Here is a 57,671-nt window from a genome sequence, read left to right on the forward strand (position 1 = left end):
CACGCCGTCGAACACGAAGAATTCGGGTTCCGGTCCGAAGTAGGCGGTGTCGCCCAGGCCGGAAGCCTTCATGTACGCCTCGGCGCGCTTGGCGAGCGAACGCGGGTCGCGCTCGTAGGCCTTGCCGTCGGCCGGGTCGATCACGTCGCAGGTCAGGATCAGCGTCGTTTCTTCGAAGAACGGGTCGATGTTGGCGGTGTTCGGGTCGGGCATGAGCTGCATGTCCGAGGCTTCGATGCCCTTCCAACCGGCGATGGACGAACCGTCGAACGCGTGGCCCGAGGTGAATTTGTCTTCATCGAAGTGCGACACGGGCACGGTCACGTGCTGCTCTTTGCCGCGGGTGTCGGTGAAGCGCAAGTCGACGAACTTGACCTCGTTTTCCTTGACGAGCTTGAGTACATCGGCGACGGTCTTTGCCATCAGTTTCTCCTGAGTTGGATGGTGGTTAGGAATACAGGGACGGGAGGATGCAGTTTCTGTGCCATTGTCACCCCGCCGGATGAGGCCCGGGTGACGGCCCAGGGGCTGCCGGAAAAGGAAAAAATCACCAAATTGGTGCAATGCAGATTAACGCACCAATTCAGGGCCAAGCTTCGCATCGAAAGTGTGCAGACCTTCGATGAGCTGGCCATAGGCGGCATCGAGCTTCGCAGGGTCGCCCTTGACGCCCAGCTCGATGTGACGCCCGTACTGGGGGTGATCCACGCTGGGCAGGCTGAACACCTTGATGCCGGCGTGGGCCTGCTCGATGGCCTGCATCAGCGGCGTGAGGGTGGCTTCCATCGCACCGAAAACGATCACGGACTTCTCGGCGATGGCGTTGCGGGTGAACAGATCGGCATAACGGCTGTCAAGCACCGACTCGATCATCGGCCAGGCCATGACCGGGAAGCCCGGCACGAAATGCACGTGCTCGACGCTGAACCCCGGGATCTTGTTGTACGGGTTGCGGATGATCGACGCGCCCTGCGGAAACACGCCCATGTTCAGGCGGTGGATGTTGTCGGGCCGGTCGGGTTCGTAGGGCACGCCCTGCTCCAGGGCCGTGTCCTGCATGCGCTCGCGGATCAGCGCCTCGGCCTCGGGGTGCAGCGCCAGCGGCACGCGCAGGGCCTGGGCGGCGCACTGGCGGGTGTGGTCGTCGGGCGTGGCGCCGATGCCGCCGGTCGAGAACACGATGTCGCCCGAGGCGAAGGCGCGCATCAGGGCCGCGGTGATCCGCGTAGGCTCGTCGCCCACGTACTCGGCCCAGCCCAGCTGCAGGCCGCGCGCGGCCAGCAGCTCGATGACCTTGGCCATGTGCTTGTCGGCCCGCTTGCCGGAAAGGATCTCGTCGCCGACGACGATGAGACCGAATGCGCGTGTCATGGAGAACTCCATTGAGAAAGAGCGGCCTTGTTGGCCTCGGTGGCTTCGGCCGCCTCGATCGCCTGCTGCTGCGCGTCGCCGCTGCCGGCCGCGGGCTGCAGCGCCGCGCGCTGGGCGCGCAGTTGGGTCAGGGCGTCGAGGCAGTAGTGCGCAAACCAGAGCGCGGAGAAAGCAAAGACCAGCGTGTAGATCCAGATGGCGATCGGCACCAGCACGAAGAAGGCGGCGGCGAACAGCAGGCCCGAGGCCCACACGATGCTCGGCGCGGCGCCCAGGTAGCCGCACAGCACGCCGATGCACAGCAGCGGCAGCCGGTGGGCGCGCAGCAGCGCGGCGCGTTCCTCGGGGCTGGCGTGCTCGGCCAGCGCGTCGAAGCTCATCACCCGGTAGGTGAGCCAGCCCCAGATCAGCGGCGGCAGGATCAGCACCAGCGGCGGAATGAGCCACAGCGGCATCGACACCACCAGCGCGATCAGCGCCAGCACGGTGGCGCCGAGCGAGCGCAGCACGCTGCCGAAGAAGGAGGCGCCCTTCTTCTGCTCCAGCGTGGGAAAGCGCCGTTCGGCCACGAGCTTGGTGAGCGCCGGCGCCATGAAGCCGGCCACGATGAGCAGCGACAGCACGACGATCAGCGGCGTGACGCCGAACACCACCACCAGCGGCGCCAGCGCGGCCGTGACGTCGCTGGAGAAGAGGCGCCCGATCCAGGCCCAGAAGCTGGACAGCAGCGGCCAGGCGTCGAGGGCCTCGCGCGTCCAGGCGACGGCCGCGTCCCAGTAGAAGTAGCCGAGCCCCGCGGCCAGCAGCACCATGAGCGCCAATGGCAGGAGCGACAGCACGATCACGCGCGGGAGCATGCAATAGGCCACCGCGCGCCAGAAGGAGTCGAGGAGCAGGCGCATGAGGTTCGAGGATAGCGCAAGGCCCCGGCCCGCCAGCCGCCGGGCCTGCGGGCGGATCAGGCGCGGCCGAACAGCCGCTTCAGCCCCAGCCACTGCTGCGACCAGAAGCCCTGGCCGTAGTCGCGCGGCCGCCCGTCGGCGCCGGGCTCGACCTGGTCGCGGATGCCGGTCGGGTCGTAGCGGTTTTCGAAGTTGGCGGTGCGAAAGAGCATGTCCCACCAGGGCAGCAGCACGCCGAAGTTGTGGCCGCCCAGCGTGCTCCGGCCGTGCGACTCATGCCCCAGCCCGATGCTGTGGTGCAGCCGGTGAAAGCGCGGGCTGACCCACAGCCGCTCGCCGATGGCCCCGAAACTCAGCCGCAGGTTGGCGTGCTGCAGGCTCTCGCTGAGCTGGGTGAAGGCCACGACGGCAATGAACTGGCCCGGCGCCACGCCGATCAGCTGCGCCACGATGACGATGAGCGTGTCATGGATGACGTCGTCCAGCAGGTGGTTGCGGTCGTCGCTCCACATCGTCATCTGGCGCTGCGAGTGGTGCAGCGAATGCAGGCTCCACCACCAGTTGAACTGGTGCTGGCCGCGGTGGATCCAGTAGCCGACGAAGTCGAGCACCACGAGGTAGATGGCAAAGGCCACCCACGGCACGTCGGTCACGCCGGGCCAGGCCTCGTCCAGGTGGAAGGTGCCCCACCCGGCCATGCGCAGGCTGCCGAGCAGGTCGTCGAACAGCGGCTGCAGCGTGAAGAACAGCGCCAGCCGGAACAGGCCCAGCCGGTGGATCAGCGTGTAGAGCACGTCGGTGCGGATGGCGCGGCGGTCGGTCACGGCCTCGACCGCGCGCCAGCGCTGCAGCGGGCCGATCACGGCCAGCAGCACGAGGATCTGGATCACGCCGACCAGCAGCCAGCCGGTGGCGTCGAAGGCGTCCTCGGCCCAGCCGCCCAGGCCGATGGCGTACACCAGCGGCTGCACGGCGGTCTCGAAGAGCCAGCCCTGCATGGCGGAAAAAACGTCGGTCAACCAGTCGATCACGGCGAAAACTCAGGAATCAAGGATGGGAGGCGATCCAGGCGCGGTAGTCCGGGTGCTGGCGCAGCGTGCGAAAACAGAAGCCCTTGGCCTTCAGGCCGACGATGAGCGGCTCCAGGTTGGCGGGCGCCCACGGGTCCTTGCGCGACCAGATGCCCAGGTGCGCCAGCAGGATGTCGCCGGGGCGGATGCCCGCGAGCGCCTGGGCCAGCAGCTTCTGGTTGCTGAACGTCTCGCTCGGCAGCTCGTCGCCGAGGAAGCCGGCGGGCGACCAGCCCACGTGCGCATAACCGCAGTCTTTGGCGGCCGCCAGCAGCGCGGGCGAGGTCTTGCCGCCCGGCGCGCGGTACAGCGGCAATGGCCTCTTGCCGGTGATGGCGGCCAGCCGGTCGGACGACTTGCGGATGTCGGCGCAGTACTGGGCCGCGCTCCAGACCGACTCCTTGCCGGTCTGCGGGCCGGCCGACGGCTTGATGCGAAAGCTCGGCGGCGTGCCCTTGACGTCGCCGCGCCAGTAGGCGTGATCGTAGGTGTGCGAGCCGAACTCGTGGCCCTCGGCCGCCCTCGCCTTCCACCACGGCGCCCAGTGGTCGTCCAGGCTGTCGCCGTCGGTCTGGGTGCGCTCGGCGGCGGCGAAGAAGGTGACGCGCACGTCCTGGCGCTTGAGCACGTCGGCCACCAGCGGGGCGATGCCCATGTGGCCGGTGTCCAGCGTCAGGTAGACCGGCTTGTCGCAGGCGGCGGCTTCCTGGGCCCCGGCCGCCGGCACGGTGGCGCAGGCCAGCGCCGCGACGGCGAAGGCCACCCCGGCGGTGCGCACACCGCGCACGCGCTCAGATGCGCTTGGCATGGTCGAGGGTCCAGACGCCGTGCGGCGAGCGGCCGACGTTGATCTGCCGCACGACCTTCTGGCTCGCGAGATCGACCACCGTGAGCTTCTTGGCCCAGCGCGAGGTCACGTACAGCGTCTTGCCGTCGGCCGACACGTCCATGCAGTCAGGGCCGCCGGGCACGTTGTAGGTGGCGACGACCTTCAGCGTGGTCAGGTCGATGCGGCTGATGGTGTTGGCCACCCGGTTGCTCACGAACACGGTCTTGCCGTCGCCCGCCGAGCGGAAGGCGTGGGCGCCCTTGCCGGTAGGGATCTTGCCGACCAGCTTGGGCTGGGCGCCGGCCACGTCGAACACCTGCACGCCGTCGCTGCCGGTGAGGCCCACGAGCAGCGTCTTGTCGTTGTGGGCGCCGAAGATGTCGGCCGGCATGGCGCCGGTGGCCATGCGCCAGCGGATGGTCTGCGTCGGCAGGTCGACCGCGATCAGCTCGTCGCTGTCCTGCATGGTGACGTAGGCCACGGTGCTGGTGTTGTCGATCCAGATGTGGCTGGGCGTCTTGCCGGTGGCGATGCGCTTGACCAGCTTCAGGTCCTTGCCGTCCCAGCGGTACACGTCGACGTGGTTCAGGCGGTTGGCCGCCGTGACGAACCACTTCATGTCGCGCGAGAACTGCAGCTGGTAGGGATCGATGATGCCGTACACCACGCGCTGCACCTCGGCCGTGCGTGGGTCCAGGAAGGTGAGCGAATCGCCCGCCGAATTGGCCACGATGACCGACTTCTCGTCGGGCGTCATGTAGATGTGGTGCGGCTCCTTGCCGGTGGGAATGCGCTGCTTCTCGGTCCAGTCGACCGGGTTGATCACGCTCACGCTGGCGTCCAGCGAATTGAGCACAAAAACCGGTGGAGGGGCCGGCGGCGCCGCCGCGGCGGGGAGGGTCACCAGGGCTGTCAGGCACAGGCAGGACAGCAGGAAGGCCGCGATGCGGCCGTTCGGGCGGGCAGGGAGTCGCAAGGGAAGGTTCCGGGAGAGGGTTAACAATCTTAACGGTCGAACCCGACAAACAGCTGACCGCCGGCGCCCCCTCACCCGCTGTTGCGCCCGGCGCCTTGACCTATGTCAAGCGGCCCGGGGCACGGGCGCCCGCAGCTGGGCCACCTGTTCGGCCGTGAGCCAGCGCCATTGCCCCGGCGCCAGGTCGTCCGGCAGCGCCAGGCCGCCGATGCGCGACCGGTGCAGCCCTTCGACCCGGTTGCCGACCGCGGCCAGCATTCGCTTGACCTGGTGGTACTTGCCCTCGGTGAGGGTGAGCCGCAAGTGCAGCGGGCTGTCGGATTCGCAGGCGGCCGCGCGCACGGGCTTCGGGTCGTCGTCGAGCACCACGCCGGCCAGCAGCCTGGCGATCTGCGCCTCGTCGATCGGGTGCTTGGCCGTCACCTCGTAGACCTTGGGCACGTGGTGCTTGGGCGAACCCATCTTGTGGATGAACTGGCCGTCGTCGGTCAGCAGCAGCAGGCCGGTCGTGTCCTGGTCGAGCCGGCCGATGGCCTGCACGCCCTGCACCGCGCCCTTGTTGGGCCGCAGCCGCAGCGGCGACGGCAGCAGCGTGTAGATGCTCGGGTAGGTCGAGGGCTTCTGCGAGCACTCGGTGCCGGCCGGCTTGTGCAGCATCAGGTAGGCCTTCTCGTGGCAGGCCCACTCGGTGCCCTGCACGGTGAACAGCAGGCCTTCGGGGTCGAGATCGGCGAAGGGGTCGGTCACGGCCGCGCCGGCAATGCTCACGTGGCCTTGCTGGACCAGGCCCGCGCACACGCGGCGGGTGCCGAAGCCCTGGGTATAGAGGATGTCTTGCAGGTGCATGAAAAATGAAAAAAGCGGCCGTGCCGACAGGGGCACGACCGCCTTCAAGTGTGCCGCAGGTTCAGTACCCGGCGGCCAGGCCCGTGTTGCGGCGCGGGTCGTTGGCGCCGTAGAAGCGGTTCGCACCCACCGGCTTGCCGCCCAGCGAGGGCGCGCCGACGATGATCGCCGCCAGGTGGTTGGCCGGCTGCGGCACGCCCAGGTTGTGGCCCATGTCGGTCAGGATCTTGCGGGTGTCGGGGCTGATCGCGAAGGTCTCGACGTTGGTCACGTCGGGCAGCCATTGCTGGTGGAAGCGCGGCGCATCGACGGCCTCCTGCACGTTCATGCCGTAGTCGACCACGTTCAGGATGGTGTGCAGCACGGCCGTGATGATGCGGCTGCCGCCGGGCGTGCCGACCACGAAGACCGGCTTGCCGTCTTTCGACACGATGGTCGGGCTCATCGAGCTCAGCGGGCGCTTGCCCGGGGCGATGGCGTTGGCCTCGCCCTGCACCAGGCCGTACATGTTGGGCACGCCGATCTTGGAGGTGAAGTCGTCCATCTCGTTGTTCAGCAGCACGCCGGTCTTGTCGGCCGTGACCTTGGCGCCGAACCAGTCGTTCAGCGTGTAGGTGACCGAGACCGCGTTGCCCCACTTGTCGGTGATCGAATAGTGGGTGGTGTTGCTGCCTTCATGCGGCGCCACGCCGGGCTTGATGTCCTTGGAAACGCCGGCCTTCTTGGGGTCGATGGCGGCGCGGATCTTGGCGGCATAGCCCTTGTCGAGCAGGCGGTCGAGCGGGTTCTTCACGAAGTCGGGGTCGCCCAGGTAGCTGTTGCGGTCCACGTAGGCGTGGCGCATGGCTTCGATCTGGTAGTGCACCGACTCCGCCGAGCGAAAGCCCAGGTCCTTGAGCGGGTAGCCCTCGAGGATGTTGAGCATCTCGCAGATGATCACGCCGCCCGAACTCGGCGGCGGCGCCGACACCACGCGGTAGCCGCGGTAGTCGCACTCGACCGGCGCGAGTTCGCGCGTCTTGTACTGGTCGAGGTCGGCCTGCGTGATGATGCCCTTGCCGGCCTGACTCGACGCCACGATGGCCTTGCCGACCCAGCCCTTGTAGAAGCCGTCGGTGCCCTTGGCGCTGATTTCCTTCAGTGTCTTGGCCAGGTCTTTCTGCACCAGCTTCTGGCCGACCGCGAAGGGCTCGCCCTTGTTCAGGAAGATCGCGCCGGAGACCGGGTCTTTCTTGAAGTCGTTGGTGGCGGTGAGCAGCATGTCGATGTCGCCCTGCTCCAGCGCGAAGCCCTTGTCGGCCAGCTGGACCGACGGGGCGATGAGGTCAGCGCGCTTCATCGTGCCGTACTTCTCGCGCGCGTACTCCATGCCCGAGACCGAGCCCGGCACGCCGACGGCGAGGTGGCCATGGGTGCTCAGGCCCTTGACGACGTTGCCGTCCTTGTCGAGGTACATGTTGGCCGTGGCGGCCAGCGGGGCCTTCTCGCGGAAGTCCAGGAAGGTCTTGCGGCCGTCGGCCAGCTGCACGGTCATGAAGCCGCCGCCGCCGAGGTTGCCGGCGGCCGGGTACACCACCGCCAGCGCATAGCCCACAGCCACGGCCGCATCGACCGCGTTGCCGCCGCGCTTGAGCACGTCGACGCCGACCTTGCTGGCCAGGTGCTGCGCGCTCACGACCATGCCGTGTTCGGCCGCCACCGGCGCCTGCGACGCGGCCTGCGCGCCGCCGGCCGCCGCCAGGGTGAGCGCGGCCGCGACGGCGGCGCGCAGGGTGGGGGTCCACTTGAAGTGCTGCATGGAAAAGTCTCCTCTGTGCGTTGGATGAAGAATGAGGGAGGGGTGAATGGTGTGGGCCTTCAGGCCGTGAGCAGCGCCTTGCGCCGCAGGCTTTGCAGCGCCTGCGCGACCTGCTCCTGCGCGAAGGCGTGCAGCGCCGACGGATCGGTCAGCGGCTGGTCGTCCTTGAGGAAGCGCAGGCGTTCGGCGCGCACCTCATCGAGCAGGAAAGCGGCCAGCGCCTCGTGCGAGTGCGCCCCGTCGAGCAGCGGCAGCAGGCTGCGTTCGAGCACCGTGAGCGACACCGGCTCGTGCCACTGGTTGCAGAGCACGGCCGTCGCTTGCGACGCGGGCATGCCGGCCAGCGCGCGGCGCACCGGGGCCAGCACCTGCGGCAACGCGGACACCGAAGCAGCCGCCGACACCGGCGTGCGGCGGATGCGCAGCGCGCCGAGGATCAGCAGCTCTTCGAGCATGGCCAGCACGATGGGTTCGACGGCCGCGCGCGGCTCGCCGGTGAGCGTCACCACGGCGGCCAGCAAAGCCTCGGTCGACATCGAACACGGATAGCTGGCATCGAGCGCCTGCGCCACCGCCTTGTGCGCCGGCAGCCGCAACGTGACCTTCAGGTCGCGCAGCGCGGTGCAGGGCTGCTCGCGGGCGTCGATGGTGAGCGCATCACCGCCATCGACGCGGAAGATGCCGGCGAACTCCAGCGCGCGCAGGCGGGGAACTTCGAGGCGGTAGCGGATGTTCGCGGCGTTGCCCTGCTTCACCAGCAGCGTCTGGCGGAAGGTGCGGTTGACGAGGAAGTCGAGGTACTGCTCCATCATCACCTGGCTGCCGCCGCACTCGCGCAGCAGCGGGTCGCGCACCTTCTCGCCGTAGTTCTGCACGAACATGGTCGAGGGCTCGGCGTCGCACAGGTAGGCCAGCCCGCGCGCTTCGGCACGCGCGACGAACTCCTTGAAATAGCAGGGCTCGTTGCAGGGCTCGAGGAACTCGTGCAGCAGGTAGTAGTTGCCGGAGTTGCGCACGATCGGCATCGTCTCTTCGAGCGTCTTGCGCAGCACGCTGTCGGGCCGGGCCGACTGCTCGAGGAACTCGAGCATGCCGCGCGCGTAGGAGAGCTTTTCTTCGGGCGTGTCGCGCGGGCCGCCGCGCAAAATCATCGCGTCACGCACGATCTCGCGCGCCTTCCAGCCGGGGTACACGTTGTAGCTCACGTACACCACGCCATTGGGCGCCAGGTTCTCGGCGCACACGCGCAGGATCGCGTCCTGCACCGGCCCCGGCACCCAGCTGTAGACGCCGTGGCAGACGATGTAGTCGAACAGGCCGAACGAGGCGTCGATGTCGGCGATGTTGAAGGCCTTGAGCTCGATGTTCGACAGCCCCGCCTGGTCGAGCGCCGCGGCGCCCTGGGCCACCTGCACGCGCGACAGGTCGACCCCGACCGCGTGGGCTTGCGGATGGCGCGCCGCGAACGGGATCAGGTTGCCGCCGGCGGCGCAGCCCAGTTCGAGCACGCGCGCCTTCTGCGGCGGCGGCGCCTCGAGTCCGAACAGGAAGGCCAGGGCTTCCAGGTGCTCCACGGCGGACTGGGGAAACGGGTGCGAGTCGTAGGGCACCGCATCGTAGTAACTGGTGAGCGTGGAAGTCAGAGAGTCCGGCACGAACGTCCTTTGGGGATCGGAAGGGGCTGCAGCAGTGCTCGCAGACTATAGCCCCGTGCCCTCGCAAAAAGAAGCCGGCGCGGGTCGACCCGCCCTGCCCTGGCCGCAGGCTCATGCGCTTGCACGACCTCTTTAGAATGGCCCGATGAACTGGCGCATCACACTGTTTCCCCTGGCTTTGGTCATTGCCGGCTGCTCGACGCCGCCCAACCAGATCGTTCCCTTCCGCGACGGTGTGCTGCGTGCCATGACCTACACCCAGGCCTCGGACTACTGCAGCGCCAAGAGCCAGGAGCCGAAGTGGCTCGGCAAGGCACCGGCCGAATCCGGCGTGCTGTTCCAGTGCCAGTAGGCCACCTCATCACGCAGGGCTGACGCCCGGCCGCACCGCTCAGGCGTCGATGTCGATCAGCGCCAACCCGCTCTCGCGGTCGCAGGTCTTGCGCAGGTAGCCCGGCGACTCGACCATTTCATGGCGAGGCGTGTTCTTCCGTTCAAGGCGTCATCGTGGGGAGTTCTGCCTGCAGTCCTCGGCGGTGCCCCGGCAGTCGTCCTGGCGCGAGGGCGCGCCGGGGTCGTCCACGCGGGGCTTGTCTTCGCCGGCCCGCTTCGCGTCCGCCGGTGGCTTTTTCACCATGCCGGGGTCGCGGTCGGGCGGCGCGGGCTTCACCAGCCGCGGATGGCCATGGGGCGGCGGCTTCACGAGGAGTTCGGGGTCGGGGCCGGGTTGCGCTTGCGGCTTGACCGGCGGTGGCGGCGGCTTGTCGGTCGACTGCGCGGCGGCCGGCCCGGCAACGAGCGCCGCAACGCCCAGGACCCCGATGGCGAGGCTTCCGGCAAACATCGATTTCGTTGGATTGCGCATGGCGTTCACCCATGGCCCGAAGGTTTCACCGGGGCGTTCCCGGCGGTGTAGGCCTCTTTCGCCAATGGCCGCAAGTCGGCGTCGCGGTGCCTGCGACGCTGGCGCAGCCGCCGGGCGATGGCCGCAGGGATGGCGCGCGCTCAGCCCGCCAGACTGACGCGCACCACGCACGCCGGCGGCACCAGAATCTCGTCGCAGTTCGGCCCGGCCCCGCCGCGGTCGATCACCACGAAGCTGGCCGGCTGCTGCGTGACCACCAGCGGGTGGTGCCAGACGCCGCGCGCATAGTTCACGCCCTGCCGCCCGTCGGTGACGAAGGCGCGGATGTCTTCCACGCGCACCGTGTCGCCCGCCGGCGCCACCACCACGAGAAAGCGGCTGCCGTCCATCGGCACGAAGGCCTGGCTGCCCAGCGGGTGGCGCTCCAGCATGCCCACCTGCAGCGGCATCGCGTAGGGCTGCGTTTCGAAGATGTTCACCAGCACGCGGCTGTCGCCGGGGCCCGGGTCCACGCGCGCCAGGTCGTGAAAGCGCGTGGTCATGCCCGCGTTGATCGGCATCGACCGGGCATGCGCGCTCTCGATGACGTCGCCGAACGCGGCGAAGGCCTCGCGCGTCAGCGGCTGCGCAACGAGCGCGAGCGCCGCGGGCGTGCCCGGCGCCGGGGGCAGGAAAGTGGGGCTGGCAATCGTCAACAGAAACTCCTCGGCTTTTGGTCCAACTGGTATTACCAGTATCCTTGCGATACATCCACTCAGTCAATCTCCCGGCGTCAGGGAAATCGCTAGTGTCCAATGGCGCATGAGGCCTTAAGGTCTCGGTCGCGTTAAATCATACCGGTAATACCAGTTAATCCACCCCATCGACGCCTTCGAGGACCGCCATGTCAACCACCACCCTTCATGCGCCGCTGCAGCCGGCCACCACCTCTGCTGCAGCGGAGAACGCGCTCTACAAGAAAGTGGCATGGCGACTCATGCCGTTCCTGATGCTCTGCTACGTGGCCGCCTACCTGGACCGCGTCAACGTCGGCTTCGCCAAGCTGAACATGCTCAGCGACCTGCAGTTCAGCGAAGCCATGTACGGGCTGGGCGCGGGGCTGTTCTTCATCGGCTACTTCTTCTTCGAGGTGCCGAGCAACCTGCTGATGCACCGCATCGGCGCCAAGGCCACCATCTCGCGGATCATGATCACGTGGAGCCTGATCTCGGCCGCGATGATGTTCGTGACCACGCCCACGCAGTTCTACGTGCTGCGCTTCCTGCTCGGGGCGGCCGAGGCCGGCTTCTACCCGGGGATGATCCTGTACCTCACCTACTGGTTTCCCTCGCATCGGCGCGCCAAGATGGTGGCGGTGTTCATGTGCGCGATTCCGGTGTCGGGCGTGCTGGGCGGACCGCTGTCGGGGCTGATCATGGACGCCATGCACGGCATGGGCGGGCTGCGCGGCTGGCAGTGGCTGTTCCTCATCGAGGCGCTGCCTTCGCTGGTGATCGGCCTGCTGGTCATCGTCTACCTCGACAACAGCATCCAGGGCGCACGCTGGCTCACCGCCGAAGAAAAGGCCGTGCTCGCACGCAACATCGCCGCCGAGAACGCCACCAAGGGCGGCACCAGCCACATGACGCTGCGCGCGCTGTTCGCCGACCGCCGCATCGTGAAGATGGCGCTGATCTGCTTTTGCACGGTGATGGGCCAGTACGGCCTGACCTTCTGGCTGCCCACGCTGGTGCGCCAGTCGGGCGTGTCGGGCGCGTTCAACATCGGGCTGCTCACGGCGATTCCGTTTGCCGTGGCCATCGTCTCGATGCTGCTGGTGAGCCGCAGCTCCGACCGCATGCGCGAACGCCGCTGGCACCTGATCGTGCCCTTCTGCTGCGGCGCGCTGGGCCTCACGCTGAGCGCGATCTTCAGCAACAACGTGTACCTCTCGCTGGCCGCATTGGCCCTGGCCGCGGGCGGCAGCCTGGCGACCTCGCCGCTGTTCTGGAGCCTGCCGACCGCCATCCTGTCGAGCGCGGGCGCAGCAGCCGGCATTGCGCTCATCAACTCCTTCGCCAACCTGGCGGGCTTCGTCAGCCCCTACATGATCGGCCTGATCAAGGACGCCACGAAGAGCACCGACATCGCCCTGTTCGTTCTGGCCGGCGTGCTGCTGTTCGGCGCCTTCCTCACCTGGACGGTGCCGGCCAAGCTGGTCAACAAGTAGGGAAGGCCCCGGGGTGCGGCCACAGTAAGATTTCCAGCTCCCGCCACTGCCGCACTTCGCACCGAAAACCACCCATGCTCGCCTCCCCCGCCGTCGCCGCCACCGCCGCCCGCCTGATCCAGCAGCGGATCGCGGACGGCACCTATGCGGCGGGCGGGCTGCTGCCTTCGCAGCGCGACCTGGCCGAGCAGCTCGGCATCAGCCGCACCTCGCTGCGCGAGGCGCTGTCGACGCTGCAGGGCACGGGCCTGGTCATTCCGCGCCCCGGCAAGGGCATGTACGTGGCCGAGGACGGCGCACAGCCACTGGCCGCCTCCCCGGCCTGGAAGTTCGCCACCTCGCATTCGCTGCAGGACGTGTACCAGCTGCGCTTCGCGGTCGAGAACTTCACCGCGCGGCTGGCCTGCCTGGTCATCGAGGCGGACGACCTGGCGGCGCTGCGCGCCAATGCACAGGCGATGCGCGCATGCATCGACGCCGGCGACTTCACGCAGGCCACGCAGCTCGACTTCGACTTCCACATGCAGATCATCGGCATCGCGGGCAACCAGGCCATCGCCGAGATCCTGCGCAACAGCGCCGAGGTCATGCAGGAGAGCCAGCGCCTGCCCTTCTACAAGCGCGGTGCGCGCCATGCCACCTACGACGAGCACATGGCGATCATCGAGGCGCTCGCGCAAGGCAACCCGGCGCTGGCGCAGCAGGCGATGACGCAGCACATCGTGCAGGCCGCGCAGCGCGCGGGCGTGCACTTTCCGACGGGGCTCGAGGCGGCTTCGGCAGCGACCTGAACCTTCAGGTCCACGTGTCGACGACGATGCGCAGCACCTCGACGCGCTCGGGCAGCTCGATCAGGAACTCCGCATCGCGCGGCAGGTGGTGCACCCCATTCGGGTCGCCACCGGTGAACGCGCTCATCGCGGCCACGTCGGGCCAGTAGGAGGTCGTGACGAACTCGGTCTCGGTGGCGCGGTCTTCACGAAACAGCTGCACCGCGAGCGCCGTCTTGCGCAACGGCGGAATGCCTTCAGCCAGCAGGTACCGTTCGTAGGCCTCCGCGCGGCCCCGCGTGACGCGGCCGCGCCAGATGCGCGCGATGGTGGCGACGCTCATACCGGCACGCCTTCGATCGTCCGGGTGGATGCAGACGCCGGCACCGGCAAGTGCCGCCCCAGGAAATCGCGCAGCGGCGGCAGCACCTCGGCCAGGTGCGTCTCGAGCAGCCAGTGGCCCCCGTCGTCGAACGCGTGGAACTGGGCGTCGGGCAAGTCGCGCAGGTAGGCACGGCCGGCCTCGATCGGCATGTAGCCGTCCTGCGGCCCCCACAGGATCAGCGTGGGCGGGCGGTACGTGCGCAGGTAGTCCTGGTAGCGCGGAAACCACCGCAGGTTCTCCTTCAGCCCCTTCATGAGACCGAGCGCAATGCCACGCCGCGCGGGCGTGTCCATCAACGGCCAGTGAAGGCGCCAGAGATCGGGCGCGAGCCGCGGGGCCACGCGCGACGACACCTCGCCGATGAACTCGTCGCGAAAGCCTTCTTCACTCACGGCGCGCTCCAGCACCGCGAGATGGGCCTCGCTCGGGTCGTTCCAGTACGCCCGGATCGCCGCGTACTTCGGCCCCAGCGTGTCTTCGTAGATGTCGCCGTTCTGGATGATCAGCGCCGTCACCCGCCCGGCCCGCCGCATCGCATGGCGCAGGCCGATCTGCGAACCGTAGTCGTGCAGGTACAGCGCGTAGCGGCGCAGCGCGAGGGCGGCGGTGAAGCGGTCGAGGAAGTACGCGTAGCCATCGAAATCGAACACGAAGTTCTCCTCGGGCGTGCCGCTGTAGCCGAAGCCCGGGAAATCGGGCGCCACCACGCGCCAGCGGTCCGCCAGCGCCGGCATCAGCGCGCGGTACTGGAACGAAGAACACGGATAGCCGTGCAGCAACAGCAGCACCGGGGCCCCCACCGGACCGGCCGCGCGGTAGAAGACCTCGACGCCATCGATCTGCACCGTGCGGTGCGTGACGGCGGTCGTGCCGGCCGCGTCGTTCTTTCGGGGGTTCGCATTGGCCATCTCGGCTCCTTGAGACATGCAAAGAAACAGAGGTGTCTTTGTCGCCCCCGGCGCGGGGCCCGCATGTGGGAAAGGGCCGACCCTGGGTGTCGTCCAGGCCGCGCGCGTCCTGCGGCGGGCACGCTGCAGGGCGACATAGGCAACCTGGCCAACCCGTCGGCCGATCGGCCTTGGCAGCCCCGGCCGGACGGTCGCCCCGCGCCTGAACATGAAACTTTGGCTCACTGGCCGTCAAACCGCAGTCCAAAGCTTTCACTGCAGCGCGGTGCGCAGGACAATGGGGCGTTGATGGTGGTCGGGGCGCCGCCTCCGATCCTGTCGGCATCGCACTTTCAGGACTACACACGTCGCGTCATGGAACAACGGCTGGAATGGGCCCTGGCGGCCTGCTCACGCATCCTTCGACCCGTGGTGAAGCTCGCCCTCGCGATGGGGGTCAAGCACCCCCACCTGGAGGAGTTGCTGCGCGATCTGCTGATCGAGGAGGCGCAGCACTCCTGGCGCAGCCAGGGCGTTCCCAAGCCCAACCTGAGCCAGCTGTCCGTCACCACCGGCCTGAACCGCAAGGCCGTGACCGCCAAGGTCCGCTCCACCGTCGACCCCCTGCCCCACACCGAACTGTCGGCCGCGGCCAAGACGTTCACGCTGTGGCTGCAGATGCTGACCGAAGACGCTTCGTTCCGGCGCCTGCCCGTCACCTCGGGCCACACGGCGCCCTCGTTCGAGGCGGTCGCCCGCCTGAGCAGCCGCGGCAACGTCCACCACCGCACCATCCTCGACGAGCTGATCCGGTTGAACATGGTGACCGAGAACGAAGGGATGGCCGAACTCACCGCAGACGGTTTTGTGCCCGTGCAGGACCTGCAGTCGATGCTGGCCTTCATGGGCGACAACGGCCGGGACCACCTGCTGGCGGCCGTCGCCAACACGCTGGGCGAACAGCCCCGCATGCTCGAGCGCGCGGTGTACGCGCGCGGGCTGTCGCTGAACGATTGCGAACAGATCCACCGCCTGGTGCGCGACCGCTGGTCCGCCCTGCACCACGAGCTCGCGCAGGAAATGGCACAGGCGGTCAGCCGCGCGCCGGCCCGCGCCAATGGACGAATCCGTGTCGGCATCTACACGTACTACGAGGACGAGGGCACGCCGCCCCCGCCCGCGTCCTCTGAAAGCGAGCGCCCCTCATGAGCACGATCCAAACACCCCGCCGCCTCCTGCTGGGCCTGTTCTGCGCCGGCCTCATGGCCCTGTTGATGTCCTGCGGAGGCGGCGGTGGTGCCTCGACCGGGAACCTGGGCCTGGGCACCGGCACTGCGATCGGCGGTGACAGCCCCGGCGGCGCGGGCACGGGCACAGGCGGGGATGGGACCGGGTCCGGCTCGGGCAACGCCGGCACGGGCGGCTCCGGCGACACCGCCAGCAACGGCAACACCGACGGCTCCGGTGTCGGCTCGGGCGGCACCGGCGTGACCGCGGACGCCGCCGGCATCGGCGCCGCGGACGGCCTGGGCAGCATCATCCTGAACGGCCTGCGCTACACCACGGACACGGCCACCATCACCGTCGAGGACGCCACCGAACTCCAGATCGGCATGAGCGCGCGGGTCGCCGGCAAGGTCGACCCCGACTTCACCCGCGGCATCGCGACGCAGGTCGTCTCGGGCGCCGAACTGCGCGGCGCCGTCTCGCGCATCGACATGGGCGCCGGCAGCTTCGTCGTCATGGGCATCAACGTGACCATCGATGCGGCCACGGTCTGGGCCGACGCGAACGGGCTTGCCAACGTGGTCGACGGCAGCCTGATCCAGGTGTGGGGCCTGCCCGGCGCGCCGGGCACGCTGCGCGCCACCCGCGTGCAGACCGCGCCCACGCTGACCGCCCCGCTGGTGACGGGCGCCATCCAGAACCTCAACACGACGAACCAGACCTTCATGCTCGGCCAGCTGACGGTCAGCTATGGCGGCGCCAGCTTCGCGGGCATAGACGCCTCGTCGCTGGCCAACGGGGTCATCGTGCGCGCCCGTGGCACGGCCGCGCCGGTTGGCAACGCGTTCACGGCAACCAAGGTGGAGGGCTGGTACGCGATACCGACGGGCAACGGCATCGCACTGCAGCTCGCGGGGGACATCACCGACTTCGTCTCGCGCGGCGCCTTCAAGGTGTTGGGCACGCCGGTGGACGCCACCAATGCGCAGATCACGGGCGGCCCCGTCGGTTCGCTCGGCAACGGCGTGAAGGTCGAGGTCGACGGCTTCATGTCCGGCGGGGTGCTGGTCGTCAAGAAGCTGCGCATCCGCCATGTGCCGGGCACGGGCGGGCCGGCCTCGTTCACGCTCATCGGGGCCATCGGCGGCTACCAGTCCCCTGCCAATTTCAGGGTGCAGGGCCAGCCGGTGGACGCCAGCGGACCGGGTACCACCTTCGAGAACGGTACCGCCGCGAACCTGGCCAACGGCCAGCGCGTGACCGTCGTGGGAGACCGGGTGGTCGACGGCGTTCTCATCGCGCAGCGGGTGACATTCAACCCCTGACCTGAAGCGGCGGCGCAGCGCCCGCCGCCCGGTCGCATCGCCCGCCCTTCTGGCGGCAGGCGAAGCCGGGCTTTCGCACACATCCAGCTCGATATCGCCGCATCGCGGCGGGCCTGCGCGCACGCGGGCCGGATAGCACCTTCGGCCATCTATCTCCAAACCCGTGGCGAAAGTACGAAAAAGGGACTAAAGTGAAAAAATCACATTTCTTACATTGGTGGCTTCCGTGTCTGTCCCCGCGAGTTCAGTGCGACCGTTGCTCCCCGTTGGCATCGCAGGCCCACGCCTGACGGATGCCTCCCTGTGCGGGGCTGCGCATCGGGTGCCTGTTCGTCGCCGGACCAGCCGGCAGCGCTGACACTGCGAGGAGTACCGCATGCCGCTCGTCCTTCTTCTTCGGCTCATGAACAAGCGTTTTCCGGTCATGCTCACGGCGGACGCGGACATCCGGCATGCCTCGGTGCTGGTGGCCACCGGACTCATCGAAGCCGAGTTCCATGTCGACAACTTCGGCTACCAGCGGTACGAAAGCGCCCAGGTCTTTGCCATCACGGACGAGGGGCACGCGGAGATCGCCACGCTCTGCGGCAACGGCGCCTCGGTGCATGAAGAACGCCCCCAATGGAGCGTCATGCCGCTCGATTACCTGCGCAGGATCGGCAACTCGACCTTTCCCCTGCACACCGAGGACCCGTCGGAGATCAACTCCGTGGCGGTTCTTGAAGCCGCCGGCATGGTGGAGGCCACCCTCCCCCCGATCTGCCGCGCCCGGCAGAAGCTGCGCCAGGCCACCGTCCTGCGGGTCACGCCCCTGGGACGGACGGCGTTGGTGCCACGGCGGGGCTGAATCCAGGTTCGGGTCGAACGCCCGGCGTGCCAGCCCTGGCGCGCCGGGATGGGTGCGTCCGGCGCGCACGAACACCGCCCCTCGCGTTCCCCTTGCCCCACACCTCCATGAATCGGGTACCCGTTTGCCCTGCGACTGCCCCCGGCCGAGGGGAAGCGCCTCGTACAGCGATGAAAAAAGCCTGCCCACGACACAATTGAAACCAAGCGCAACAGACGTCACAGATCGCCCACAAGGTTCCTTTCGAGTACCAAAGAAGTAATGTGAAACCTTCACATACACCGCGTTATTGGCACGAAGAAATGAACGCCAGGCTGTTACCACCGAACGTCGGCCCCTGCCGTGCATGAAACAGTTCATGCGAAGGATGTCTTGCCATGCGCGCCCCCGTCTCCGCCCCGAGCCTCGACAGCAGCCTGTCGACGGATGCGCTCATGGCCGCCCGCATGCGGCTGGTGCTGTCGATCTCGGCGGTGCTGGCCATGGCGGTCGATGCGGGGCCCGCCCGGCAACCGGTGGCCAGCGCGGTCTGGCTGGCCTTTTGCGGATACCTCCTGCACAGCGTGCTGGTGCACGCCTGCACGCAGGGCGGCTGGCGCCATGTCCAGGGCAAGGCGGTCCACTGGTCCGACGTGATGTGGTTCACGCTGATCGTCTTCGTGACGGGCGGCGTGCACAGCCTCTTCTTCCTGTTCTATTTCTTCGCCATCCTGACCTCCTCGTTCCGCTGGGGCTTCGAGGAAGGCGCCCGCGTGACGATCGTCTCGGTTGCGTCGTTCGCCGCCTGCGGGCTCGGCACGAGCACGGGCGACGACGCGCCGCAGCTGCTGATGCGCACGACCTTCCTGCTGGCGCTGGGGCACATGATCGTGCACTGGGGCGGCTCCAAGCTCATCCTGCAGCGGCGCCTGGCCCTGCTGGGTGACATCAGCCAGCTGTCGAACCCGCGCTTCGGCGCGGGCCGCACCATCGCCCGCACGATGGAAAAGACGCTGGCCTTCTTCAAGGCCAGCCATTGCATCCTCATGACGCGGGACACCGCCACCGGCAACTGGACCCTGCGCACGCTGCGCAAGGACGACACCTGCGAGCACGTCGGTGTCGAGACGCTCGGGGGCATCGCCGAGTCGCCGCTGATGGCGCTGGAGCATCCGCACACCGTGCTGAGCAACCGCCTGCCCTGGCCCCTGAACCACTTCTTTGCGCGCAGCCACATGCACGGCCCCGGTGCGATCGGCTGGCGCCCCGAGGGCCGCGACGGCGCCAAGCGCAGTGCCGCGGTGGCCGCCATGCTCGAGGCCCGCGCGTTCATCAGCGCCGCGCTGCCGCTGCGCCTGGGCGAGGGGCGCGTGTTCATCTCCTCGCGCAACGGCCACTTCAGCAAGTCCGATGCGCTGTTCCTCGCGCACCTCATGGAACAGATCTTCCCGGTCATCGAGACCATCGAGGTGCTCGACCGCATGGCCTCGGAAGCGGCCGCGACCGAGCGCCTGAAGATCTCGCTGGACCTGCACGACACCGCCGTGCAGCCCTACATCGGGCTGCGCATGGGCCTGTGCGCCCTGCGCAAGAAGGCCGCCGCGGACAACCCGCTGCTCGAGGACCTGGACAAGCTCGCCGAGGTGGCGAGCGGCGTGATCGCCGACCTGCGGCGCTTCGCGGGCGCGGTCAAGGCCGGCCCGGAAAGTTCGTGCGGCCTCGTGCTGCACCAGCTGTACAGCCAGGCCGCCCGCATCCAGGGCCTCTACGGCATCGAGATCTCGGTGAACGTCGAAGGCCACGTGCGTCTTGACGACCGCATGACCGCGGAGGTCCTGCAGATGGTGGGCGAAGGCCTGAACAACATCTGCAAGCACACGCAGGCCCGCCGCGGCAGCGTGCGCATCGGCTGCCGCAACGGCTGCCTGCACCTGCGCATCGAGAACGAAGGCGGCGAAGAGAACTTCGCGCCCTTCCGGCCACGCTCCCTCAGCGACCGCGCAGCGGCGCTCGGAGGCCGCGCGCAGGTCAGCCGGTGCCGGGGCGGCGGCACCGAGGTGCTGATCGAAATCCCCATCTGAGCCCCCAAAAGCACGACAACAGTCCGAGGAGCCCCTCATGCAAACCGAAGCCCATCCCATCGGCGTCCTGCTGGTGGACGATCACCAGACCATGCTGTGGGGCCTGTCCCGGCTGATCGACGGCGAACAGCCGCGCATGAAGGTCGTCGCCACCGCCAGCTGCTGCGAAGAAGCTGTGGCGCACACGCAGAGCCTGGCCCCCGACGTCATCGTGCTCGACCTCGACCTGGACGGCCATTGCGCCCTGGACATCCTGCCGCAGCTGCTGTCGAACGAAGTCTCGCGCGTGGTCGTGCTGACCGGCGAACGCGAGCAGCGCACCCTGGACCTCGCGGTGCTGCGCGGCGCGCGCGGCGTGATGCGCAAGGACGCCTCGGCCGAGCAGGTGCTCGATGCGATCGAACGCGTGCACCACGGCGAGCTCTGCGTCGACGCCCCGACCATGGGCCGCGTGCTCTCGGAGCTCACCTCGGTGAAGAAGCCGCCGAAAGCCGACCCCGAGTCCGTCAGGCAGGCCAGCCTGACCCAGAAGGAGCGCGACATCGTCCGCACCGTGGTGCACGGCAGCGGCGCCTCCAACAAGACCCTGGCCGGGCAGGCCTTCGTCACCGAGCACACGCTGCGCAACCATCTCACGTCGATCTACCAGAAGCTCGGCGTGACGAACCGGCTCGAGCTCTACATCTACGCCGTCAAGCACCACCTCGACGCCATGGCGCACTGACAGCGCCCTGCCCGACCTGTCCTTCGGGGCGCCCACTGCGGGCCGCTCAGCGTCGGCATGCCCCTCCGGGACCCGCCATTTCCCCGCTTTTCCGATCCCGGCTTGCTGCGATCAGCTGACGTGCGGGAGCGCACCGGACTGGCAGAGGAGGAAAAGATTCGGCACCGTATTTCGTGCCACCTCAAAGAAATTGAATTTCAATTGAATTGAAAAAATCATGATCAAGCAAGAAAATAAGCTCACAAAATAAAAACCGAATAACAGACAATTTGGTTAATAAAAGATTTCATTCAATTCAAATATCATCGGAACTTCAATAATCAAATTATTTCCACGGTTTCAATTGGTTTTTTGAATATTTTATTTCATCGAACACCAAATACCCATTTAAAAATGAATTTCATGATTGATTAATTTCATTCTTTTCAAAATTTCCATGCATAAATAAACCCATTCCACTTTTCAACCAGCATTGCTCACTTGGCGAACAATGCGTCGTTTTTCACGATCAGCCTCAAAAACATAGAAATTAGGTATATCGAACGTCATGGTTCAGGTAGTTCCATTTTGAAACACTCATGTCTTTCCACAAACAGGAGCAAAAGACCCGCGCAACCGTCCCGTCAAGTTCATAGGATTGCACAAGCCTCGGGCTGAATTGAATTTCAATTAAAACTCACAGAAAACATTCAATTCGGCACTTGCCTTTCATTTTTCTCTTGAAAATGTATGAAACCCCAAACTGCTTTGCCGCCGATGGGGAAAGTGGCCCCGGAGCGCTCGACGGACGACCTTTGCGTCTCCCCGCCCGCGCTCGCAACGACCGGCCTGCGTCGCTCACGCCAACCGGGACAGGCACATGCTTGATCACCGGCTCATCAGCTCTGGCGAAAAGGCCTCTGTCGGCGTCTGCGCGCCCGCCGCGAGGCTGTGGCCGGACTTCCTGATCGGCCAGGAGAAATCGCCGGTGCGCGTGCTGCTCGTCGACGACGACGAGTACATGCGCCGGGTGATCGCCCAGGAGTTGCTGTCGGACCTGCGCATCCAGCTCGAAGGCCAGGCCGACAGCGTTCGCGAGGGACGCCGGCTGCTGACCACGCACACCTTCGACGTGCTGATGCTCGAGCTGCAGCTGGGCGACGAGATGGGCTTCGAGCTGATCACCGAGGCACGCCGCCTGCACCGCAGCAGCGAGGTCATCGTGATCTCCTCGCTCGAGGACGATGCCCACGTGCTGCGCGCCTTCGAACTGGGTGCCATGGGGTACCTCCTGAAGAACGCCTGGTTGCAAAGCTTTGCCGATGCCGTGCTGCACGTGGTGAACGGCGGGGCCGCGATCACGCCCCGACTCACGCGGCGCCTGCTGCACCGCCTGGACTACCACCCCCGCGAGCCGGTCGCCGACAAGGCGCCGACGCCGCCGAGACCGCCATCGCGCGACATGACACTGACGCCGCGAGAGAGCGAGGTCCTGCGTTGCGTGGCCTCGGGTTACGTCTCGGCGGAGATCGGCGCCAAGCTCGGCATCACGGGCCAGACAGTCAATGTGCACATCAAGAGCATCTACAAGAAGCTGCATGTGCATTCGCGCGCCCAGGCGGTGAACTTCGCCGTTCACACGGGCCTGATCTGAAGGGCAACGACCCCATGACTTCGATCGATTGCCCCTTCGCCGCCGGATCGCGCCCTCGCCGCGCGCTCGACAAGCGGCCCTTCGTCCAGGCCATGCTTGTCGCGGCCTGGGCCACGCAGGTCATGTGCACCGACCTGGCGATCGCGACGGAAGCGACGTCGGCGGCCGTTGCGGCGCACGAGAACCCGGATGGCGGCGTTGCGGACGGCGAAGCCGCAAACGACGCGGCCGTGGTGACGGCCTCTCCCGACGATCCGGCGGCCACAACAGGAAGCGGTGACCCGGAGCGTCCCGGCTCCGCCGTCTACAGCCCCTTCGCGAGCCCGCCACACGGCAATGAACGTCCTCCCGCTTTCGCTGCGACGTCCCAAAAAAGCAATGGCGGCCATGCGGAAATGGCGCTGATCGCCCTGATTTCGGCCGGTGTCGCCGCGGTCGCTGTTTTTTTTTGGCTCTGGCGCGCGTAGTCAGGTTCTCGTCAGTTAATTTGTATGTGAGAAAGTTGCATTCCTGAAGATGGCCTCTCATAATTAGCACCTTCGTTTTCGAAGACAACCAATCGACCACCGGTTGCCGTCCGCTTACAAGCGGCAACGACTTTCGGCGCGCCGACCTAGATTCTTTTTGACAGGATCCATGGTGGGGGTATCGCATGAACAAGTGTCGAATCAAGGTCCGCATGAAATGCGGGCTTCATCTCCATGCCGGCACCGCGCCTGACCGGCATCGCGCAATGGATATTTGCTGCACCGCCCCGCTGCGGTGCCTGAGCGGCCGACGACGACCCTAGCCGCTCCCCAGGCGTGACCGCCACCGGGTCACGCGCTGCATCACTTCCTCGAAAAACCCGCGGCTGGCAATTCCAGGCGCGCGGTCACTCCTGAGCCACGCTACATGAGCCTTTTCGCCATGTAGGCGGGACCGGGGCTGCATTGAAAGTCGTTCGTCTTGAGGAGAATAGAAATGGCCACGCTGATCAGGTCCGATCTCGAATTCATTCTTCAACAAATTCTCATTGCGGAAGCACAAGCAGCGGGAGCGGACCCCGCCAGCCTGGTCCCGAACGCCTTTGCGCCCTTCGGCCTCAGGACGGTCGACGGGTCGTACAACAACCTGATGCCGGGCCAGAGCGAGTTCGGTGCCGCAGACAACCCGTTTCCGCAGCTGGTGCCGCAGACCTACAGCAACGAGCAGGACGACGCCTTCGCAGGGATCACCAACACGGACTACGGCAGCGCCGGGAACGTGGTCGATGCCGACCCGCGGCTGATCAGCAACCTGGTCGCCGACATGACCAGCAACAACCCCGCGGCGGTGAGCGCCTTCGTGGCCGCGGGCCTCGGAACGCTCGACGCAGCCGGCGTCCTGTACGACCTCCAGGGCGTCGTCATTCCCCCCGGCACGCTGCTGGAGATTCCGAACACCAGCCCCGACGAAGGCCTGTCGGCGCCCTTCAATTCATGGTTCACCTTCTTCGGCCAGTTCTTCGACCACGGCCTCGACCTGGTCAACAAGAGCAGCACCGAGATGATCTTCATGCCGCTGCAGCCGGACGATCCGCTGTTCAGTACGGCCCCCGGCGCCCCCAATTTCATGATCCTGTCGCGCGCCACGCGCGATGCGAACGGCGACCAGACCAACCAGACCACGCCCTTCGTCGACCAGAACCAGACCTACACCTCGCACCCCTCGCACCAGGTGTTCCTGCGCGAGTACGTGCTCGACGCCAACGGCCGTCCGGTGGCCACGGGCAGCCTGCTCGATGGCGCCGACGGCGGCCTTGCCAACTGGGCCCAGGTCAAGGCGCAGGCGCTGATGCTCGGCATCCAGCTCGACGACGCCGACGTGCTGGACCTGCCGCTCCTGGCGACGGACCAGTTCGGCAAGTTCATTCCCGATCCCGTGACCGGCTTCGCGCAGATCGTGCTGCGAGCCGCCGACGTCGGCGGGCCGCTGGACCCGGACGGCAACGGGCTCGCCTCGGGCACGCCCGGCGCGCCCCTCGACGCCAGCGTGGGCGTTCGCACCGGCCATGCCTTCCTGAACGACATCGCGCATGCCGCGGCGCCCGTGTTCGTGGGCGGCGTGCTGGCGCCCGACAGCGACTCGGCCGTCGGCCTCTCGGAACCCGGCACCTATGACAACGAGCTGCTGGACCGCCACTTCATCACCGGCGACGGCCGCGGCAACGAGAACATCGCCCTGACCTCCGTCCACCACGTCTTCCACTCCGAGCACAACCGGCAGGCCGAAGAGATCAAGGCCACCGTCCTGGCCACCGGCGACGCTGCGTTCATCGCCTCATGGCAGCTGCCCGACGGCTCATGGAACGGCGAGCGCATCTTCCAGGCCGCGCGCTTCGCGACGGAGATGCAGTACCAGCACCTGGTGTTCGAAGAGTTCGCGCGCAAGATGCAGCCGGCCGTCGACGAGTTCCTGGCCGAAACCAACTACCAGACGACGATCAATCCGGCGATCGTCGCCGAGTTCGCACACGCGGTCTTCCGCGTCGGCCACACGATGCTGACCGAGACCGTGGACCGGCTGGACCCCAATTTCCTGTCGAGCGATCTCGCGCTGGTCGATGCCTTCCTCAACCCGATCGGGTTCAACAACGACGGCGCCCTGACACCGGAGCAGGCGGCCGGCGCCATCGTGCGCGGCATGACCCGGCAGGTGGGCAACGAGATCGACGAGTTCGTCACCGACGCGGTGCGCAACCAGCTCCTGGGCCTGCCGCTGGACCTCGCCGCCATCAACATCGCACGCGGGCGGGACACCGGCATTCCCACGCTCAACGAAGCGCGCCGGGAGTTCTACACCTCGACCGCGGACCCGCAGCTCAAGCCCTATACGAGCTGGGTCGACCTCACGCAGCACCTCAAGCACGAGGCCTCCGTCATCAACTTCATTGCGGCGTACGGCACGCATGGCGCGCTGACCGCCGCGGACGTCGACACGATGGCCGAGAAGCGGGCCGTGGCGGCCGCACTCGTCTTCGGCGGCACCGTGGTTCTCAACGCCGGCACGGCCGCGGAGCGCAGCTTCGTTGCAGACGAAGCAGACAGGCTCGCCTTCCTGAACAGCACGGGCATCTACGCGATGGTCGGCGGTGTCACCACCACGGGCGTGGACGACATCGACCTGTGGATCGGCGGCCTGGCCGAAGAGCAGATGCCCTTCGGCGGCCTGCTGGGCTCGACCTTCAACTTCGTCTTCGAGTCGCAGATGGAGGCGCTGCAGAACGGCGACCGCTTCTATTACCTCTCGCGCCTGGCCGGCCTCAACTTCCTCACCGAGCTGGAGAACAACACCTTCGCCAAGCTGGTGATGCTCAACACCGACGCCACGCACCTTCCGGCCGACATCTTCTCGACCCCGGGCCTGATCCTCGAAGTCGACCCGCTGCGCCAGTTCACCGGCATCGGCGTGGACGGTCACGGCGACCCGACCGAAGGCGGCACCGAACTCACCCCGCTGGTGATCCGTGACGATCCCACAACCGCGGCCGTGGAGACCACCTACCTGCGCTACACGGGCGACGAACACGTGGTGCTCGGCGGCACCGCCGGCAACGACACCCTGATCGCCAGCATCGGCGACGACACCATCTACGGCGACGGCGGCAACGACCGCATCGAGTCCGGCGACGGCAACGACCAGGTCGAGGGCGGCGCGGGCGACGACATCATCACGGACCGCGGCGGCGACGACGTGCTCAAGGGCAACGAGGGCAACGACGTCATCCACGGCGGCAACGGCGCGAACCTCATCATCGGCGGGGACGGCAGCGACTTCATCATCACCGGCGAGGACGTTTCCGAAGTCTTTGCCGGCCAGGGCAACGACTTCGTCCTGGGCAGCAAGGGCAACCTGCCGACATTCGGCAACGAGGGCCACGACTGGATCGAGCTGGGAACCCAGGACGGCACCACGGGCGACAGTTTCGATCCGCTCGTGCAAGACAGCGTCATCGGCAACGACGTCCTGATCTCCGGCGGCGGTTTCGACGAGCTGATCGGCGAAGGCGGCGACGACATCTTCACCGGCTCCGACGGCGAAGACCACTTCGACGGCGGCTCCGGCTTCGACTGGGCCAGCTACAAGTTCGACAAGTACGGCGTGACCGCCGACATGATCGTCAACGACTTCGTGGTGCCCCCGGTGGTCAACTCGAACGCCGCGATGATGGACCGCTTCGCCTTCACCGAAGGCCTGTCGGGATCGGCTTTCGCCGACTTCCTGCGCGGCGACGACGCCGACGCCGTCGAGATCCTGCAGGCCGGCTGGACCGGCAGCGTGCTCACCAACATCGCGCTGATCGACGGCCTGCAAGGCCTGCTGCCCGCGGGCATGACCTCGTTCGGCGAAGGCAACATCATCCTGGGCGGCGACGGCAGCGACATCATCGAGGGCCGCGGCGGCAACGACATCATCGACGGCGACGCCTGGCTCAACGTGCGCATCGCCGTCTCGGGCGTGCCCGGCCTCACCAGCGTCGACAGCCTGAAGGAGCTGGTGCCGCGCATGCTCTCGGGCGAGATCAACCCGGGCCAGCTCAGCATCGTGCGCGAGATCCTGATGTCCGACAGCGCCGACTACGACACCGCGATGTTCTCCGGGCTGCGCGCCAACTACACCGTCACCACCGGCGCCGACGGCCGCACCACCGTCACCGACAACGTCGGCACCGACGGCACTGACATCCTGCGCAACATCGAGCGGCTGCAGTTCTCCGACACCGTCCAGCTGCTGTCCGGCAGCAACAACGCCCCGGGCGGCTCGGTCACGATCAGCGACGACACGCCGCAGATCAACCAGCTCCTGAGCGTGTCGGCCGCCCTCACCGATGCGGACAATCCTGGTGGCACCGTCACCGGGCCGATCAGCTACACGTGGCAGTACGAGGCCGACCCGACGCGCGCGCCGGGCGTGTTCCGCGACATCATCGACCTGGGCGGCGGCCAGCCCGCCACGGTGAACGGCACGACCTTCCGGGTCACCGCGCCCTTCGACGGCCTGGCCATCCGGGTGCGGGCCGTCTACCGCGATGCCGACGGCGTGCTGGAAACCGTGTACTCCGCGCCCACCGCGGCGGTCACCGGCGTGGCGGCCGTCGTGCCGCCGGCGCCGGCGCCTTCCTCCGCGCTGGTCGACAGCGCGGGCGTGCGCTTCCTGCAGTCCGACCTGCAGTTCATCCTGGAGCAGATCAAGATCTCGGAGCGGCATGCGAGCGGCGAGGCGCTGACCGACATCCTGGACAACGCGCGCGCACCGCTGGGCCTGCGCACGGTGGACGGCTCCTACAACAACCTGGTGCAGGGCCAGTCCGGCTTTGGCGCCGCCGACCAGGTGTTCCCGCGCCTGGTCGATCCGGTGTTCCGCAACGACCAGGACGGTGACAGCATCAACCTCGGCCCGGGGGGCACGCTCACCAACACCGACTACGGCCCCAGCGGCAATGTGGTGGACGCCGACCCGCGCATCATCAGCAACCTGATCGTCGACATGACGAGCAACAACCCGGCGGCGGTGAGCGCATTCGTCGACGCGGGCCTGGGCACGCTGGTGGACGGTGTGCTGTACGACCTGGACGGCGTGGCGATTCCCGTCGGCACCCTGCTGGTCATTCCGAACACCGCGCCGGACGAAGGCCTGTCGGCGCCGTTCAACGCCTTCATGACCTTCTTCGGCCAGTTCTTCGACCACGGCCTGGACCTCGTGGCCAAGGGCGGCAACGGCACCATCTTCGTCCCGCTGCAGCCCGACGATCCGCTCTATGTGTCGGGCAGCAACAGCAACTTCCTGGTGCTGACGCGCGCCACCCAGGTTGCCGGACCCGGCGCCGACGGCGTCATGGGCACCGCGGACGACACCACGCACGAGGCCACGAACCTCACGACGCCGTTCATCGACCAGAACCAGACCTACACGTCGCACCCCTCGCACCAGGTCTTCCTGCGCGCCTACGAGCTCAACGCCGACGGCAAGCCGGTCGCCACCGGGCGGCTGATCACCAACCGCGACCTCGGTGCCGACGGCATCTTCGGCACGGCCGACGACATCGAGCTGGGCGGCATGGCCACCTGGGCGGTGGTCAAGGCGCAGGCGCGCGACCTGCTGGGCATCGCGCTGGACAATGCCGACGCGCTCAACCTGCCGCTGCTGGCGGCCGACGAGTACGGCAACTTCATTCCCGACCCGGTGACCGGCTTCGCGCAGATCGTGCTGCAGGCCGGCGGCACGCTGGCCTCGGGATTGCCGGGCGCGCCGATCGATGCCAGCCTGGCCGTGCGCACGGGCCACGTGTTCCTGGCCGACATCGCCCACACCGCCAACCCGGTGAACAGCCAGGGCGTCGCGCTGACGGCCGATGCCGACGACCAGATCGGCGGCACGCCGGCCGCGGGCTTCTACGACGACGAACTGCTCGACGCGCACTACATCGCCGGCGACGGCCGGGTCAACGAAAACATCGCGCTGACCAGCATTCACCATGTGTTCCACGCCGAGCACAACCGGCTGGTCGAGCACACCAAGGCGGTGATCATGGCGTCGGGCGACGCGGCCTTCATTGCCGAATGGCACCTGCCCGATGGCTCGTGGGACGGCGAGCGCCTGTTCCAGGCGGCCCGCTTCGGCACCGAGATGCAGTACCAGCACCTGGTGTTCGAGGAGTTCGCGCGCAAGGTGCAGCCGCAGATCGACATCTTCTTTGCCGCCACCCAGGTCTACGACACCGAGATCGATCCGTCGATCGTCGCCGAGTTCGCCCACACGGTGTACCGCTTCGGCCACTCGATGCTGACGGAGACGGTGGACCGCTTCGACGTCGACTTCAACGTGATCGGCGGCACGGCCGACCCCACGCAGCAGCTCGGGCTGATCGAGGCCTTCCTCAATCCGCTCGCGTTCGCCGCCAGCGGCATCACGGCGGATGAAGCGGCCGGCGCGCTCGCGCGCGGCCTCACGCGGCAACAGGGCAACGAGATCGACGAGTTCGTGACCGAGGCCCTTCGCAACAACCTGCTCGGCCTGCCGCTCGACCTGGCGACGATCAACATCGTGCGCGGGCGCGACACCGGCGTGCCGACACTCAACGCCGCGCGGCGCGACTTCTACGGCGTGACCGGCGACAGCCAGCTCAAGCCCTACGCGAACTGGGTCGACTTCATGCAGCACATCAAGCATGAGGCCTCGGTGGTCAACTTCATTGCGGCCTACGGCGTGCACGCCAGCCTGGCCGCCGCCGACACCCTGATCGAGAAGCGCGCGGCGGCGGTGGCACTGGTCTACGGCGGCATCGGTGCGCCGGAGGACCGGCTCGACTTCCTGTACGGACGCAATGCCTACGCGGACGAGGCCGGCATCACGACCACCGGCGTCGACGACATCGACCTGTGGATCGGCGGTCTGGCCGAAAAGCAGATGCCGTTCGGCGGCCTGCTGGGCTCGACCTTCAATTTCGTCTTCGAGGAGCAGATGGAGAAGCTGCAGGACGGCGACCGCTTCTACTACCTGGAGCGCACGCAGGGCCTGAACTTCCTCACCGAGCTGGAGAACAACTCCTTCGCCCGGCTGGTGATGGCCAACACCGATGTCGAGCACCTGCCCGGCGACATCTTCACGACGCCGGGGTTCACGCTGGAGGTGGACCCGTCCCGGCAGTTCACGGGCCTGGGGCTCGACGGGCGCGACGATCCGACGGCCGAGGGGAGCCTGACGCCACTGGTGCTGCGCAACAACCCCGGCACCGAAGCGGCCGATCCGAACTACCTGCAGTACAGCGGTGAGGACCACGTCGTTCTGGGCGGCACCGCGGGCAACGACACCATCATTTCCAGCATCGGCGACGACACGCTGTGGGGCGACGCCGGCAATGACCGGCTCGAAGGCGGGGACGGCAACGACTTCGTCTTCGGCGGGGCCGGCGACGACATCATGACGGACCTGGGTGGCGACGACAACATGCAGGGCGGCGACGGCAACGACGCCATCCACGGCGGCAACGGCATCAACCTGATCCTGGGCGGCCACGGCAACGACTTCATCGTCACCGGTGAAGACCCGTCCGAGGCGTTCGGCGGCACGGGCAACGACTTCATCCTCGGCGCCCGCGGCAACGAGTTCGTGTTCGGCAACGAAGGCGACGACTGGATCGAGAAAGGCATGGCCGACGGCAGCGCCGGCGAGAACTTCGACGCCTTCGCCCGCGACCAGGTGGTGGGCCACGACGTCTTCATCGGCAACTCGATCTCCGACCGGATGGACGGCGAAGGCGGCGACGACATCATGTTCGGCAACGGCGGGCAGGTGGACCGCTACGAAGGCGGCTCCGGCTTCGACTGGGCCGGGTTCAAGGACGACGCCTTCGGCGTCACGGCCGACCTGTTCCTTCGTGCCTTCGACGAGACGCCCGTGCCGATCTCGAACGCGACCGTGCTGGCGCGGTTCACTTCGGTCGAGGGCATGTCGGGCTCTGCGCACGCCGACGTCCTGCGCGGCGACGACAACGATGCGGCCGCGATGGCGCTGTCGGGCACCACGGGCAGCGTGCTGACCCACATCGAACTCATCGACGGCCTGCAGGAGCTCCTGGACCAGGTGCTCGGTGTCGGCATGGAGATGGACGGACCGGTGACTTCGTTCGCCGGCAACATCATCCTGGGCGGCGGCGGCAGCGACCTGCTGGAGGGCCGCGGCGGCAACGACATCATCGACGGCGATGCCTGGCTGAACGTGCGCATCAGCGTGCGGGAGAACGCCGACGGAACGGGCGCCGAGATCGCGAGCTATGACACCATGACCGACCTCGAGCTGCAGGGGCGCGTCTTCGACGGCACCTACAACCCGGGTCAACTCACCATTGCCCGCGAGATCCTGATGTCGGATGCGCCGGACTTCGACACGGCCGTCTTCTCGGACGTCTTCGGCAACTACGAGATCACCTTCCTCGAAAACGATGTCTGGCGCATCAGCCATGTCGTGGACGGCGTGGCCGGCGCCGACGGCATCGACGTGGTGCGCAACATCGAGCGCCTGCAGTTCTCCGATGGCGCGGCGTTCATTGCGGAAGAAGGCTTCAACCTCGACCCCGAAGGCCAGCTGACCCTCAGCGACACCACGCCCACCCTGGGCGCGACCCTCACCGTGTCGGCCCTGGGCGTGACCGATCCGGACAACGTCAGCGCGACCAACCCCGACGGTGCGATCACCGGCCCCATCGCCTACTTCTGGCAGGCCGAGGTCCGCCCCGGCATCTTCGAGGACATCCTGATCGAGAACGCCGGCGGCGAAGTGGCCCGGGCCACGGGCACGAGCTTCACGCCGCGGACCTTCGAGCTCGGCCTGGCGCTGCGCGTGCGAGCGGTCTACAAGGATGCCAACGACGTGCTGGAGAACGTGTACTCCGCCACGACCGCGCCGCTGGCCCTCAACACCGCGGCCACCGGGCAGCCGACGATCAGCGACACCACGCCGACCGAAGGCCAGCTGCTGACGGCATCGACCCTCGGCATCAGCGACGTGGACGGGCTGACGGGCGCCGTCTTCAGCTACCAGTGGGAACAGGCCGTCAACACGGGCGTCGGCGGCGGCGCCGCCGGGTTCACGCCCATCGCGGGCGCCACCCTGGCGACCTTCACGCCGGGCGCCGACCAGGTCAACCGCGAACTGCGCCTGACGGTGAGCTTCACGGACGATGCGGGCGCGCTCGAGACGGTGCGCTCCGCGGCCACCGTGGTCACGGGCGACTTCATCGCGGCCAACAACGCCGCCCAGGTCCTCACGGGCACTGAAGGCCAGGACGTGATCTTCGGCGGCGGCGGCGCGGACGCCATCAACGGCCTCGGCCAGGACGACCTCATCGACGGCGGCGCGGGCAGCGACAGCATCGCCGGCGGCGCCGGCAACGACACCATCAACTACACGATGGGCGAAGGCACGGACACCGTCGACGGCGGCGCGGGGCTGGACACCCTGAACGTCATCGGAACGGCGGCGGCCGACGCGCTCGCGGTGAGCTACAACGGCACCGCGCTCACGGTGGTGGCCGGCGGCACGGTGAGCAATGTCGAGTCGGTCACGGCCGACCTGCTGGCCGGCGTGGACACGCTGACCTACACCAGCGCCGCCGCCATCTCGGTGAACCTCACGGCCGGAACGGCCTCGGGCTTCACCTCGATCGCCGGCATCGAGAACGTGACGACAGGCGATGGCGCCGACGTGCTCGTGGGCAATGCGCTGGCCAACGTGCTCAACGGCGGCGGCGGCAACGACCGCTTCGTCGCGACGGTGAACGACGGCAACGACAGCTACACCGGCGGCGGCGGCACCGATACGCTGGACCTGTCCGCGATTTCCGCGGGCGTGACGATCACCCCGACGACCGCCACGGGCGCGCAGACGGGCACCGATGCGCTCTCTGCCATCGAGAACTTCATCGGCAGCCAAGGCGCCGACAGCATCGTCGTCAATGGCGGCGCGAACGTGATCGACGGCCAGGGCGGCAACGATGTCATCGACGCCGGCGGCGGCAACGACACCGTGACCGGTGGCGAGGGCAACGACACGCTCACCGGCGGCGCCGGCAACGACACGGTCGACGGCGGCGCGGGAGACGACCTCTTCCACTACCTCGTCGGCGACGGCGCCGACACGATCAACGGCGGCGCGGGTGCCAACGACCGGCTGAACATCGCCGGCACGGCGCTGGGCCAGACGCTCGCGGTGGTGCTGACGGGAACGGCGATCGCGTCCCTGGCGGGCGGCACCGTCACCGGCATCGAGGCGGTCACGGCCGACCTCCAGGGCGGCGTCGACACCCTGAGCTACGGCACCACGACCACGGCCGTCACCGTGAACCTGGCCACCGGCACGGCCACGGGCTTCGAATCGGTGGCGAACATCGAGAACGTGACCGGTGGCGCCGGCAACGACACGCTGACCGGCAACACCGGTGCCAACGCACTGAACGGCGGTGGCGGCGACGACCGCTTCGTCGCGACGATCGGCGACGGCAACGACAGCTATGTCGGCGGGGCCGGCGTGGACACCTACGACCTGTCGGCCACCACGGCCGGCGCGACGGTGACGGTCAACCTCGCGACCAGCGCGCAGATCGGCACCGACACGCTCAACACGATGGAGAACATCATCGGCAGCCAGGGCAACGACATCATCGTCGTCAATGGCGGCGCGAACTTCATCGACGGCCAGGGCGGCAACGACACCATCAGTGCCGGCGCCGGCGACGACATCGTGCTGGGTGGCTCGGGCAACGACACCATCAACGGCCAGGCGGGCGACGACAGGCTCACGGGCGGGCTGGACAGCGACACGGTGGACGGCGATGCGGGCGCAGACACCTTCATCGCCACGGTGGGCGACGGCAACGACAGCTACGCCGGCGGCATCGGCAACGACACCTACGACCTGTCCGCCACCTCGGCCGGTGCGACGGTCACGCCGACCTCCGCCACCAGCGCCGAGACCGGCACCGACACGCTGAGCTCGGTGGAGAACGTGATCGGCAGCCAGGGCAACGACAACATCAGCTTCGCGCCCGTGGCCCTCCTGAATGCCGCGAACGTGGTGGATGGCGGTGGCGGCAACGACACCCTCAGCACCGGGGCGGGCGCGGACCGGCTGACCGGCGGCACGGGCAACGACACCATGGACGGCGGAACGGGAGACGACGTCTTCGTGTTCGCGCCGGGGTTCGGCAACGACACGATCCTCGGCTTCGATGCCAGCGGGAACCTGCTCAACGGGCAGGACCGGCTGAACATCTCCGCGATGGGGATCAACGCCGGCAACTTTGCCGCCAACGTGTCCATCACCGACCTGGGCGCCGACACGCTGGTCGAGTTCGACGGCCTGGAAAGCATCCTGCTGATGGGTGTGAACGGGGTGGGAACGAACACCATCACGCAGGCCGATTTCGTGCTGTCGGCATGAGCACCGCCGACGTTTCAACGACCTTGACCACGGAGAACGACATGGACGAGAAAAACAACGCAAGCCCGCAGCAGGCCCCTCGTTCCATCTCCGACCCGCGCGAGGTGGCGACGTTGATCATGTCGCGCATCGGCATGGTCAACGCGAAGAAGGACGAGCTGAGCGTCGCCATCCAGGGCCTGTGCGACGCGACCCAGCAGCTGTCGCGCGCCTACTCGGCGCAGATGGTGACCATCGACCGGCTGGTGCGGCGGGTGAAGTCGCTGGAAGCCGCGGCGCAGGCCGCGGCCCAGGACCCGCAGGTCAACTGAGCAACGCCCCACAGAACCACAGGAGACGCACATGAAAACCCTGTGGATGGAACTGCGACCGCTGCTGCTGTACATCGCGGCGTTCTCCTTCTTCATCAACCTGCTGTTCCTGGTGCCCGCGTTCTTCACCCTGCAGGTGTTCGACCGGGTCATCTCGACCAGCAGCCATGAAACGCTGCTGGTGCTGCTCGCCGGGACCGGCGTGGCGCTGCTGATCCTGCTGCTGCTGGACTACGTGCGGACGCGGCTGCAGAACGTGGTGGGGATCATGGTGGACGAGCGGCTGTCCCCGCCGGTGGTCTGCGCCATCGTGGAGCGCGCCGCCCGCACGCCGACCGGCATGCGCACGGAAGGCATCCGCGATGTGGCCGCGCTGCGCGCCGTGTTTTCCGCCAACGGGCTGATCGCGGTGTTCGATGCGCCGTGGGTGTTCGTGTACGTGTTCGTGATCTGGATGTTCCACCCCGCGCTCGGCCTGGGCGCGGCGTTCTCCGCGGTCCTCATGCTGGGCCTGGCCTGGCTCAACGACCGCATCAGCCGCAAGTCGCTGGAGAACCTGCAGAACGAAGGACGCCGCGCGGCGCAATACGTCGAGAGCTCGCTGCGCAACGCCGAAGTGCTGCAGGCCCTGGGAATGACCAAGCGCCTGCTGGTGCGCTGGAGGGCCTTGCAGGACCAGATCGCCGCCATGCAGACCAGCGCCAGCCGCAGCACCGTGGCGTTCACCGCCGGGACCAAGGCCGCGCGCCAGGCCATCCAGATTCTCATGCTGGCCCTGGGCGCCTACCTGGTGCTGAGCCAGCAGGCTTCCGCCGGCGTGATGATCGCCACCAGCATCCTGCTGGGCCGCGCGGTGCAGCCGGTGGAGCAGCTCGTGGGCAGCTGGCGCACGCTGATCGAGGCGCGGGCGGCCTACGGGCGCCTGCAGGAACTGTCGAAGGACTTCGAGCGCACCGAGCCGCATGTCGCCATGCCGCGCCCCGAAGGACGCCTGAGCGCGGAGAACATCTCGTACCGCGCGGCCGGCTCGGAGACCCTGGTGCTCTCGAACATCGTCTTCGCGCTGGCGCCGGGCGAGGCCCTGGCCATCGTCGGCCCGAGCGCGGCCGGCAAGTCGACCCTCGCGCGCGTGCTCACGGGCGTGTGGCGCCCCAGCAGCGGCAAGGTCCGCCTCGACGGCGCCGACGTGTCGTACTGGCCGCGCGAAGAGCTGGGCCCCTACATCGGCTACGTGCCCCAGGACGTCGAGCTCTTCGACGGCAGCGTGGCGGACAACATTGCGCGCCTGGACAAGGTGGACTCCGAAGCGGTGGTTGCCGCCGCCGTGCGCGCCAATGCGCACGACATGATCCTGACCCTCCCGAAGGGCTACGACACGCCGGTGGGCGAACACGGCTCGCGGCTTTCTCCGGGCCAGCGCCAGCGCATCGCGCTCGCCCGCGCGCTGTACGGCAGCCCGCAGCTGGTGATCCTGGACGAGCCGAACTCCAATCTCGACGGCGCAGGAGAAGTCGCACTCGCCCAGGCGATGAGCGGCCTGCGCCAGGCGGGCGTGACCTCGGTCGTCGTCACCCACCGCCCGTCGCTGATCGCCCACGTCGACAAGATCCTGGTGCTCGCCGCGGGCCGCATCCAGCAGTTCGGCCCGGCGAGCGAGGTGATGCGCGACATGCAGCGCCAGGCCCAGGCCATCGTGGACCAGAAGGCCGCCTGAGCGCCGCGCCGCCGTTGCGAACAAGGACCCCGCACCATGAGCACCGCCACACTCCCGATGCCTCCCGTTGCAGCCCCACGCAGCAGCCGGGAACATGCACGACGCCTCGCGCGAAGCGGATGCTGGGTCATCCTCGGCGCGATCCTGCCCCTGGGCCTGTGGATGGGCCTCGCCCCGCTCTCGATGGCGGTGGTGGCCCCCGCGTTCGTCAAGGTGGACCTCAACCGCCGTCCGGTGCAGCACCTGGAAGGCGGCACCGTGCGCGAAGTCATGGTGCGCGACGGCCAGCATGTGAACGCCGGCGATCCGATCCTGGTCCTGGGCGACGTGCGCGTGGACGCCGACCGCAACCGCCTGAGCTACCGCGTCCATCTGGAGCGTGCCATGCTGGTGCGCCTGGAGGCCGAGCAATCCGTCGCCAAGACGCTCGCCTTCCCCGAAGACCTGCTGCGCGCGGCCCGGCAGGACGATCGCATCGGCCAGGCCCTGCTCAAGGAGACGGCGCTGTTCCAGGCCCAGCGCCATTCGCTGGACAGCGCGGCCTCGCTCATGAGAACGCAGCGCGATCGCGTGCAGCAGGAAATCGTTGCCGTGCACGCGCAGATCGCGCAGGCGCAGAACTCGCTCGTCCTGCAGCGCCAGGACCTGGAGGCCAACCGCGGCCTGATCCAGGAAGGCTTCATTTCGTCGAGCCGGATCTCCCAGCTCGAATCGGTGGTGATGGAGTACGCGGCCAAGCTCGAAGAACGGCGCACGGAACTGGCGCGCGCCGCCCAGCGCCTGGTGGAGATCGACCTGAAGATCCAGTCGATCCGCAACGACTACGTGAAGGCCGCGAGCGACCAGCTCAAGGCCACCACGCAGCGCCTGGGCGAGATCGAGCAGGAGCAGCGCAAGTCGAACGACGCGGCGCAGCGGCAGGTCGTCGTGGCCCCGGCCAGCGGCGAAGTGATCGACCTGAAGTTCACCTCGCCCGGCGCGGTGGTCGGGCCCGGAGAAGCGATCGCGGACATCGTGCCCAGCGACGCCCAGCTGATGATCGAGGCGCGCATCCGTCCGGAAGACATCAGCAACGTGCACCTCAACCAGCGCGCGCGGGTGAAGTTCACCGCCTTCAAGTACCGCAACACCTCGATGGTCACGGGCAAGGTGACCTATGTCGCCGGCGACCGGTTGATCGAGCGCCAGACCAACCTGCCCTACTACAGCGTGATGATCCTGGCCGACGCCGAGTCGCTCAGGGCCATCGGCGACTTCAAGCTCCAGGCGGGCATGCCCGCCGAGGTCTACATCGCGGGCGTCTCGCAGACCGCGCTGCAGTACGTCATCGAGCCCATCACCTCCACCATCCGCCGATCGGGACGGCAGATGTAGCGGGGCTGTTCTCTGTCAACGAGGGGAATACATCATGCGCAAGGATTCCAACCACCACGACCCCGTGACGCCTGTCGCCCACAGCAAGAGACGCACGTTCCTGAAGGCCTCGCTGGCAGCCACGGCCGCCCCCCTGGTCCTGACACCGGGCAAGACCCGCGCACAACCCACGCCCCTGCCGCCCAGCCCGCCGACGACACCGTGGGTCGAGGACCTGCCCAACCAGGTCACGCCGCTCACACCGCTGGCCACGCTGACCCCGGCCCCGACCCTCAACGCGAACATCGCAGGCGGCGAGTGCGGGCGTGCACCGCACCAGCGCTACGCGGAACTGACCGTGCCCGGCAAGGCCGGCACGCCGCTGCTGTACCAGCTGACGGCCAAGGAGAACCCGGCCTGGCTGTTCAACGGCAACAACCCCTACTACCCCCCGCAGCCCATCTGGGGCTACGAAGGCAACACGCCGGGGGTGACCACGCCGGGCCCCACGATCCACGCGCGCTACGGGCAGTCGGTCATCTGCCGCATCCGCAACCAGCTGCCGCAGAACCACACGGGATTCGGCTCGCCCGAGATCAGCACGCACCTGCACAACATGCACACGCCGTCGGAGAGCGACGGCTTCGCGAGCGACTTCTACAGCGCCGTCCAGGGCGGCGTGACGCTGACCGCGCCGGGGACCTTCAACGACCACTTCTACCCCAACCTCTACGCCGGCTTCGACGAGTTCGGCGGCCTCGGCGATTCGCGCGAAGCCCTGGGCTCGCTCTTCTATCACGACCACACGGAAGGCGTGACGGCACCGAACGTGCTCAAGGGCATGTTCGGGCGCTACATGGTCTTCGACGCGCTCGACACCGGCGACGAAACCACGGGGCTGCGGCTGCCCAGCGGCGCGTACGACTACCCCCTGAGCTTCTCGGACAAGCGGTTCGACTCGGGCGGCCGGCTGACCTTCGACGAGCTCAACCCCGAGGGCGTGCTGGGCGACAAGATCGTGGTCAACGGCAAGATCGAGCCGGTGCTGCGCGTCGCACGCCGCAAGTACCGGCTGCGGCTGCTGAACGTCGGGCCGTCGCGCTTCTACGAGTTCGTGCTGCAGAACACGGGCGGCACCATCGTGTACCCGTACACCCAGATCGCCAGCGACGGCAACCTGCTGCCGGCACCGATCCTGAACCAGCTGAGGGTGCGGATCGCACCGGCCGAGCGCGCGGACATCGTGGTGGACTTCTCGCGATTCCCGCTGAACACCACGCTGTACCTCGTCAACCAGCTCACGCAGGTCGATACCCGCCGGCCCGGCCCGGTGCAGTCGCCGGGCACGCGCGTGCTCAAGTTCATCGTCGATCGCCAGCCCCCGACGCCCGACCTGAGCGTGGTGCCGAGCGTGCTGCGCCCGCTGCGCGACCTGCCCAGTGCCAGCGAACTCGCGGCCCTGCCGGTTCGCACCTGGGTGTTCCAGCGCAACAGCGGCATGTGGAACGTCAACGGGCTGTTCTTCGATTCGCTCACGGCCAGAGCCAGGATCACCAGGGGCACCGCCGAGATCTGGGAGTTCATCAATCCCGACAACGGCTGGCAGCACCCGATCCACGTGCACTTCGAAGAAGGACGGATTCTCAGCAAGAGCGTCAACGGCGTGAGCCTGACCATTCCCGTGAACGAGCGCGGACGCAAGGACGTCTTCGTCGTCGGCGAACTCATGACCGTGAGGGTGTTCGTGCGCTTCCGCGATTTCTCGGGCAAGTACCTGATGCACTGCCACAACCTCACCCACGAGGACCACGCAATGATGGTTCGCTTCGACATCGTGTGAAGAACGCCGATGACTTTCAGGAGATTCTCATGAACCACCGCAGACACTTGATCGCCGGACTGGGCGTCGCGTCCTTGTACGCGTTCGGCCTGCCCGCCTCCGCCGAGGCGCCGGCAACGGCTGCACGCCCGGGGCGTCGCATGCCGAACGTCGAACTGAAGACCCACACCGGGGCGAAGGTGAACTTCTACGACGACCTGGTCCGTGGAAAGATCGTCGCCATCAACATGATGTATGCAGACTGCGAAGGCATCTGTCCGCTCATGACCAACAACCTCCTGCGCGTGCAGGAGCGCCTGGCCTCTCGGGTGGGCCGGGACATCTTCATGTACTCGATCACCATCCGCCCGGAGATCGACACCGTCGAGCACCTGGCCGACTACGCCGAGATGCACAGCGTGAACCCGGGCTGGCTTTTCCTGACCGGGAGCCGGAGCAACATCGACCTCGTGCGCTTTGCCCTGGGCTTCTACGACCCGGACCCGAAGGTCGACAAGGAGATCAATCGCCACACCGGCATGGTGCGCATCGGCAACGACGTCTATGACCGCTGGTCGATGGCGCCGGCGCTGGCGGCGCCCGAGCAGATCGTGGCCGCCATCCTGCATGTCGATCGCAGCCCGGCCGCGGTTCGCCGCGCGGGTGGCGCCATCTTGCAGGCCGACCCTCGGAGCACGGTCTGAACCAGCGCCTGCGCCGACCCCCACCCGGTGGACAGGGCTCACGGGCCCCCGCCACCGGGAAGCGTCTCGTCCCGGCATGGGGCGCCGTGCTCGCAGCGAGCTTCGCGTGGCCCGTCCATGGCCAGAGCCTGGTCGAGATCTACACGTCGGCGCGCGGCTACGACGCCACCTACCAGGGCGCGCGGGCCCAGTACGAGGCCACGCTGGCGCGGGCGGCGCAGTCCAGGGCCGGCATCCTGCCCACCGTTGGCCTCTCGGCCGGCGCCTCGCACACCCGGCAGGACCTCTCGACGGAAGGCAGTGCGACAACGCGCGGGTTCAACACCCAGAGTGTCGGCATCAACGCCACGCAGCCGCTGTACCGCCCCGCCAACTGGGCCGCCTACGAGCAGGGCCAGCGGCAGGCCGAGGTGGCGCAGATGGTGCTCACCATCGCCGAGCAGGACCTCATCGTGCGCGTGAGCCAGGCCTACTTCGACGTGCTCGCCAGCCAGGACAGCCTGGCCCTGGTGCGCGCGCAGAAGGTGGCCGTGGCCGAGCAGCTCGCATCGGCCAAGCGCAACTTCGAGGTCGGCACCACCACCATCACCGATGCGCGCGAAGCCCAGGCCCGCTACGACCTGGTGATCGCACAGGAGATTGCGGCCGAGAACGACCTGCAGGTGAAGAAGATCGTGCTCGACCAGCTCGTCGGCAGCACCGGCAGCGTGCCCGTGCCGCTGGCGGCACCCGTGGTGCTGCCCCCGCTCGCGCCCGCCGACATCGAGGTCTGGACCTCGCACGCGGATGCCGGGCACCCTGCGATCCAGCAGGCCCGCCTGGGCCTGGATGTGGCCGGGCTCGAGGTGCAGAAAGCGCAGGCCGGCCACCTGCCCACGCTCGATGCGACCCTGGGCTACAACGTCACGAACAACCCCCAGGGCACCAACACCACGCCGGGCCGCTCGCGGGTCAAGGCCCTCACCGTGGGCGTCTCCCTCAACCTGCCCTTGTTTGCCGGCTACGCGATCGAGAACCGCGTCAGGGAAACGCTGGCGCTCGAAGACCAGTCGCGCTCGCTGCTCGAGGCCACGCGCCGCGGCGTCGCGCAGGCCACCCGCGCCACCTACCTGGGGCTGGTGTCGGCTGCCGGCCAGGTGAAAGCGCTCGAAGCCGCCGAGGTCTCCAGCCAGATCGCGCTGGAGGCCAATCGCATGGGCTACCAAGTGGGCGTGCGCATCAACATCGACGTGCTCAACGCGCAGAGCCAGCTGTTCCAGACCAAGCGCGACCTGGCGGTGGCGCGCTATTCGGTGCTGCTCGGCAATCTCAAGCTGCGGCAGGCCAACGGCACGCTGGTGCCCGAGGACCTGAACGCCATCGATGCCGCGCTTGCAACCCACGGCCGCACCCCGGTCGACAGCGCGGCGCCCGTCTCCGTGTCCAGGAGAACGCCGGCTCGCCAATGACGAGGCATGCCATGGCACGTACCGACAGCACCAGCGACTGCTCGCGGCCATGACGGCGCTGAACATGCAGGTGACGCCATGCGACTGCTTCTGCTTCAGGATCGCGCGCGGGTCGACGACGGCCTGTTCACGCACTTGCGCAAGAACGGGTTCCTGATCGACAGCGTCGAGCGGCTCGGCGACATCGACGTGCTGGAGAACGAGTCCTACGACGTGCTGCTCGTCAGCTCGCAGTTGCCCGACGGATCGGGACTCGACTGGGTCCGGTTGTTGCGGGTGCAGCACATCACCACGCCGGTCCTGATGCTGATGGTGGGAGCGCCTGGCCCGACCGCGCAGGCCGAGGTCCTCGACGCAGGCGCGGACGACTTCGTGGTGATGCCGTGCCGCCCCGAGCAGGTGGCCGAGCGGGTGCGGGCACTGCGTTGCCGGGCCGCGGGCCTGGCAACGCCGCGCGTGCGGTGCGGCGACGTCGAGTTCGACCTGGGCAGCCGGACGACGGTCCGCTGCGGCATGCCTGTCGCGCTGACCGAGCGGGAATGGAACCTGGTGGAGGCGCTCGCGCTGCGCTTCGATCACACGGTCCCCAAGGCCCAGGTGGAATTGCTGGTGCAGGGGATTCACGGCGCCCCCACGAGCAACGCCCTGGAAGTGCATCTGTCCAACGTGCGGCGCAAGCTCGGGCGGCAGATCATCCGGACGATTCGCGGGGTCGGCTACCGCCTGAACACCTGAGCCCGTCGTCTTCAGACTCGTAAGCGTGCCGCACACAAGATAGCAACCTTAAGACGTGCGACTGGCCAGAATCGCACCACTCGCAGAGCCCCATCACTCACCGATGGCGCCACCACTGTCGCAGCGTCCCCCCGGGGCATGAATGGCGACACCTTCTCACGCAGGTACCACCGAACCATGTTCAAGCCCTCTCCCGCTCTCGTTTTCGCCAATTTCATGCAGCTGCCGACCATCGTGCCGAAAGCGGTGTGGCGCGCGCTGCGCGTGGTGAGCATCGCCTCGGCCCTGGCCCTGGCCGTCATGCTGGCGCTGCGGCCCGCCACCGCGATGCCGTTGTTCTGGGGGCTGATCGTGCCGTCGCTCCCGCTCGTGTTCATGCTGGCCCCCGGGCTGTGGCGCAACGTCTGCCCGCTGGCCGCCATCAACCAGATCCCCCGCAGGCTCGGCATCACGCGCGCACTCACGAGCCGCCGCCTGTCGCAGGGTGCGGCATTTCCGATCGGCATCGGCCTGCTGATCTGCGCGGTCGTCGCGCGCAAGCTGCTGTTCAACGGCAACGGCATGGCCACCGCCGGCCTGCTGGCGGCAGCCATGGGGGCGGCGCTCATCGGCGGCCTGCTGTTCAAGGGCAAGAGCGGCTGGTGCAGCAGCATCTGCCCCCTGCTGCCGGTGCAGCGGCTGTACGGCCAGACGCCGTTCATCCGCATCGCCAACACGCACTGCGAACCGTGCGTGGGCTGCGCCAAGAACTGCTACGACCTCAACCCCGGCGCGGCCTACCTGGCCGACCAGTACGACCCGAACCCGGCGTACCGCAACTTCCGCAGCTTCTTCGCAGGCGTCTTTCCGGGCCTGATCCTCGGCTACTACCTCGTGCCTTCGCCCGCCGAGATCGGCCCGGTCTCCACGGTCATGCAGATGCTGGTCTACATGGCCGCCAGCCTGACGCTCTTCAACCTGATCGAACTGCTGGGCAGCAAGACGCGCAACCTGTCGCCGGTGCTCTTCGCGGCGGCCGCGTTCTCGCTGTACTACTGGTTCACCGCCCCGCTGGTCGTCAGCACCTTGAGCAGCCTGAGCGGCATGGCCATCGCCCCCGAAGTCGTCGCCACGCTGCGCGGCCTGACGATCATCGCGAGCCTGACGTGGATCGCGCGGTCGCTGCATGTCGAGCGCCTGTTCCTTCGCCGTGAATTGCGCAAGGGTGTCCGGGACGGCTCCCGGCTGGCGCCGATCGTCATCGAGACGATGCGGCTGCACCGCGGCCCAAACGACGCCGCGCGCAAGGCGCCGGTTGCAGCCCCGCCGGAGAACGAGGCCGCTGCGGCCGCGCCGGCGGATGCGTCCCCGCAGCCGGCCGAACTCTGCATCGATCCCACCGGCACGAAGACCCCCATCCGCAAGGGCCAGACCCTGCTCGAAGCGCTCGAAGACTGCGGCGCCCCCATCAACGCCGGCTGTCGTTCCGGCGTGTGCGGCGCCGACCCGATCGCCGTCGTGGCGGGCGGCGAACGGCTCGCCCCCATCGGCAGCGACGAGCGGGCGACGCTGGCCCGGCTCGGCTGCGCCGACGGCACGCGCCTGGCCTGCATGGCGCGCATCCGCAATGCCGGGCCCATCCGCATCGACCTGAAGCGGGAGGCGACCCCGGCGGCGCGCGAGACACGCAAGCCCGAGGTCGTGCCCTTCGATGCGTCGATCCGCCGCGTCGTGATCGTGGGCAACGGCGTGGCCGGCCTGACCGCGGCCGACCATGTGCGGCGTCGCCACCCCGACTGCGAGATCCACCTCATCGGCCGCGAGAACCACAACGCCTACAACCGGATGGCCATTGCCAAGCTGATCAGCATGCCGACGGGTGTCCAGGGCCTGCACCTGCTGCCCGAGCAGTGGTATGCCGAGCACCGTGTCACCGCGTGGCTCAACACGCATGTGTCGGGCGTCGACACGCAGCGTCGCGAGCTCACGCTGGCGACCCGGGAAACGCTGGGCTACGACAGGCTGATCCTGTGCTCGGGCAGCTCGGCATGGGTCCCGCCGCTCGACGGCTACGGCATCGAAGGCAGCTTTGTGCTGCGCGATGCCGACGACGCGATGGCGATCCGCGACTACATGCAGCGCTTCCACGGCACCTGCGCGGTCGTGCTGGGCGCCGGCTTGCTCGGCCTGGAAGCCGCGCAGGCCCTGGCACAGCTCGGGGCGCAGGTCCAGGTGCTGTCGAACAGCGGCCAGATCCTGGACCGGCAGATCGACACCCCGGCCAGTGCCTTGCTGGAAGCGCACCTGGCAACCCAGGGCATCCATGTCATGACCGGTGCCGACGCCGCGCGGCTGGAGCCGGGCAGCGAGGGCCGCGTGGCGCGGCTCGTGCTCAAGGACGGACGCCAGCTCCCCGCCGACGTGGTCGTGGTGTGCACCGGCGTGCGCGCCAACGTCGACATCGCGCAGTCGGCCGGCCTCGCGCTCGGCCGCGGCATCATCGTCGACGCACAGATGCGCACCAGTGCCCCCCATGTCTATGCCGCGGGCGATGTGGCCGAGTTCGAGGGCCACTCGATCCCCCTGTGGGCCGTGGCGGCCGAGCAGGGAGAAATTGCGGCCGTCAATGCGCTGGGCGGCAAGCGCGTCTATCGCGGCCATGTGCCCGTGACCGCGCTGAAGGTCTCGGGCATCGACGTCCGCTCCGCGGGCTCCGTGCACGCCGCGCGGCCCGGCGAATTCGAGTTGACGCAGTCCGAGCCTGCGCAGGGCATCTATCGCAAGCTGGTGGTCGCCGAGGGCCGGCTTGTCGGCGCGGTGCTGGTCGGATCGCCGGACGAGGCGGACGAGGTCATTCCGGCCGTGCGCGAGCACGCGCCGGTCTCCGCGATGACCGCCTTGCTGGAGCGTGGGGACTGGCAGCAGCATTCGGTGGCATTGGCGGCCTAGCCTGTGCGGCGGGTCGCCGGTCCCGGCGGCCGGCTTCATCTCCCAGCCTGGACGGCGGCCGTCGTCGGTGTCGGTGTCGGTGTCGGATGGCTGACATCCGCGACGTCGATCACAAACCGCCGCTTCGGCGGTAGCTCCCGGGCGCGCTGCCCGTCCAGCACTTGAAGGCGCGCTGGAAGGCGGAGCTGTTGGCAAACCCGAGCTCGTCGGCCAGCTCCGCCAGCGGCACGGTGCTCGTGCTCAGCCGCTGGATGGCCGTGTCGCGGCGCAGCTCGTCCTTCAGCGCCTGGAACGACGTGCCCTCCAGCGCGAGCCGCCGCTGCAGCGTGGAGACCGTGACATGCAGCGCGGCGGCCGTCGCCACGAGGTCCGGCCATGCGGGCTGCGCGTGCTGCAGGTGGCTGCGCACGCGCGCGCCGATTCCCTCGTCGGTGCGCCTGGGCACGATCATGTGGGCCTGCGCATCGGCCAGGAAGACATGCAGCGCGGCCTCGTCGCGACGCACCACGTCCTTCAGGCGTGCCGCGTCGAACCAGAACGCCGACAGCTCGCAATCGAACTGCTGCGGCGCCGGAAAAATCTTGCCGTAGCCGCCGGCATGCGCGGGCGGCCCGAACGCGAAGTCGAAGCGCACCACGGGCAGCTGGCCGCCCACGATCCACGCCATGAGGCGCCACGCGGTGCGCAGCAGCACCTCCTGCAGGAACACCGTCGGCCTCGCGCCCGGTTCGGTGAAGCGCACCACCACGCCGGCCAGCTCGGCCCGGCACACCAGCTCCAGCACCACGTCGTCCTGCAGCAGGCGAAAGGTGCGCGCCGCGCGGCGAAGCGCCACCTGCAGCGTGGGAGCGCCGAGCGCCGAGCGCGCGATCAGCGCGAAGCTCCCGCGCCGCAGCGGGCGGCTCAGCAGCCCGATGAAGTCGTCGTCCAGCCGCTCGGTCAGCACGCGGAACAGCCTCGCGTACTGCTGCGTCGTCACGCGCGCGTCCGACTGCCCGAGCAGGCCGGGCGCGATGCCGGCCTCGACCAGGAAAGGCTCGAGCGGCTGGCCGCGCGCACGCACCCCGGACAGGATGCCGTGCACGAAGCTGATGGAAACCGTTTGGGGAGGATGAAGCATCGAAGGCGGGCCGCGTCGCGTGGATGTTGCCGGGCCGACTGTGCACCGGCGCGTGCCTGTCATGCAAGCGCCGCGTGGCCCGATCGCGCGCCGCGCAGATTGCGATGTTCTGCCATCCGAACAACGCAAAACGGCATCGTGCCGAGGGCGATCGGTTCCTAACATGGGCCACGCAGGCCAGGGTCTGCGAAACCCAGACCAAGAACCAAACGAGAGACAACGCCATGTACATGACCCAGTCGCTGCACCGCGCCCTGCAGCAGAGTCCCGACAAGGTGGCCGTGCGTTTTGCCGGCCGCACACGCACCTTCCGCGCGTTCGTGGAGCGCGTCGCCCGCCTCGCGGGCGCCCTGCAGCAGCTGGGCATGAAGCCGGGCGACCGCGTGGCGATGCTGGCGCTCAACTCCGACCGCTACCTCGAATACCAGATGGCCGTGCCCTGGGGCGGCGGCGTGCTCAACCCCTGCAACATCCGCTGGTCGGCCGCCGAGATTCTCTATTCGCTGGAAGACTCGGGCTCCACCATCCTGCTGGTCGACGAGGCCTTCCGCCCGATGGTCGAGAAGATGCGCGGCGAATCCAGGAGCCTGCGCGAAGTCATTTATTGCAGCAGCGGCGAGCACGACGGCGAACTGCCGCCCGGCATGCACGGCTACGAGACGCTGCTGGCCGCAACCTCGCCCGTGCCCGATGCGGTTCGCCGCGACGAAGACCTGGCCGGCATCTTCTACACCGGCGGCACCACGGGCTTTCCCAAGGGCGTGATGCTCAGCCACACCAACCTGTGCAGCTCGGCCATGGCGATGCAGGCCGAAGGCCTGGCACCGTCCGGCGGCAACTACCTGCATGCCGCACCGATGTTCCACCTGGGCGACATGGGCCTGGCCATGCCGCACTGGCCCGCCGGCAACACGCACACGATCATCCCGATGTTCACGCCGCAGGGCGTGCTCGATGCGATCGAGCGCGACCGCGTGACCAACACGCTGCTGGTCCCCACGATGATCCAGATGCTGGTCGACCACCCCGCGATGAAGGAGCCGCGCGACCTCGCCAGCCTGAAGTGCATCTTCTACGGCGCGTCGCCGATGCAGGAGGCCGTGCTGGAACGCGCGATGGCCGCCCTTCCCCACGTGGACTTCGTGCAGGGCTACGGCATGACGGAGCTGGCGCCGCTGGCCACGATCAACCCGCCCAGCTCGTACACGGCCGAGGGCCACCGCCTGGGGCGGCACCGCTCCGCGGGGCGCGCGAGCGTCTGCATGGAAGTACGCATCGTCGACCCCGCCGGCCTCGAGGTGCCGCGCGGCACGGTGGGCGAAGTCACGGTGCGCGGCCCCAACGTGATGCAGGGCTACTGGGGCAAGCCGGAGCAGACGGCCGCCGCCGTGCGCGACGGCTGGATGCACACCGGCGACGGCGCCTGGATGGACGACGGCGGCTACATCTTCGTCGTCGACCGCATCAAGGACATGATCATCAGCGGCGGCGAGAACGTCTACTCGGCCGAGGTCGAGAACGCCGTCACCCAGCACCCCGCCGTCGCGGCCTGCGCGGTGATCGGCATCCCCAGCGACGAATGGGGCGAGAGCGTGCACGCGGTGCTGGTCCTCAAGCCGGGACTGAGCGCCGAAGCCGCGGACATCGTCGCCCACTGCAAGACGCTGATCGCTGGCTACAAGTGCCCGCGCAGCGTGGCCTTCGTCGACACGCTGCCGATGTCGGGCGCCGGCAAGGTGCTCAAGACCCAGCTGCGCGAGCCCTTCTGGCAGGGCCGCCAGCGCAACGTCGCATGAGCGCGTCGCCGTCTTTCTTTTCTCTCAACCCACAGGAAATTCCCATGAGCCGCGATGTCTTCGTCACCGGGGTCGGCATGATCCCCTTCACCAAGCCGGGTGCCAGCGCGCCCTACCAGGCCATGGCCGCCGACGCCACGCGCCGTGCGCTGGCCGATGCCGGCATCGGCTACGAGCTGGTGCAGCAGGCCTACGTGGGCTACGTGTACGCCGACTCGACCGCCGGCCAGAGCGCGCTCTACGAAGTCGGCATGACCGGCATCCCGGTCGTCAACGTCAACAACAACTGTTCCACCGGCTCGACCGCGCTGTTCCTCGCGCGCCAGGCCGTGGCCAGCGGCGCGGCCGACTGCGTGCTGGCGCTCGGCTTCGAACAGATGAGCCCCGGCGCGCTGGGCTCGGTGTTCAAGGACAAGCCCAGCCCCTTCGCACGCTTCGACACGGCCACCGACGACCTGGTCGGCGAGAGCGACATTCCCCTGGCGCTGCGCTACTTCGGCGGCGCGGGCCTGGCGCACATGCAGCAGTACGGCACGCAGCTGTCGACCTTCGCGAAGATCCGCGCCAAGGCCAGCCGCCATGCCGCGAACAACCCGGTGGCGCTGTTCCGCACCGTCGTCACCGAAGACGAAGTGCTCGCGACGCCCGTGATGTGGCCCGGCGTGATGACGCGGCTGATGGCTTGCCCGCCCACCTGCGGCGCGGCGGCCGCCATCGTCTGCTCGGACGCGTTCGCGCAGCGCCACGGCCTCGATCGCAGCGTGCGCATCAAGGCGCAGGCCATGACCACCGACCGGCCCATCACCTTCGAGGCGCGCGACATGCGCGAGGTGGTCGGCTTCAGCATGGCGCAGGAAGCAGCGCAGAAGGTCTACGACGCGGCCGGTGTCGGCCCGCAGGACATCGACGTGGTCGAGCTGCACGACTGCTTCGCGCACAACGAACTCATCAGCTACGAAGCGCTGGGCCTGTGCCCGGTCGGCGGCGCGGAGAAGTTCGTGGTCGATGGCGACAACACCTACGGTGGCAAGGTCGTCACCAACCCCTCGGGCGGCCTGCTGTCGAAGGGCCATCCGCTGGGCGCCACGGGTCTTGCGCAATGCACGGAGCTGGTCCAGCAGCTGCGCGGCACGGCCGAGAAGCGCCAGGTCGAAGGCGCGCGGCTCGCGCTACAGCACAACCTGGGCCTCGGCGGCGCCTGCGTGGTCACGCTGTACGAGCGCATCTGAACCCCACGACAACCCAAGGAGACCCTCTCATGATCGACAAGAAATGGATCGGCCACGCGCTGCCCACGTCGGTGCTGCCCATCGAGCGCAGCCGGCTGCAGTTCTTCGCCAAGGCCATCGGCGAGACCGACCCGGTCTACACCGATGCCGCCGCCGCGCGCGATGCCGGCTACCCCGACCTGCCGGCACCGCCCACCTTCCTGTTCGCTGCTGAACTGGACTCGGGTGCTTCGGACCAGCTGCTCACCGACCTGCAGATTCCGCTGGCCAAGCTGCTGCACGGCGAGCAGAGCTTCAGCTACCACCGCCCCGCCTGCGTGGGTGACACGGTGACGGTGCGCTCCACCGTCAGCGACATCTACGACAAGAAGAACGGCGCGCTCGAATTCGTCGTGAAGACCTCGCGCGCCACCAACCAGCGCGACGAACTCGTGGCCGAGCTGCGCACGGTCATCGTCTGCCGCCACTGAAGGAACACCCCATGACCTCCCCCACCTTCGACTCCGTGCAGGTCGGCGACGAACTTCCGGCCGTGCAGTTGCCAGCCGTGAACCGCACCGCGCTCGCGCTCTTTGCCGGCGCCTCGGGCGACCACAACCCGATCCACATCGACACCGACATGGCGCGCCGCTCGGGCATGCCCGACGTGTTCGCGCAAGGCATGCTGGGCATGGCCTGGCTGGGCCGCGTGCTCACGCAGTGGGCGCCGCAAAGCCGGCTGCGCCACTTCGAGGCGCGCTTCCAGGGCATCACGCACCTGGGCAACGCCATGCGCTGCAGCGGCCGCATCGTCGAGAAGACCGAGCGCAACGGCGAACGCGGCGTTCGCATCGAACTGCAAAGCACCAACCAGTTCGGCCAGACCAAGATCGTCGGCGAAGCCTTCGTCGCCCTGCCCTGACCACCCAACATCCCGGAAAGAACACCATGACAAACAAACTCGAAGGCAAGGTCGCCCTCATCACCGGTTCGGGCCGCGGCATCGGCCGCTCGATCGCGCTCAAGCTCGCCAGCGAAGGCGCCCGCATCGTCGTCAACGACCTCGACGCCGAACCCGCGCAGGAGGCTGTACAGGCCATCCGCGAGGCCGGCGGCCAGGCCGTGGCCTGCGTCGGCAACGTCAACGCGACCGACTTCGCCGAGCGCTTCGTCGGCACGGCCGTGAGCGAATTCAAGGGCCTGGACATCGTCGTCAACAACGCCGGCTACACCTGGGACAACGTGATCCAGAAGATGACCGACGAGCAGTGGTACGCGATGCTCGACTGCCACCTGACGGCGCCGTTTCGCATCCTGCGCGCGGCGCAGCCGGTGATCCGCGCGCTCGGCAAGGCGGAAACCGAAGCCGGGCAGCGCGTGGTGCGCAAGGTCGTCAACATCTCGTCGATGGCGGGCCTGTTCGGCAACCCGGGCCAGACCAACTACGCGGCGGCCAAGGCCGGCATCACCGGCATGACGCAGACGCTGGCCAAGGAATGGGGCCGCATGAACGTCACCGTCAACTGCGTGGCCTACGGCCTCATCAAGACCCGCCTGACCGGCAACGCCGCCGACGGCGGCACCGCCAACATCGACGGACGCGACATCAAGGTGGGCGTGAACCCCGACCTCATGGCCGCGATGGAACGCGGCATTCCGCTGGGCCGTGGCGGCACGCCCGAAGAAGCGGCGGGCGCCGTGTACCTGCTGTGCATTCCCGAGTCCGACTACGTGAGCGGCCAGACGCTGGTGTGCAGCGGCGGCCTCACGGGGTTCTGAGCGATGACCGCCGCTGTCCGGCGCGAGGTGCACGAGGGCATCGCGACGCTCACGCTCGACCGGCCCGACGCCCTCAACGCCCTGGCACCGCCGCTGCTCGAAGCCCTGCTGGCGGCGCTGCGCGACAGCGCGGCCGACGCGCGCGTGCGCGCCATCGTGCTGACGGGCGCGGGCCGCGCCTTTTCCGGCGGGGGCGACATCGGCTACTTCGGCGACGTGCTCGCCGGCGGGCCGGCCCATGCGCAGGAAGAAATCGGGCGCGGCATGCAGGAGGTGGGCAACCCCATCACGCAGGCCATCGCCGACTGCGCGGTGCCGGTGGTGGCCGCCGTCAACGGCCCCTGCGTGGGCGCGGGCGTGGGCATTGCGCTGGCGGCCGACGTCGTGCTCGCGGCGCGCTCGGCCTACTTTTTGGTGCCCCAGGTGCCGCAGCTGGGGGCCGTGCCCGACCTGGGTGCGACCTGGTCGCTGCCCCGCCTGCTCGGGCGCAGCCGCGCGCTCGGCATGGCGCTGCTCGGCGAACGCATCGACGCGGCAAAGGCCGAGCAATGGGGCCTCGTCTGGCGCTGCGTCGACGATGCCGTGCTGCTCGAAGAAGCCCACGCGATCGCCAGGCGATTGGCCGCTGCATCGGCCGCCGCCTTGCGCGATACGCGGCAGCTGATCGACGCGGCAAGCAACAACACGCTGGCCCGGCAACTGAGCGACGAATGCACGGCCCAGCGCCGGCACGTGGCCGGTGAATTTTTCAACGACGCCTGCGCGCGCTTCCTGGCCCGCGCCAAGGCCGATCGATCGACCCACTGACTGACTGACCGACCTCGAAGAACACCATGCTTCCACAGCTGTATCGCCATCGCTGGATGGACGAAGACACCGACGCGTTCCGCGAACAGGTGCGCCGCTATATCGCGAGCGAGCTCTCGCCGCACCTGGACGGCTGGCGCCGCCAGGGCTTCATTCCGCGCGAGGCCTGGCGCCCGTTCGGACAGATGGGCTTCCTGCTGCCCGAACTCGACGAAGCCTACGGCGGCGCCGGCGCCTCGCTGGCCTGCCAGATGGTGGTGCAGGACGAGCTGGCCAAGGCCGAGTTTCCCGCCAACACCGGCGTGCACAACCTGGCGGCGCACTACATCCTCGACTACGGCACCGAGGCGCAGAAGCAACGCTGGCTGCCGAAGCTCGCCAGCGGCGAGATGCTGGCCGGCATCGCGCTCACCGAGCCCGGCTGCGGCTCAGACCTGAAGGCGCTGCGCACGCGCGCGCGGCGCGACGGCGACCACTACGTGATCGACGGCGCCAAGACCTTCATCACCAACGGCTTCACGGGCAACCTGCTGGTGGTGGCGGTGCGCACCGGCGAGGCGGGCAGCCGCGGCGTGTCGCTGATCGTTCTGGAGACCGAAGACCTGCCGGGCTTTCGCGTGGGACGCCGGCTCGAGAAGCTGGGCCAGCATGCGTCGGACACCGCCGAGCTCTTCTTCGACGGCGTGCGCGTGCCGGCCGACCACCTGCTGGGCGGCAAGGAAGGCGACGGCTTCGTGCAGCTCATGAGCCAGCTTTCCTACGAGCGCCTGTTCCTGTGCGTGCCGGCCGCCGCGGTGATCGAACGCGCGGTGGAGCTCACGGTCGAGTACACGCAGCAGCGCAAGGCCTTCGGGCAGGCCGTGTTCGATTTCCAGAACACGCGCTTCAAGCTCGCCGAGTGCGCGACCCTCGCGCACGTCGTGCGCACCTTCGTCAACGACTGCATCCAGCGCATGGTCGACGGCACGCTCGACCAGGAGGCCGCCTACATGGCCAAGCTGTGGTGCACCGAGCAACAGGGCAAGGTCCTGGACGAATGCCTGCAGCTGTTCGGCGGCTACGGCTACATGGTCGAGTACCCGATCGCACGCATGTATGCCGACGCGCGCGTGCAGCGCATCTACGGCGGCACGAGCGAGATCATGAAGGACCTGATCGCGCGCAAGCTCGGCGCATGACAGTACCCCGTCGAGGGTGCGCGCGACCACGGAACGACAACGCGCCCTCGCCGGTCGACATACGGCCCGCCTCCGGCTGAGCCAGAGGGTATTCCCCGAGCCGGTGTCGGCGAATCTGTCGGCTGGTTGACGGAATCGATGGCCGCTGTTTCCTAGCATGGAGACGCAGTCCCACCCCCTGTCGCAACGGGGGACGCGCCCGGAGGCGCGGGGCCTGCGCGACCCATTCCCAAGGAGACATTCCCGTGAACAGGACATTGCTGCGGCCGGCACTCACCGCATTGGCCCTTCTCGCCCTCGCCGGCACGGCCACGGCGCAAGACGGCGCCGCCTACCCGGGCAAGACGGTGACCATCGTCGTGCCCACGCCGCCCGCCGGCGGCACCGACCTCATCGCGCGGCTGTTCGCCGACGTGCTGGGCAAGGCCTTCAAGCAGAGCGTGATCGTCGACAACCGCGCCGGCGCCAACGGCATCCTGGGCGTCGACTTCGTCGCCAAGGGGCCGGCCGACGGCACGCGCGTGCTGTTCACCTACGCCGCCACGATGGTGATCAATCCGGCGCTCTACAAGAAGCTGCCCTACGAGCCGCTCAAGGACTTCGCGCCCGTCGCGCAGGTGGGCCGCGGCGGCAACCTGTTGCTGGTGCGCAAGGACCTGCCGCCGAACACGCTCAAGGACTTCGTCACCCATGCCAAGGCCAACCCCGACAAGCTGAACTACTGCTCGTGGGGCAATGGCTCGGGCGGCCACCTCACGATGGAAAGCCTGAAGAAGCAGGCCGGCATCTCGCTGCTGCACGTGCCCTACAAGGGCAGCAGCCCCTGCGTGCAGGACCTCATGGGCGGCCAGGTGGACGCTGGCTTCGCCGACATCTCCTCCACCATCGAGGTGGTGAAGGCCGGCCGGGTCAAGGCCCTGGCCTACAGCGGCCCCGATCGCCTGCCGATGCTGCCCGACGTGCCCACGATGACGCAGGCCGGGTTCCCGTTCAAGAACTACACCTGGTACGGCTTCTTCGTGCCGGCCAAGACGCCGCCCGCCATCGTCAAGCGCCTGAACGAAGAGATCTACCGCGCCCTGCAGGACCCGGCCGTGACCCAGCGCCTGCGCGAACTCAACTTCACCGACCTGCCGCGCCCCACGCCGGAGCAGTTCAAGGAGGTCCTGCGCCAGGATCTGCAGGACTGGAGCGCCCTGGTCAAGTCCATCGGCGTCACGCTGGACTGACGCCCGATCCACCACGACGCCGGGGCCCTGCCCTCGCGCGTCCCGGAGAACATCCCCATGACACAAGAAAAATCCAACCCGTCCGCCACGCTCGGCGGCTTCAACACCCTGCCCGGCCAGGGCAGCCACCTGCCCTTCGACGCGCCGCCCAGCGCCAGCATCGCGGGGCGCAAGCTGTCGGAGTCCACGCACGAGCGGCGCAAGGCGGTGCCGCACCTGCGCGACGATGCACCGAACGTGCTGATCGTGATGCTCGACGACGCCGGCTTCGCGCACCCCGACACCTTCGGCGGCGAGATCCACACGCCCACGCTGACGCGGCTGGCCGGCAGCGGCATCACCTACAACGCCTTCCACAACTGCGGCGTGTGCTCGCCCACGCGCGCGTCGCTGCTGACGGGGCGCAACGCGCACCGCGTGGGCTACGGCCACATCTCCGAATACGCCACCGACTGGGACGGCTACGTGGGCGTCATTCCCAAGAGCGCCGGCACCCTGGCCGAGGTGCTCGGGGCCTGGGGCTACAACACGGCCGCGTTCGGCAAGTGGCACAACACGCCGGCCAACCTCACCACGCAGATGGGCCCCTTCGACCGCTGGCCCACGGGCCACGGCTTCAACCACTTCTACGGCTTCCTGGGCGGCGAGAGCTCGCAGTACGAGCCGCGCCTGGTCGAGAACACCACGCTCATCGAGCCGCCGCGCGACGAGGGCTACCACCTGAGCGAGGACATGGCCGACAAGGCCTGCGGCTGGCTGCGCCGCCACCGCGCCATCACGCCCGACAAGCCCTTCCTGATGTACTGGGCGCCCGGCGCGGTGCACGGCCCGCACCACGTCTTCAAGGAATGGACCGACAAGTACAAGGGCAAGTTCGACGACGGCTGGGACGCCTACCGCGAACGCGCCTTCGCGCGCCAGAAGGCGATGGGCTGGATCCCCGAGACCGCCGAGCTCACGCCCCGGCCCGAGACGCTTGCCAGCTGGGACAGCATTCCCGAGGCCGAGCGCCCGTTCCAGCGCCGGCTGATGGAGGTCTACGCGGGCTTCCTGGAGCACACCGATGCGCAGATCGGCAAGGTCGTCGACGAGCTGGAGCAGCTCGGGCTGCGCGACAACACGCTGGTGTTCTTCGTGTTCAGCGACAACGGCGGCAGCGCCGAAGGACAGAACGGCACCGTGGTCGAGCTGCTGGCGCAGAACCGCATCTCCACCAAGATCTCGCAGCACCTCGAGTTGCTGGAAGGCCTGGGCGGCCTCGACGCACTGGGCGGACGCAAGACCGACAACATGTACCACGCCGGCTGGGCCTGGGCCGGCTCCACGCCGTTCCAGAGCACCAAGCTGATCGCCGCGCACTTCGGCGGCACGCGCACGCCGCTGGTCGTGTCGTGGCCGCGCGGCATCCGGCCCGACACCACGCCGCGCGCGCAGTTCCACCACGTCAACGACATCGCGCCCACGCTCTACGACATCCTGGGCATCACGCCGCCCATCGAGCTCAACGGCGTGCGGCAGGATTCGCTGGACGGCATCTCGATGGCCTACACCTTCGCCCATCCGCAGGCCGAGGGTCGCAAGGGCGTGCAGTACTTCGAGGTGGCGGGCAGCCGCATGGTGCACCACGACGGCTGGACCGCGGGCGTGTTCGGCCCGCGCATTCCGTGGGTCGCGGGCGCCGCGCCCGGGCTGGCCACCTGGGACCCGGACAACGACGTCTGGGAGCTGTACCACGTCGCGAAGGACTACGCGCAAGCGCACGACCTGGCGCAGGCGCAGCCGGCCAAGCTGGCGCAGATGAAGGAGATGTTCGCCGTGCAGGCGGGCATCAACCACGTCTATCCGCTGGGCGCGATCTACCACCTGACGCTGAAGCCGCAGCACCGCATCGCGCCCCGGCATACCTCGTGGCACTTCAGCGGCGACATCTCGCGCATTCCGGAGAACTGCGCGCCCAACATCAAGACGCGCAGCCACACGGCCACCGTCGATGCCACGCTGAGCGAGCGCGCGAGCGGCGTGCTGTTCGCGCTGGGCGGCTTCAACGGCGGCATCTGCCTGTACCTGGACGACGGCCACCTGGCCTACGAATACAACATGCTCGGCATGTACCGCTTCAAGGCACGTTCGCCCGCGCGCATTGCCGCCGGACGCCATGCGATCGAGGTCGAGTTCACGATGAGCGACGGCACGGCGCCCCAGCGGCCCGCGCGCGCCGTGCTGCGTGTCGATGGCGTGCAGGTGGCGGCGTGCGACATCGGCGTCACGGTGACGGCCATCTTCTCGGCCTGCGAGACCTTCGACGTCGGCTGCGACCTGGGCTCGCCGGTGGCGGCCGAGTACTTCGAGCGTGCGCCGTTCGGCTTCGACGGGCAGATCCACGATGTCTGGCTGCGCTATGCGGAGGCCCAGTCGTGAGCACGTTGATCACTGAAGCAGACGCCTACGCCATCGGCATCGAGGCCTACACCTATGCCTATCCGATGGTGGTGATGGAGCTGACGCGCCGCGTCGCCACCAACGTCGCGCAGCCGGACGGCGCGCGCGTGCGCGGGCCGATGAACCGCTTCGTGCACGTGCCCACCTACCCCGACGCCGGCTTCAAGGACGTGGTGCGTCCCAACGCCGACACGCTGTACTCCAACATCTGGTACGACGTCGGCGACGAGCCGCTGGTGCTGACGCTGCCGGACATGGGCGATCGCTACCACGTCATTCCGTTCTACGACCTGTGGACCGACGTGTTCGCCACGCTGGGCACGCGCACCAACGGCAACGGCGGCGGCCACTTCGCGCTCGTCGGCCCGCGCTGGCAAGGCACGCTGCCCGAGGGCGTGCGCGCCATCGTGAGCCCCACGGACGTGGGCTGGATCGTGGGGCGCATCCAGACCAACGGCGCGGCCGACTACGCCCACGTGCACACGCTGCAGGCCGGCTTCGAGGCCGTGCCGCTGTCGGCCTGGGGCAAGCCCCATGACCCACCCGCCGGCCACGTTGATGCAGCGCTGGACATGCGCCCACCCGTCGAACAGGTGGCCGCGCTCGGCGCCGGCGACTTCTTCGCGCTCTTCGCCGAACTGCTCCAGCGCAACCCGCCGCATGCCACCGACGGTGCGCTGCTGCTGCGCATGGAACGCATCGGCCTCGTTCCCGGCCGCCGCTTCTCACTGGCCGAAGCACCCGAGGCCGTGCAACGCGCCCTGAC

General features: G+C 68.2%; 43 protein-coding genes (2 of these 43 cut by a window edge). 29 read left to right on the forward strand and 14 right to left on the reverse strand.

Annotation, left to right across the window (positions count from 1 at the left end; translation table 11 throughout):
* The 9 genes from glnA to AC07YS_RS10940 all read right to left on the reverse strand — a co-directional run.
* Positions 1–423: the 5' portion of a type I glutamate--ammonia ligase gene (gene glnA / locus AC07YS_RS10900; RefSeq protein WP_062470904.1), read on the reverse strand. It extends 993 nt beyond the left edge of the window; only the first 423 of its 1,416 coding nucleotides appear in the window; its start codon is at positions 421–423; the stop codon falls past the left edge of the window.
* Between the two features lie 147 nt (positions 424–570).
* A complete protein-coding gene (locus AC07YS_RS10905; RefSeq protein WP_167394999.1) occupies positions 571–1,371 on the reverse strand; it encodes a competence/damage-inducible protein A in 801 nt (266 codons plus the stop codon).
* Positions 1,368–2,273 (reverse strand): EI24 domain-containing protein, encoded by a 906-nt coding sequence (locus AC07YS_RS10910; protein ID WP_495267681.1) that lies wholly within the window; start codon positions 2,271–2,273, stop codon positions 1,368–1,370. Before AC07YS_RS10910 ends, AC07YS_RS10905 begins: the two co-directional genes overlap by 4 nt.
* 56 nt (positions 2,274–2,329) lie before the next feature.
* Positions 2,330–3,304: a sterol desaturase family protein gene (locus AC07YS_RS10915; RefSeq protein WP_495267682.1), complete on the reverse strand. Its 975-nt coding sequence runs from the start codon at positions 3,302–3,304 to the stop codon at positions 2,330–2,332.
* Positions 3,305–3,320: 16 nt separating this feature from the next.
* A complete protein-coding gene (locus AC07YS_RS10920; RefSeq protein WP_495267683.1) occupies positions 3,321–4,151 on the reverse strand; it encodes a polysaccharide deacetylase family protein in 831 nt (276 codons plus the stop codon).
* Positions 4,135–5,148: a YncE family protein gene (locus AC07YS_RS10925; protein ID WP_062470897.1), complete on the reverse strand. Its 1,014-nt coding sequence runs from the start codon at positions 5,146–5,148 to the stop codon at positions 4,135–4,137. Before AC07YS_RS10925 ends, AC07YS_RS10920 begins: the two co-directional genes overlap by 17 nt.
* Positions 5,149–5,253: 105 nt before the next feature.
* A complete protein-coding gene (locus AC07YS_RS10930; protein ID WP_495267684.1) occupies positions 5,254–5,994 on the reverse strand; it encodes a pseudouridine synthase in 741 nt (246 codons plus the stop codon).
* 61 nt (positions 5,995–6,055) lie between these two features.
* Positions 6,056–7,792: a gamma-glutamyltransferase gene (gene ggt / locus AC07YS_RS10935; protein WP_070059809.1), complete on the reverse strand. Its 1,737-nt coding sequence runs from the start codon at positions 7,790–7,792 to the stop codon at positions 6,056–6,058.
* Between the two features lie 59 nt (positions 7,793–7,851).
* Positions 7,852–9,447 (reverse strand): class I SAM-dependent methyltransferase, encoded by a 1,596-nt coding sequence (locus AC07YS_RS10940; RefSeq protein WP_495267685.1) that lies wholly within the window; start codon positions 9,445–9,447, stop codon positions 7,852–7,854.
* Between the two features lie 145 nt (positions 9,448–9,592).
* On the opposite strand from AC07YS_RS10940, the gene AC07YS_RS10945 reads away from it, so the two are divergent.
* Positions 9,593–9,799 (forward strand): hypothetical protein, encoded by a 207-nt coding sequence (locus tag AC07YS_RS10945; protein WP_062470893.1) that lies wholly within the window; start codon positions 9,593–9,595, stop codon positions 9,797–9,799.
* A gap of 150 nt (positions 9,800–9,949) precedes the next feature.
* Here AC07YS_RS10945 and AC07YS_RS10950 read toward each other — a convergent pair whose 3' ends face one another.
* Both AC07YS_RS10950 and AC07YS_RS10955 read right to left on the reverse strand, forming a co-directional pair.
* Complete coding sequence (locus AC07YS_RS10950; protein ID WP_495267686.1) at positions 9,950–10,291, reverse strand: hypothetical protein; 342 nt, start codon at positions 10,289–10,291, stop codon at positions 9,950–9,952.
* Between the two features lie 161 nt (positions 10,292–10,452).
* Complete coding sequence (locus AC07YS_RS10955; protein ID WP_070059812.1) at positions 10,453–11,010, reverse strand: ureidoglycolate lyase; 558 nt, start codon at positions 11,008–11,010, stop codon at positions 10,453–10,455.
* Positions 11,011–11,195: 185 nt separating this feature from the next.
* On the opposite strand from AC07YS_RS10955, the gene AC07YS_RS10960 reads away from it, so the two are divergent.
* On the forward strand, positions 11,196–12,521 hold the full coding sequence (locus AC07YS_RS10960) for an MFS transporter (RefSeq protein WP_095744463.1): 1,326 nt from the start codon (positions 11,196–11,198) through the stop codon (positions 12,519–12,521).
* Positions 12,522–12,595: 74 nt separating this feature from the next.
* Complete coding sequence (locus AC07YS_RS10965; RefSeq protein WP_495267687.1) at positions 12,596–13,312, forward strand: FadR/GntR family transcriptional regulator; 717 nt, start codon at positions 12,596–12,598, stop codon at positions 13,310–13,312.
* 4 nt (positions 13,313–13,316) lie between these two features.
* Here AC07YS_RS10965 and AC07YS_RS10970 read toward each other — a convergent pair whose 3' ends face one another.
* Complete coding sequence (locus tag AC07YS_RS10970) at positions 13,317–13,634, reverse strand: hypothetical protein (RefSeq protein WP_492738426.1); 318 nt, start codon at positions 13,632–13,634, stop codon at positions 13,317–13,319.
* The gene (locus AC07YS_RS10975; protein WP_307694369.1) at positions 13,631–14,584 is read right to left on the reverse strand and encodes an alpha/beta fold hydrolase; all 954 of its coding nucleotides are present in this window, start codon (positions 14,582–14,584) and stop codon (positions 13,631–13,633) included. The genes AC07YS_RS10970 and AC07YS_RS10975 overlap by 4 nt, the downstream gene beginning before the upstream one ends.
* 354 nt (positions 14,585–14,938) lie before the next feature.
* Here AC07YS_RS10975 and AC07YS_RS10980 point away from each other — a divergent pair, with 354 nt between their 5' ends.
* From AC07YS_RS10980 to AC07YS_RS11055, 16 genes are all read left to right on the forward strand, one after another.
* Positions 14,939–15,772 (forward strand): DUF6502 family protein, encoded by an 834-nt coding sequence (locus AC07YS_RS10980; protein ID WP_159277748.1) that lies wholly within the window; start codon positions 14,939–14,941, stop codon positions 15,770–15,772.
* On the forward strand, positions 15,769–17,115 hold the full coding sequence (locus AC07YS_RS10985; RefSeq protein WP_495267688.1) for a DUF5666 domain-containing protein: 1,347 nt from the start codon (positions 15,769–15,771) through the stop codon (positions 17,113–17,115). The genes AC07YS_RS10980 and AC07YS_RS10985 overlap by 4 nt, the downstream gene beginning before the upstream one ends.
* A gap of 376 nt (positions 17,116–17,491) precedes the next feature.
* On the forward strand, positions 17,492–17,962 hold the full coding sequence (locus tag AC07YS_RS10990) for a hypothetical protein (RefSeq protein ID WP_062470870.1): 471 nt from the start codon (positions 17,492–17,494) through the stop codon (positions 17,960–17,962).
* Positions 17,963–18,339: 377 nt separating this feature from the next.
* Entirely contained in the window at positions 18,340–20,022 is a 1,683-nt protein-coding gene (locus tag AC07YS_RS10995; RefSeq protein WP_495267689.1) for a sensor histidine kinase, read from the forward strand.
* A gap of 37 nt (positions 20,023–20,059) precedes the next feature.
* Complete coding sequence (locus AC07YS_RS11000; protein WP_095950012.1) at positions 20,060–20,746, forward strand: response regulator; 687 nt, start codon at positions 20,060–20,062, stop codon at positions 20,744–20,746.
* 859 nt (positions 20,747–21,605) lie between these two features.
* Entirely contained in the window at positions 21,606–22,379 is a 774-nt protein-coding gene (locus AC07YS_RS11005) for a LuxR C-terminal-related transcriptional regulator (RefSeq protein ID WP_070059819.1), read from the forward strand.
* A 14-nt stretch (positions 22,380–22,393) separates the two neighbouring features.
* Complete coding sequence (locus AC07YS_RS11010) at positions 22,394–22,846, forward strand: hypothetical protein (RefSeq protein WP_495267690.1); 453 nt, start codon at positions 22,394–22,396, stop codon at positions 22,844–22,846.
* Positions 22,847–23,342: 496 nt separating this feature from the next.
* Positions 23,343–34,337, forward strand: coding sequence for a peroxidase family protein (locus AC07YS_RS11015; RefSeq protein WP_495267691.1), 10,995 nt, complete (start codon positions 23,343–23,345; stop codon positions 34,335–34,337).
* Positions 34,338–34,378: 41 nt separating this feature from the next.
* Complete coding sequence (locus tag AC07YS_RS11020) at positions 34,379–34,648, forward strand: hypothetical protein (protein WP_143599160.1); 270 nt, start codon at positions 34,379–34,381, stop codon at positions 34,646–34,648.
* Between the two features lie 31 nt (positions 34,649–34,679).
* Positions 34,680–36,362 carry a type I secretion system permease/ATPase gene (locus tag AC07YS_RS11025; RefSeq protein ID WP_495267692.1) on the forward strand — a complete coding sequence of 561 codons (1,683 nt, stop codon included), beginning with the start codon at positions 34,680–34,682 and terminating at the stop codon, positions 36,360–36,362.
* 36 nt (positions 36,363–36,398) lie between these two features.
* Positions 36,399–37,736 (forward strand): HlyD family type I secretion periplasmic adaptor subunit, encoded by a 1,338-nt coding sequence (locus tag AC07YS_RS11030; protein WP_070059823.1) that lies wholly within the window; start codon positions 36,399–36,401, stop codon positions 37,734–37,736.
* A 34-nt stretch (positions 37,737–37,770) separates the two neighbouring features.
* Entirely contained in the window at positions 37,771–39,555 is a 1,785-nt protein-coding gene (locus AC07YS_RS11035) for a multicopper oxidase family protein (protein WP_495267693.1), read from the forward strand.
* The gene (locus AC07YS_RS11040) at positions 39,552–40,238 is read left to right on the forward strand and encodes an SCO family protein (protein ID WP_354347816.1); all 687 of its coding nucleotides are present in this window, start codon (positions 39,552–39,554) and stop codon (positions 40,236–40,238) included. The genes AC07YS_RS11035 and AC07YS_RS11040 overlap by 4 nt, the downstream gene beginning before the upstream one ends.
* 86 nt (positions 40,239–40,324) lie before the next feature.
* Positions 40,325–41,686: a TolC family outer membrane protein gene (locus AC07YS_RS11045; protein WP_095950017.1), complete on the forward strand. Its 1,362-nt coding sequence runs from the start codon at positions 40,325–40,327 to the stop codon at positions 41,684–41,686.
* A 78-nt stretch (positions 41,687–41,764) separates the two neighbouring features.
* A complete protein-coding gene (locus AC07YS_RS11050) occupies positions 41,765–42,421 on the forward strand; it encodes a winged helix-turn-helix domain-containing protein (protein ID WP_495267694.1) in 657 nt (218 codons plus the stop codon).
* 216 nt (positions 42,422–42,637) lie between these two features.
* Positions 42,638–45,349 carry an FAD-dependent oxidoreductase gene (locus AC07YS_RS11055; RefSeq protein ID WP_495267695.1) on the forward strand — a complete coding sequence of 904 codons (2,712 nt, stop codon included), beginning with the start codon at positions 42,638–42,640 and terminating at the stop codon, positions 45,347–45,349.
* 109 nt (positions 45,350–45,458) lie between these two features.
* Here AC07YS_RS11055 and AC07YS_RS11060 read toward each other — a convergent pair whose 3' ends face one another.
* Complete coding sequence (locus tag AC07YS_RS11060; protein ID WP_495267696.1) at positions 45,459–46,469, reverse strand: AraC family transcriptional regulator; 1,011 nt, start codon at positions 46,467–46,469, stop codon at positions 45,459–45,461.
* Positions 46,470–46,693: 224 nt separating this feature from the next.
* Here AC07YS_RS11060 and AC07YS_RS11065 point away from each other — a divergent pair, with 224 nt between their 5' ends.
* The 10 genes from AC07YS_RS11065 to AC07YS_RS11110 all read left to right on the forward strand — a co-directional run.
* Positions 46,694–48,265: a long-chain-fatty-acid--CoA ligase gene (locus tag AC07YS_RS11065; RefSeq protein WP_495267697.1), complete on the forward strand. Its 1,572-nt coding sequence runs from the start codon at positions 46,694–46,696 to the stop codon at positions 48,263–48,265.
* A gap of 44 nt (positions 48,266–48,309) precedes the next feature.
* Positions 48,310–49,494 (forward strand): lipid-transfer protein, encoded by a 1,185-nt coding sequence (locus AC07YS_RS11070; protein ID WP_495267698.1) that lies wholly within the window; start codon positions 48,310–48,312, stop codon positions 49,492–49,494.
* Positions 49,495–49,523: 29 nt separating this feature from the next.
* A complete protein-coding gene (locus tag AC07YS_RS11075; RefSeq protein WP_095744448.1) occupies positions 49,524–49,964 on the forward strand; it encodes a MaoC family dehydratase N-terminal domain-containing protein in 441 nt (146 codons plus the stop codon).
* A gap of 11 nt (positions 49,965–49,975) precedes the next feature.
* A complete protein-coding gene (locus AC07YS_RS11080; protein WP_492738446.1) occupies positions 49,976–50,395 on the forward strand; it encodes a MaoC family dehydratase in 420 nt (139 codons plus the stop codon).
* Positions 50,396–50,421: 26 nt separating this feature from the next.
* Positions 50,422–51,252 carry an SDR family NAD(P)-dependent oxidoreductase gene (locus AC07YS_RS11085; RefSeq protein ID WP_492694887.1) on the forward strand — a complete coding sequence of 277 codons (831 nt, stop codon included), beginning with the start codon at positions 50,422–50,424 and terminating at the stop codon, positions 51,250–51,252.
* Between the two features lie 3 nt (positions 51,253–51,255).
* Positions 51,256–52,059, forward strand: coding sequence for an enoyl-CoA hydratase-related protein (locus tag AC07YS_RS11090; protein WP_495267699.1), 804 nt, complete (start codon positions 51,256–51,258; stop codon positions 52,057–52,059).
* Positions 52,060–52,085: 26 nt separating this feature from the next.
* On the forward strand, positions 52,086–53,237 hold the full coding sequence (locus AC07YS_RS11095) for an acyl-CoA dehydrogenase family protein (RefSeq protein WP_495267700.1): 1,152 nt from the start codon (positions 52,086–52,088) through the stop codon (positions 53,235–53,237).
* Between the two features lie 245 nt (positions 53,238–53,482).
* Positions 53,483–54,466 carry a Bug family tripartite tricarboxylate transporter substrate binding protein gene (locus tag AC07YS_RS11100; RefSeq protein WP_495267701.1) on the forward strand — a complete coding sequence of 328 codons (984 nt, stop codon included), beginning with the start codon at positions 53,483–53,485 and terminating at the stop codon, positions 54,464–54,466.
* 57 nt (positions 54,467–54,523) lie between these two features.
* A complete protein-coding gene (locus AC07YS_RS11105; protein WP_495267702.1) occupies positions 54,524–56,884 on the forward strand; it encodes an arylsulfatase in 2,361 nt (786 codons plus the stop codon).
* Positions 56,881–57,671, forward strand: the 5' portion of a protein-coding gene (locus AC07YS_RS11110) for a DUF1254 domain-containing protein (protein WP_235926698.1). 541 nt of this gene lie beyond the right edge of the window; 791 of the gene's 1,332 nt are visible here — the first part of the coding sequence; the start codon lies at positions 56,881–56,883; the stop codon falls past the right edge of the window. Before AC07YS_RS11105 ends, AC07YS_RS11110 begins: the two co-directional genes overlap by 4 nt.

This window comes from Variovorax sp. GW458-11-26-14-LB1 (genome assembly GCF_059423965.1).

Excerpts from the sequence above, each read along its gene's own strand:
- AC07YS_RS11065 (WP_495267697.1), top strand. The coding sequence starts at position 46,694 with ATGTACATGACCCAGTCGCTGCACCGCGCCCTGCAGCAGAGTCCCGAC.
- AC07YS_RS10960 (WP_095744463.1), top strand. The coding sequence starts at position 11,196 with ATGTCAACCACCACCCTTCATGCGCCGCTGCAGCCGGCCACCACCTCT.
- AC07YS_RS11090 (WP_495267699.1), top strand. The coding sequence starts at position 51,256 with ATGACCGCCGCTGTCCGGCGCGAGGTGCACGAGGGCATCGCGACGCTC.
- AC07YS_RS11080 (WP_492738446.1), top strand. The coding sequence starts at position 49,976 with ATGACCTCCCCCACCTTCGACTCCGTGCAGGTCGGCGACGAACTTCCG.
- AC07YS_RS11035 (WP_495267693.1), top strand. The coding sequence starts at position 37,771 with ATGCGCAAGGATTCCAACCACCACGACCCCGTGACGCCTGTCGCCCAC.
- AC07YS_RS11075 (WP_095744448.1), top strand. The coding sequence starts at position 49,524 with ATGATCGACAAGAAATGGATCGGCCACGCGCTGCCCACGTCGGTGCTG.
- AC07YS_RS11020 (WP_143599160.1), top strand. The coding sequence starts at position 34,379 with ATGGACGAGAAAAACAACGCAAGCCCGCAGCAGGCCCCTCGTTCCATC.
- AC07YS_RS11050 (WP_495267694.1), top strand. The coding sequence starts at position 41,765 with ATGCGACTGCTTCTGCTTCAGGATCGCGCGCGGGTCGACGACGGCCTG.
- AC07YS_RS10905 (WP_167394999.1), bottom strand. The coding sequence starts at position 1,371 with ATGACACGCGCATTCGGTCTCATCGTCGTCGGCGACGAGATCCTTTCC.
- AC07YS_RS10910 (WP_495267681.1), bottom strand. The coding sequence starts at position 2,273 with ATGCGCCTGCTCCTCGACTCCTTCTGGCGCGCGGTGGCCTATTGCATG.
- AC07YS_RS10970 (WP_492738426.1), bottom strand. The coding sequence starts at position 13,634 with ATGAGCGTCGCCACCATCGCGCGCATCTGGCGCGGCCGCGTCACGCGG.
- AC07YS_RS10975 (WP_307694369.1), bottom strand. The coding sequence starts at position 14,584 with ATGGCCAATGCGAACCCCCGAAAGAACGACGCGGCCGGCACGACCGCC.
- AC07YS_RS10945 (WP_062470893.1), top strand. The coding sequence starts at position 9,593 with ATGAACTGGCGCATCACACTGTTTCCCCTGGCTTTGGTCATTGCCGGC.
- AC07YS_RS11095 (WP_495267700.1), top strand. The coding sequence starts at position 52,086 with ATGCTTCCACAGCTGTATCGCCATCGCTGGATGGACGAAGACACCGAC.
- AC07YS_RS11070 (WP_495267698.1), top strand. The coding sequence starts at position 48,310 with ATGAGCCGCGATGTCTTCGTCACCGGGGTCGGCATGATCCCCTTCACC.
- AC07YS_RS10950 (WP_495267686.1), bottom strand. The coding sequence starts at position 10,291 with ATGTTTGCCGGAAGCCTCGCCATCGGGGTCCTGGGCGTTGCGGCGCTC.
- AC07YS_RS11000 (WP_095950012.1), top strand. The coding sequence starts at position 20,060 with ATGCAAACCGAAGCCCATCCCATCGGCGTCCTGCTGGTGGACGATCAC.
- AC07YS_RS11025 (WP_495267692.1), top strand. The coding sequence starts at position 34,680 with ATGAAAACCCTGTGGATGGAACTGCGACCGCTGCTGCTGTACATCGCG.
- AC07YS_RS10995 (WP_495267689.1), top strand. The coding sequence starts at position 18,340 with ATGCGCGCCCCCGTCTCCGCCCCGAGCCTCGACAGCAGCCTGTCGACG.
- AC07YS_RS10920 (WP_495267683.1), bottom strand. The coding sequence starts at position 4,151 with ATGCCAAGCGCATCTGAGCGCGTGCGCGGTGTGCGCACCGCCGGGGTG.
- AC07YS_RS10990 (WP_062470870.1), top strand. The coding sequence starts at position 17,492 with ATGCCGCTCGTCCTTCTTCTTCGGCTCATGAACAAGCGTTTTCCGGTC.
- AC07YS_RS11105 (WP_495267702.1), top strand. The coding sequence starts at position 54,524 with ATGACACAAGAAAAATCCAACCCGTCCGCCACGCTCGGCGGCTTCAAC.
- AC07YS_RS10930 (WP_495267684.1), bottom strand. The coding sequence starts at position 5,994 with ATGCACCTGCAAGACATCCTCTATACCCAGGGCTTCGGCACCCGCCGC.
- AC07YS_RS11005 (WP_070059819.1), top strand. The coding sequence starts at position 21,606 with ATGCTTGATCACCGGCTCATCAGCTCTGGCGAAAAGGCCTCTGTCGGC.
- AC07YS_RS11085 (WP_492694887.1), top strand. The coding sequence starts at position 50,422 with ATGACAAACAAACTCGAAGGCAAGGTCGCCCTCATCACCGGTTCGGGC.
- AC07YS_RS11010 (WP_495267690.1), top strand. The coding sequence starts at position 22,394 with ATGACTTCGATCGATTGCCCCTTCGCCGCCGGATCGCGCCCTCGCCGC.
- AC07YS_RS11060 (WP_495267696.1), bottom strand. The coding sequence starts at position 46,469 with ATGCTTCATCCTCCCCAAACGGTTTCCATCAGCTTCGTGCACGGCATC.
- AC07YS_RS10965 (WP_495267687.1), top strand. The coding sequence starts at position 12,596 with ATGCTCGCCTCCCCCGCCGTCGCCGCCACCGCCGCCCGCCTGATCCAG.
- AC07YS_RS11030 (WP_070059823.1), top strand. The coding sequence starts at position 36,399 with ATGAGCACCGCCACACTCCCGATGCCTCCCGTTGCAGCCCCACGCAGC.
- AC07YS_RS10985 (WP_495267688.1), top strand. The coding sequence starts at position 15,769 with ATGAGCACGATCCAAACACCCCGCCGCCTCCTGCTGGGCCTGTTCTGC.
- AC07YS_RS10980 (WP_159277748.1), top strand. The coding sequence starts at position 14,939 with ATGGAACAACGGCTGGAATGGGCCCTGGCGGCCTGCTCACGCATCCTT.
- ggt (WP_070059809.1), bottom strand. The coding sequence starts at position 7,792 with ATGCAGCACTTCAAGTGGACCCCCACCCTGCGCGCCGCCGTCGCGGCC.
- AC07YS_RS11055 (WP_495267695.1), top strand. The coding sequence starts at position 42,638 with ATGCAGCTGCCGACCATCGTGCCGAAAGCGGTGTGGCGCGCGCTGCGC.
- AC07YS_RS11015 (WP_495267691.1), top strand. The coding sequence starts at position 23,343 with ATGGCCACGCTGATCAGGTCCGATCTCGAATTCATTCTTCAACAAATT.